Annotated in this window: 38 protein-coding genes, 2 tRNA genes and 2 rRNA genes (1 of these 42 only partly in view); 13 read left to right on the top strand and 29 right to left on the bottom strand. The window is 47.8% G+C overall.

Translation table 11 applies throughout. The features are described 5' to 3' along the window. Positions 1–405: 405 nt before the first annotated feature. From DG177_RS13375 to DG177_RS13355, 5 genes are all read right to left on the bottom strand, one after another. Positions 406–14,769 (bottom strand): putative Ig domain-containing protein, encoded by a 14,364-nt coding sequence (locus DG177_RS13375; protein ID WP_108811931.1) that lies wholly within the window; start codon positions 14,767–14,769, stop codon positions 406–408. Then, positions 14,766–15,512 carry a hypothetical protein gene (locus DG177_RS13370; protein ID WP_108811930.1) on the bottom strand — a complete coding sequence of 249 codons (747 nt, stop codon included), beginning with the start codon at positions 15,510–15,512 and terminating at the stop codon, positions 14,766–14,768. Before DG177_RS13370 ends, DG177_RS13375 begins: the two co-directional genes overlap by 4 nt. Beyond that, complete coding sequence (locus tag DG177_RS13365) at positions 15,512–16,225, bottom strand: toxin-activating lysine-acyltransferase (protein ID WP_108811929.1); 714 nt, start codon at positions 16,223–16,225, stop codon at positions 15,512–15,514. The genes DG177_RS13370 and DG177_RS13365 overlap by 1 nt, the downstream gene beginning before the upstream one ends. Positions 16,226–16,514: 289 nt before the next feature. Beyond that, positions 16,515–17,987 (bottom strand): HlyD family type I secretion periplasmic adaptor subunit, encoded by a 1,473-nt coding sequence (locus tag DG177_RS13360; protein ID WP_108811928.1) that lies wholly within the window; start codon positions 17,985–17,987, stop codon positions 16,515–16,517. After that, the gene (locus DG177_RS13355; RefSeq protein WP_108811927.1) at positions 17,984–20,164 is read right to left on the bottom strand and encodes a type I secretion system permease/ATPase; all 2,181 of its coding nucleotides are present in this window, start codon (positions 20,162–20,164) and stop codon (positions 17,984–17,986) included. The genes DG177_RS13360 and DG177_RS13355 overlap by 4 nt, the downstream gene beginning before the upstream one ends. A gap of 623 nt (positions 20,165–20,787) precedes the next feature. On the opposite strand from DG177_RS13355, the gene DG177_RS13350 reads away from it, so the two are divergent. The 6 genes from DG177_RS13350 (at position 20,788) to DG177_RS13320 (ending at position 26,646) form a co-directional block, all read left to right on the top strand. Beyond that, positions 20,788–21,924, top strand: coding sequence for an integrase arm-type DNA-binding domain-containing protein (locus DG177_RS13350; RefSeq protein WP_108811926.1), 1,137 nt, complete (start codon positions 20,788–20,790; stop codon positions 21,922–21,924). 216 nt (positions 21,925–22,140) lie between these two features. After that, entirely contained in the window at positions 22,141–22,488 is a 348-nt protein-coding gene (locus DG177_RS13345; RefSeq protein ID WP_108811925.1) for a hypothetical protein, read from the top strand. Further along, positions 22,488–24,116 carry an ATP-binding protein gene (locus DG177_RS13340; RefSeq protein WP_108811924.1) on the top strand — a complete coding sequence of 543 codons (1,629 nt, stop codon included), beginning with the start codon at positions 22,488–22,490 and terminating at the stop codon, positions 24,114–24,116. The genes DG177_RS13345 and DG177_RS13340 overlap by 1 nt, the downstream gene beginning before the upstream one ends. Positions 24,117–24,139: 23 nt before the next feature. After that, on the top strand, positions 24,140–24,988 hold the full coding sequence (locus tag DG177_RS13335; protein ID WP_108811923.1) for a response regulator: 849 nt from the start codon (positions 24,140–24,142) through the stop codon (positions 24,986–24,988). A gap of 273 nt (positions 24,989–25,261) precedes the next feature. Continuing rightward, entirely contained in the window at positions 25,262–26,062 is an 801-nt protein-coding gene (locus tag DG177_RS13325; RefSeq protein ID WP_108811921.1) for a caspase family protein, read from the top strand. A 179-nt stretch (positions 26,063–26,241) separates the two neighbouring features. Beyond that, on the top strand, positions 26,242–26,646 hold the full coding sequence (locus tag DG177_RS13320) for a hypothetical protein (protein WP_108811920.1): 405 nt from the start codon (positions 26,242–26,244) through the stop codon (positions 26,644–26,646). A 144-nt stretch (positions 26,647–26,790) separates the two neighbouring features. Here the strand turns inward: DG177_RS13320 and DG177_RS13315 are convergent, their stop codons facing one another. Then, positions 26,791–28,698, bottom strand: a complete 1,908-nt coding sequence (locus DG177_RS13315; RefSeq protein WP_337658834.1) for a hypothetical protein — start codon at positions 28,696–28,698, stop codon at positions 26,791–26,793. 148 nt (positions 28,699–28,846) lie between these two features. Between DG177_RS13315 and DG177_RS13310 the strand changes: the two genes are divergently transcribed. Both DG177_RS13310 and DG177_RS13305 read left to right on the top strand, forming a co-directional pair. Then, positions 28,847–30,241: a hypothetical protein gene (locus DG177_RS13310; protein WP_108811918.1), complete on the top strand. Its 1,395-nt coding sequence runs from the start codon at positions 28,847–28,849 to the stop codon at positions 30,239–30,241. A 1-nt stretch (position 30,242) separates the two neighbouring features. Then, positions 30,243–31,469, top strand: a complete 1,227-nt coding sequence (locus DG177_RS13305; RefSeq protein WP_337658833.1) for a Dyp-type peroxidase — start codon at positions 30,243–30,245, stop codon at positions 31,467–31,469. A gap of 234 nt (positions 31,470–31,703) precedes the next feature. Here the strand turns inward: DG177_RS13305 and DG177_RS13300 are convergent, their stop codons facing one another. The 7 genes from DG177_RS13300 to DG177_RS13270 form a co-directional block, all read right to left on the bottom strand. Next, the gene (locus DG177_RS13300) at positions 31,704–33,095 is read right to left on the bottom strand and encodes a hypothetical protein (protein WP_108811916.1); all 1,392 of its coding nucleotides are present in this window, start codon (positions 33,093–33,095) and stop codon (positions 31,704–31,706) included. Between the two features lie 67 nt (positions 33,096–33,162). After that, positions 33,163–35,142, bottom strand: a complete 1,980-nt coding sequence (locus DG177_RS13295; RefSeq protein WP_108811915.1) for a protein-arginine deiminase family protein — start codon at positions 35,140–35,142, stop codon at positions 33,163–33,165. A gap of 22 nt (positions 35,143–35,164) precedes the next feature. Next, a complete protein-coding gene (locus DG177_RS13290) occupies positions 35,165–36,208 on the bottom strand; it encodes a trypsin-like peptidase domain-containing protein (protein WP_108811914.1) in 1,044 nt (347 codons plus the stop codon). Between the two features lie 22 nt (positions 36,209–36,230). Further along, positions 36,231–37,148 (bottom strand): radical SAM protein, encoded by a 918-nt coding sequence (locus tag DG177_RS13285; RefSeq protein WP_337659036.1) that lies wholly within the window; start codon positions 37,146–37,148, stop codon positions 36,231–36,233. A gap of 45 nt (positions 37,149–37,193) precedes the next feature. After that, complete coding sequence (locus DG177_RS13280) at positions 37,194–37,520, bottom strand: hypothetical protein (protein WP_108811912.1); 327 nt, start codon at positions 37,518–37,520, stop codon at positions 37,194–37,196. Positions 37,521–37,704: 184 nt separating this feature from the next. Continuing rightward, a complete protein-coding gene (locus DG177_RS13275; protein WP_108811911.1) occupies positions 37,705–39,225 on the bottom strand; it encodes a recombinase family protein in 1,521 nt (506 codons plus the stop codon). Positions 39,226–39,437: 212 nt separating this feature from the next. Further along, positions 39,438–40,649 carry a type IV secretory system conjugative DNA transfer family protein gene (locus DG177_RS13270; protein WP_337658832.1) on the bottom strand — a complete coding sequence of 404 codons (1,212 nt, stop codon included), beginning with the start codon at positions 40,647–40,649 and terminating at the stop codon, positions 39,438–39,440. A gap of 131 nt (positions 40,650–40,780) precedes the next feature. Between DG177_RS13270 and DG177_RS13265 the strand changes: the two genes are divergently transcribed. Then, positions 40,781–41,128, top strand: a complete 348-nt coding sequence (locus DG177_RS13265) for a DUF3768 domain-containing protein (RefSeq protein ID WP_108811909.1) — start codon at positions 40,781–40,783, stop codon at positions 41,126–41,128. 40 nt (positions 41,129–41,168) lie between these two features. Here the strand turns inward: DG177_RS13265 and DG177_RS13260 are convergent, their stop codons facing one another. After that, positions 41,169–41,378, bottom strand: coding sequence for a hypothetical protein (locus tag DG177_RS13260; protein WP_108812975.1), 210 nt, complete (start codon positions 41,376–41,378; stop codon positions 41,169–41,171). A gap of 567 nt (positions 41,379–41,945) precedes the next feature. On the opposite strand from DG177_RS13260, the gene DG177_RS13255 reads away from it, so the two are divergent. Together DG177_RS13255 and DG177_RS13250 are read left to right on the top strand one after the other, a co-directional pair. Next, the gene (locus DG177_RS13255; protein ID WP_108811908.1) at positions 41,946–42,296 is read left to right on the top strand and encodes a helix-turn-helix domain-containing protein; all 351 of its coding nucleotides are present in this window, start codon (positions 41,946–41,948) and stop codon (positions 42,294–42,296) included. After that, entirely contained in the window at positions 42,283–42,738 is a 456-nt protein-coding gene (locus tag DG177_RS13250) for a hypothetical protein (RefSeq protein WP_337658831.1), read from the top strand. The genes DG177_RS13255 and DG177_RS13250 overlap by 14 nt, the downstream gene beginning before the upstream one ends. Positions 42,739–42,832: 94 nt before the next feature. Here the strand turns inward: DG177_RS13250 and DG177_RS17745 are convergent, their stop codons facing one another. Continuing rightward, on the bottom strand, positions 42,833–42,994 hold the full coding sequence (locus DG177_RS17745) for a hypothetical protein (RefSeq protein ID WP_337658830.1): 162 nt from the start codon (positions 42,992–42,994) through the stop codon (positions 42,833–42,835). A gap of 154 nt (positions 42,995–43,148) precedes the next feature. Next, entirely contained in the window at positions 43,149–44,102 is a 954-nt protein-coding gene (locus DG177_RS13245) for a replication-relaxation family protein (protein WP_337658829.1), read from the bottom strand. Positions 44,103–44,313: 211 nt separating this feature from the next. Between DG177_RS13245 and DG177_RS13240 the strand changes: the two genes are divergently transcribed. Next, positions 44,314–44,877: a hypothetical protein gene (locus tag DG177_RS13240; protein ID WP_108811905.1), complete on the top strand. Its 564-nt coding sequence runs from the start codon at positions 44,314–44,316 to the stop codon at positions 44,875–44,877. Beyond that, on the top strand, positions 44,874–45,593 hold the full coding sequence (locus DG177_RS13235; RefSeq protein ID WP_108811904.1) for a hypothetical protein: 720 nt from the start codon (positions 44,874–44,876) through the stop codon (positions 45,591–45,593). The genes DG177_RS13240 and DG177_RS13235 overlap by 4 nt, the downstream gene beginning before the upstream one ends. 56 nt (positions 45,594–45,649) lie before the next feature. Here the strand turns inward: DG177_RS13235 and DG177_RS13230 are convergent, their stop codons facing one another. The 13 genes from DG177_RS13230 to DG177_RS13170 form a co-directional block, all read right to left on the bottom strand. Further along, the gene (locus DG177_RS13230) at positions 45,650–47,830 is read right to left on the bottom strand and encodes a helicase HerA domain-containing protein (protein WP_108811903.1); all 2,181 of its coding nucleotides are present in this window, start codon (positions 47,828–47,830) and stop codon (positions 45,650–45,652) included. A gap of 1 nt (position 47,831) precedes the next feature. After that, a complete protein-coding gene (locus DG177_RS13225; RefSeq protein WP_337658828.1) occupies positions 47,832–48,272 on the bottom strand; it encodes a hypothetical protein in 441 nt (146 codons plus the stop codon). Positions 48,273–48,606: 334 nt separating this feature from the next. After that, the gene (locus tag DG177_RS13220) at positions 48,607–49,527 is read right to left on the bottom strand and encodes a zinc ribbon domain-containing protein (RefSeq protein WP_108811901.1); all 921 of its coding nucleotides are present in this window, start codon (positions 49,525–49,527) and stop codon (positions 48,607–48,609) included. Between the two features lie 123 nt (positions 49,528–49,650). After that, entirely contained in the window at positions 49,651–49,851 is a 201-nt protein-coding gene (locus DG177_RS17885) for an AlpA family phage regulatory protein (RefSeq protein WP_108812974.1), read from the bottom strand. A gap of 121 nt (positions 49,852–49,972) precedes the next feature. Then, positions 49,973–51,121 carry an ATP-binding protein gene (locus DG177_RS13210; RefSeq protein WP_108811900.1) on the bottom strand — a complete coding sequence of 383 codons (1,149 nt, stop codon included), beginning with the start codon at positions 51,119–51,121 and terminating at the stop codon, positions 49,973–49,975. Beyond that, a complete protein-coding gene (locus DG177_RS17880; protein WP_443216441.1) occupies positions 51,118–51,585 on the bottom strand; it encodes a phospholipase D family protein in 468 nt (155 codons plus the stop codon). Before DG177_RS17880 ends, DG177_RS13210 begins: the two co-directional genes overlap by 4 nt. Before the next feature lie 83 nt (positions 51,586–51,668). Next, positions 51,669–52,811 carry a hypothetical protein gene (locus tag DG177_RS13200; RefSeq protein ID WP_108811898.1) on the bottom strand — a complete coding sequence of 381 codons (1,143 nt, stop codon included), beginning with the start codon at positions 52,809–52,811 and terminating at the stop codon, positions 51,669–51,671. Then, the gene (locus DG177_RS13195) at positions 52,808–54,154 is read right to left on the bottom strand and encodes a helicase HerA domain-containing protein (protein WP_108811897.1); all 1,347 of its coding nucleotides are present in this window, start codon (positions 54,152–54,154) and stop codon (positions 52,808–52,810) included. Before DG177_RS13195 ends, DG177_RS13200 begins: the two co-directional genes overlap by 4 nt. 8 nt (positions 54,155–54,162) lie before the next feature. After that, positions 54,163–55,989: an ATP-binding cassette domain-containing protein gene (locus tag DG177_RS13190; RefSeq protein ID WP_337658827.1), complete on the bottom strand. Its 1,827-nt coding sequence runs from the start codon at positions 55,987–55,989 to the stop codon at positions 54,163–54,165. A 216-nt stretch (positions 55,990–56,205) separates the two neighbouring features. After that, positions 56,206–56,292 (bottom strand) — tRNA-Leu (locus DG177_RS13185). A 244-nt stretch (positions 56,293–56,536) separates the two neighbouring features. Next, positions 56,537–56,613: transfer RNA gene (locus tag DG177_RS13180), tRNA-Met, on the bottom strand. Positions 56,614–56,746: 133 nt separating this feature from the next. After that, positions 56,747–56,861, bottom strand: a 5S ribosomal RNA gene (gene rrf / locus DG177_RS13175). 161 nt (positions 56,862–57,022) lie between these two features. Further along, a 23S ribosomal RNA gene (locus tag DG177_RS13170) occupies positions 57,023–57,671 on the bottom strand; it runs 2,148 nt beyond the window's last position.

Genomic DNA, 57,671 nt, shown 5'->3' with positions numbered 1-57,671 from the left:
CATGTTATGTGAATATTGCGATCACCCAACCATAAGAACCAGCCGGATAGCCAGGGTTTGGTCAGTCAGTGCGGTTGTAGTTTTGCCGGTGGGTTCGCGCTAAGTCGACTTGGGGTCTTATGCTTTGTACCGACCTCAAGCATTTTTCAATCACTTGAAAGTATCTGGTGCCAGAAGATTCGTGGCCGCCTTTTTCATAGTTGAACATATTGCAACATTTGTCTTACTTTTCTATAAGTTACGAGAAAGCCGACTGAACATGCAGAACCATAGGTTTACACTATTTCGCACGTCAAAAGGTGGGCTAATAGGATAGCCACTAGCGCGAGTCACAATGCACCAAAAGGTGGCCTGATGTATCGATCGCAGAGGTCCATCCACACACCGAACTTAAACATGCCAGACCTACCCCACGAAATAGTCCATCATGGGGGCTGTCCGTTCACGCTCCTTCATCATTGTTGCACCTGAGGAAGCGCCAAATACGTTCATATCCTGGGTCATCAATGCGAGTTTCAGCAAGTCTGGATCTGCAGTTGCAACCGATTCCTTGGCCACAATATCGGCACTCAATCCGATCACTTCTTTAGCAACAATGGTTTCAGTAACCGCACCGTTGTTAGAACTCAGTGTATTTGAAGCAGACGCATCCGCAGCAGATGCAGTCTGAGCACCTGAGTTTGCTGGTTTTTCGAAGTAGTCGAAGACATTCGCGTCCTTCGGGGCGTCAAAGCGCAATCCCTGCCCTGTAGCGGCATTCTGATCTCTCAAGCCATCTCTCAGACCCATCAACTGTGCATCGTCCGGTTCAAACTCAGATGCGACAGCCAAGTATCCTTCCCGTTTCCAGTGTTGCAGAGAAGAGCGCCCATTGGAATATTGGATCTTGGACGCTGCGCTTCCAGCTGGCTTGAAGGCAAGGACCGCATCGCCAACGGCTCCAGTGGTGCCATCTGTGCGAGTAAAGCTGGATGTCGCAAGCAATATGTTGTTGCCAACCTTTACACGTTCATTGGTTGCACGGCGATCGAGACTGACCGAAGCAATGCCATGATGATCCAGAGTTGCCAGTTCTCCAGCATCCGTGAGCCCATTGTCATTGCGATCAACCCAGACTTTCAATTCGCGGAAGCGTACGTCGAGGCTGGACACTATGCCATCACCATTGCTGTCGAGCGCCGAGAGCGCCTGAAGATCACTTTTGGCACCAGGCGCTTCGGTGAGGAAGCTCAGCTCGGTACCATTGTCGATCAAACCATTATTGTTGCGATCAATGACAAGGAATCCATCGCCCTTGCCGGTCCAACCGACATTGTCGCGCGATCCGTCGCCATCCATATCAAAGCGCGCTTTGCTCTTCTTATATTTGCGCAGCTCAATGCCATCCCCGTCCAAATCCAACACGATTGGGGAAAGCATGCCGATATCACGGTTCTTGAAGTTCAGAACCGATGCACCGTCCAATGCTTGTGTGACCCCTTTCTTGGACCCAATCATCAATTCGCCATCTTGTGCATAGATACGATATTTTTTTGACTTGCGGCGGAAAGCTTCCGAACTGAAATCAATAACCGGCAGCTCTGGAACACCTTTTTGGAAGAAGGTAATCGCTGCATCAGCGAAGCCGCCAGTGGATCCGTCGGCTCTTGTAAATGTACCCTGATTGACGATAGCCACATCGCCTAAGGTGAAGCCCGATTCTGTTGCTGTTGCATTGAGATCGATTGATTCAATTCCCGCATCTTGCAGCGTGAATGTCTCACCAGCATCCACTGCGCCATTGGTGTTCAAGTCCTGCCAAACGCCAAATTCAACAAAGCGATCGTCCGCAGCAGAGAAGATAGTATCGCCATTACTGTCAAATGCTCTCAAACCATCAAGGTCTGAGCGCGCCTCTTCTGCATCATCAACAAAGCTGATCTCGTTCACACCGCTTACAAAGCCGTCACCATTGCGGTCAAGGAACAGGAAGGCATCGCCGCTGCCAATCCAGCTCGTGTCATCAAGGACACCGTCCGCATCCAGGTCAAACAGCGCATTGCTTTGTGCCGCAGAAACAACTTCTGTTCCATCACCGTCAAGATCGAGAATGATGGGCGAAGCAACCGATATGGTCTGATCGGAAAATGCCAGGCGTTCAATGCTGTAAAGCTGATCCCGGCCATCGTCGCCATTTACAGTCGGATCTTCGTCGCGTGTGCGGACATAAAAGCCACCAAATTGAGTCTGCAGCTCATATTCACTGCTGGTGCCGTTGAAGTAAGCGGTATCGGTACCAAAGCCGCCATAGAGCTTGTCGTCACCGGCATTACCCCAGAGATGGTCGTTTCCGAACAGGCCGAAGACACGGTCATCGCCATCACCGCCAGCCAGATAGTCAGCCCGGAAACCACCAAAGATGTAATCATTGCCGGCGCGTCCGAAGATTTCATTCGCTCGGAAGAAGTTACCGAATAGAAAGTCATTCCCTTCAGTACCCTGACGCCATCCAGAGAATGGATCGTCAACCCGAAGCTGTGCAGTGGCGGTAGAGGTAAGCTCACCATCGCTGATCGTATAGGTGAAGCTGTCTTCACCCTGGAAGCCCGCATTTGGCGTATAGACGATGTTGCCGTCGGCATCGAAACCAACGGTTCCGTTGGTACCATCGGTTACTGAGACCACGCTCAGCGTATCACCATCTACATCGCTATCGTTATCAAGCAAGCTGGATTGCAAAATCGTAAGCTCATCGCCACCTTCAGAAAGGAAGATATCGTCATCAACTGCAATCGGTGCATCATTGATAGGATCAATTGTTAGGGCGAAACTACTAGCAGTGCCGAGCTGGCCGTCACTGGCCGTAACTTCAATATCCAGAACTCCATTGAAATCTTGAGGTGGTGTCCCGGTAAATCTTTCACCGTCAAAGCTGATCCAGTCTGGTAGAATATCTCCACCGACCAAAGCTGCAGTCAAAGTCAGAGCATCACCCTCCACGTCTGCAAAAGCATCCTGCGGGAGTGCGACATCGAAAGATGTGTCTTCATCACTCGAAACGTCGCTCAGAACAGCTGTCAGAATGGGCGCGTCATTAACCGGATCAATGGTGAGCGCAAAATCATTGCTGACTTGCAATTCACCGTCGTTCGCAATGACACGGATATCCAGCGAGCCATTGAAGTTGGCCGGCGGCATTCCGGTAAAACGAACACCGTCAAAACTAAGCCAGATGGGAAGCTCTGAGCCATTAACCAGCGCAGCTGAAAGGGTTAGTGCATCACCATCGATATCCGAGAATATATTGGTTGGCAGCGCGACATTTACCACCGTATCTTCATCTGCGTTGATGTCGGCAATGGCATTCAATACGACCGGCGCATCGTTCACCGGATCAATTGTCAGTGTGAAATGATCCACGATATCAAGTTCACCATCACTGGCAGTAACGGCAATATCGATATTGCCATTGAAGTTTTGGGGCGGTGTACCGGTTAGCCGGATACCATCAAAGGTCAGCCATGCGGGAAGGTCAGAACCATCGGACAAAGTAGCGGTTAGCGTCAGTGGATCACCATCTACATCCACGAAAGTATCCGTTGGAACTGCAACGTCAACCTGACTGTCTTCAGCGGAAGAAACATCGGCAAGCGGTGTAAGAATAACCGGCGGATCATTCACCGGTGTAATTGATAGAGCGAACAGATCCGAAGCCTCAAGTTCACCATCACTTGCCGTAAGCGCAATCTCAATCATGCCATTGAAATCTTGTGGCGGTTGACCGGCAAAGCGTGCGCCATCAAAACTCAACCAAGCTGGCAAATCGCTACCATCCGCCAATGTGGCCGACAGTGTCAGGCTGTCACCATCGACATCCGCGAACGTATCTGCTGGCACCAAGAAATCAATTGGCTCATCTTCTAGAGATGTTTGATCAGACATCATAAGCGAGAGAACCGGAGCGTCGTTGACCGGATCAATTGTCAGCGTGAAATTGTCACTGACCTCGAGAGAACCGTCACTTGCCGTGACAGTCAGGTCTATTGTGCCATTGAAATCTTGTGGGGGTGTCCCAGTGAAACCTGTCCCGTCAAATACGAGCCAAGCGGGTAAAGCAGAGCCATCCAATAGCGTGGCAGAAAGAGAGAGCAGGTCACCATCAATGTCTGTGAAGGTGTTTGCTGGAACGATCAAATCAATCGGTTGATCTTCATTGGATGATTGATTGCCAATCGGTACGCTAATTTCCGGTGCAGAATTAGCTTCTACAACGATCAAACTAAAGACGTCAGATGTTTGTGCTTGTCCATCAGAAGCAGAAACCCGAATCTCGATCTCGCCGGCATCGACGCTAAGTGGAGCTTGGCCGCTGAATGAAGCACCGTCGAAAATTAGCCAGGCTGGCAAAGGATCGCCGTTGGCTAAGGTGGCGGTTAGCGTTAGGGTATCTCCATCGATGTCTTCAAACAGATTTGAGGGCAGATCGAATGAGAAGGGTTCTCCCTTTATTCCCTCAGCATCTTGTAGGCCGACAACCTGAACTGGGGCATCGTTCACCGGTAAAATGGTCAATGCAAATGTCTGGCTATTCGTCAACTCTCCATCACTTGCGGTGACCGCGATTTCCAAGCTTCCGTTGAAGTTGGCGGGAGGAGTACCGGTAACTCTTTCTCCATCGAAGGAAAGCCAATCTGGCAGAGGTGATCCGTCAAGAAGAGAGGCTGAAAGCGAGAGAGTATCGCCATCAATATCTTCAAAGCTATCCGCTGGTATGGCAACATCAACAAACGTATCTTCATCGAACTGATTTTCGAGCAACTCTACTAGTATGGAAGGTGCGTTGTTCGAAAGTCCAACACCCAACCGCACTATCTGACTTGCAGACAGAGCTCCATCACTGGCAACGATCTCAATGTCGAAGCTGCCGGTAACGCCCTCCGGTGCTGTTCCCAAAAATCTAATTCCATCAAAACCAAGCCAGTCCGGTAATGGATCGCCATTTGCCAGAGTCGCCGTCAGTGTTAGTTCATCACCGTCGGCGTCTAAAAATGCATCCGTAGGAACGGTGAAATCAACAATGCTGTTCGATTCAACAGACAGATCACGAATGATCGACTGAACGACAGGCGCATCATCGACAGCTTCGATAACTAACGTAAAGACATCGCTTGCAGATGCCGTAGCGTTTGTTGCAGTCACAATTATGCTGAGATTGCCATTGAAATCTTCCGGCGGAGTGCCCGTAAATCGCGAACCATCAAAGGCCAACCAGTCTGGCAAGTTCTCTCCGCTGGTCAATCTTGCAGTGAACGCAAGGTCACCATCCAACACATTTACAAAAGCACTTGCGGGTAGTTCCAGATCAACAGCGGTGTCTTCCGGAGTGGGCGGATTGTTCAAAGCAAACAGCGCTCCCGGAGCAGCTGTGGCACCTCCGATGCTAACAACGACCGGCTGCGTAAGAATATCGCCTGCACTGTCCGTGATCTCGACAGTGTAAGAAAGGCGCACAAACTCATCGGAAGCAAGGCCACTAAAATCAAAACCCGTTGCAGTGAAATTCCAATCTATCGAATTTGGCTGGGCATTTTCTAAGTCGTCGGGGCTAACTTCTGCCAATGTCAGCCATTGACGAATGATATCGGCAGAAGGCAGTTCTGGTGCGTTACCCTGTATCTCGACATCCGTGATTTGGGCTGTATGAGAATCACTCAAATCAGTCTCAGAGAACAGGATCTCGCCTTCAACCGCACCACTCAAGTCAGAAGGCATAATGTTGGCTGCGGTTACTCCGCCTACAAATACGGGTGTATCATTTGAGCCTGTAACGTTGACTGAAATAGTTTGAGACAAAACGCCACCACGTCCATCGTCGATCTCGATGGAATATTCGATTGTGCTGGTCTCATTCTGGGCCAAGGCCTCGAATCTATCGCTCCCGGCCACGAAGAACCAACGATAACCACGATTTGCCTCGTCGACATCTTGTGAAGCATCCAAAGACAAAAATGATAATGCATCACTATCATCTAAAACACCGCTTAATGGTCCTGAAATCGAAACACTGGAAACGGTAATCTCGTGCAAATCATCAATATTATTATCCACAAAACTGGCGACGCCGGATAACACAAATTGTGAATCAACATCCCCTGTGGAGGACAGTTCCTGGAATGCTGCTGCAATCTGGTTCTGATCTGTCGTTGGATCAAAATTGGTATCAATTCGGGCTAGAAACTCTTCTCGCGCCCAAACACCTCCATCAGAGAAGAGTATGGCAACTGCACCGTCGGGATATAGTAGTTCACTGGCAAATGGATTTGGGATTTTTAGCTGATCGCCCTCTCCGAAATCGAATAAAACAAAGCCGTCAGCAAACTCTTGAATATTCAGGTTTTCTCTACTCAGCTCAGGACCTAACTCGACAACAAGAGGGATAGCCCCTCTGGGGTCGGCGGATATAGGGATCGATCCGCGGCCAGTTGTAGGGATAAAAGCATCGACCTCGACCTTGCCGTATCCCCGCTTGTAGTGGACAGTATCGTTGCCTCCACCAGTAACGATTTTCCGTACGATGCCATTGGGATCGAATGTTTCCGAACCACCGGTATCTCCAAAAAATGTCGCCTCTTGCAATCCTGATTCAGGCCTTAAGCCAGCGGAAATCATTTGTTCGTTGGCCAAGGCCAGCACCGCGCTAAAGTCTATGGTGTCGCCTATTGCGACAACAAGCTCGTCGCCTCCGAAAACAACCTCGTCTCCACCAACGCTCCCGTCAGAAAATCTAAAATTCTGGGAAAGACTGAATGGTCCACCATCACCATCCGCTGTAACAGCATCAACGAGTCTTACTTTGTCACCATTTCCAAAATCTATGACAAGAGACGATGACGCGTCGACATAGACTGCCGCCGTTTCAAGAGACAGCCCGGGACCAAAAATTATCTCGTTGAAGCGGAAAGAGGTTACCCTTCCATTGTCAACCAAGATCTGATCAAGATTTATGGAAACCTGCCCATATCCCTGATTATAAATGATGGTGTCTTCATTGCCTCGACTAAAGATCTCGCGGGCGAAACCCATTGGATCAAAATCCACGCCATATTCATCGCCAATCAATGTCGTGCGTGATTCACTGCCCGTGAAAAATTCGGCCAACAAATCCTCATTCGTCCATACCGTACCATTAGCGAAACGAACTTCTGCTACTCCGGCAAAAGGAGTCGAAGGTGGCGTCCGTTTCCGATTTTGCGGCAGACTGTCTGGTTCTGTAAGGATTGTGCCGCCTCCAGGCACAAGCGCATTCGCCAAAACAACTTTGTCATCGCCAATCTGGAGTTCGATATCGCCAGCTAAGTTTTTAGTAACAAGAACCTGATCAGGTGATATTTCCGCTCCGAATTCCAATACTGAAAGCTCGGCGTTTGGATTCGAGTTCAATTGATCGATCGTCAGCGAACCATAGCCGCGCTCAAATATAAAAGTGTCGCTACCGCCGTTACCTTCAATTCTAAAATACTCACCACGAGTGTCGATAATATCATCACCGGCACCGCCGACTATAGTGCCTTCCTCAATTCGCGTGGTAACTACTCGGTCAGCAATATCCTCAGCCGACCATATAGTTCCATCTGAGAAAACCACTTCATCGATGACGAAGCGTGATGCATCAATCTCAGGACGAAAAATCTCTCCTCCACCAAACTGATTTTGTATAGAGATGGTATCGTCCGTTCCGCTGATCTGAAGCGTGGCATTGTCAAAAGAAGGAAAATCATCTCTGGTAATATAAACATCATTTGGATCGATATCGGGACCGAACTCTATCCGATTACCAACACGCGGTGCACCCTCGCCACCGAAGCCCCTCTCTACGTAGCTCCCGTCGCCAACAAAACCGCCCACGCTTGCTATTACGTCCAGTGATTCAAGGTTTTCGAAGCCTGGAGATTCAAAAAAGACCGTTCCGAGATCAAATGAGCCAGCATTAATAAACGGATCAACTCCATTTTCGGACAAGAAACTATTTGCCGCGCTGATCTCCGATACGATGCTGGATGCAATAAAGTCTCCGTTGCTATCAAATACCGAGACGAGCACCTCCGGCGGCTGCTCTTCGGTTTGATCGATGATTGTGTCTTGACCATCCCCCTTGTTGAATCTGTAGACATCAACAGCTCCCCCTCCGATGAGAGTGTCGTTTCCTTCACCTCCATCTAGAACGTCGACATTGTCACTGCCGGTTAGCTGATCATTACCCGCCAGACCTTCAAGAGTTGATCCTTCAGGTGATGCAAAAAGGAAATCATCTCCCAAAGTGGCGCCAATGCCCAGCTCAAAAATATCGGAAGCATTCAGTATAGATCCATCAGCAAATCTAAGCTCGCCGTTTGTTGACAGAACCTTAGCATTTCTTTCGATGGATAGGCTGTCATCAAGGCCTGCGAAGGACAAGGTCAGAAGTTGACCGTCCGGTGACGCAGTTACTGAAATGTCATCTGCCGACAAGCCAGGACCGAATTCGACAACATCCTGAAAAGCAGGTGAGAAGAACCGTCGATCATCTCCGGCAACAATAGTATCCTGACCATCGCCTAAGTTGAAACGGAAGATGTTGTTACCATCGCCACCAGATAGAATGTCGTTGCCCGTTCCACCGACGATAACATCATCTGCGGCACCGCCTCTTAATTCATCGTCACCGGCTCCACCATCTAACAAATCGCCGCGGTATGTGCCGACAATCAAGTCATTGTCATTAGTCGAAACCAGCATCTGTGTAAGCAGATCATCAACGGTAAGTTCACTGCCATCTATAAATCTGATCATACTTGCAGCATGGTCGGGATTTATTAGCGCATCGCTTAATGTGATCGACTGATCAGAGTCTATGATTGTGACAATCAAATCTCTACCGTTAGGTGCTGCCACTGCTCCAATATCAGCAATGCTTATCGTAGAATCAAACTCGATAACATCATTGCCTATACCGGCTCGAGCGAACCGAACGACGTCGTGGCCATCATCCCGAGAGAAGCGATAGATATTGTTGCCAAAAACGCCATCCAAAAGATCGTCGCCAGCCCCGCCAATCAATATGTCATCACTACCGCCACCGATCAGTTCATCGTTGCCGTCGCCGCCGTCGAGCAAATCTTCTCCGAAGTTACCCAAAAGGCGATCGTTGCCGCCGTCTCCCGAAAGCGTATCCTGTCCATTTCTACCTTCGAGTATGTCGTTGCCTTCACCGCCCGACAACTCGCCGCCAGCTGTCGGAGCGAAAAAGACATTATCTCCGCCATTATTCTCAATGGAGCGAGAGAGAATTTCGCGGCCAGTCCAGATCGTTCCATCAATGAAGCCGATGCTTGTTTCGTCAACCTTGCTCAAGAAATCAGTGATTATTATCGACTGATCTTCGCCAGCAACAAACAATGTGATGGAATTTCCATCCGCACCATGGGTTACGCTGATATCGCCTGGATTGATGGTCGCATCAAAGCGGATGGTCGAGCGACCATCATTCTCATTGTTCACGATGTCATGACCATCACCGCGTGAGAATCGATATTCGTCATTACCCCGGTCAGATAAGGTTGTTCCGTTCCCGGTCAATATGTCATCACCGGCACCGCCAATTAATATGTCATTGGATTCTTTACCCGAAAGCCTGTCATTACCTTCAACGCCAGAAAGCGTGGAACCACTATGATTGGAAAATAGGACATCATCCCCTGACGTCCCTGCAGTCGCGAGAGAGAGAATTTGGCCCTCTGTAAGAACAGTACCGTCCGCAAAGACTATGTTGAAGGTCGGGCTAGCCGAAGTGAATCGACCCGGGACGGACCTACCGTCCTCCAGAAACTGGATCAGAGTGATGGATTGATCTTCGCCAACAACGGTAAGAATAATATCCTCACCATTTTCCGCCGGACGTATGACAACATCTTCAGGCGCAATCGTATCGTCAAATTCAATAGTGCTAAGACCACTATAGTCGTCGACAATATCATGCCCATCACCTCGCGAAAAGCGGAACACATCATTGCCGTCGGCGCCTTGCAGTATATCATCGCCGGCACCGCCTACAAAGACATCGCCTGCAAAACTAAACCTCCGCGCATCAAAAACATCATTGAAATTGAAGCCTAGATTATCATTTCCGGCACCGCCAACTATGGTTTCGGAAAGACGTGTGCCCGTTATCCGGTCATCGCCATCCGTGGCCAGACGCGCTGCTGCGGCATCGCGAACAAAGCGCTCGGATAGCAGCGGCCCATCGGCAAAGCTGATACGCTCAATAGAAGCCGTTCCATCATCGGCAAAATAGCCCTTGATCAAAACGGTTTCATCGCGTCCTTCAAAACTGATTTTGAGGTCGCGATTGTCATTCCCGACAAATTCAAGGACTGCGAGCGTGGAGAATAAGCTGCCCTGAAAAGCCACTTCATCGGCTTCACCAGCTGCATCGATGACAATATCATTGCCACTGCCGTCGGCGAAGACATAGGCGTCGGAGCCAATACCCCCCATCAACACATCATCGCCAGCGCCGCCGTCGATCAAATCAGGGCCGATGCCGTTCAATCCAGCTTCAATGGCGCCTTGCAACACATTATCACCATCATCGCCGGTTATTTCGTTGAAACCAGGAATTGCTGTTCCGTTGAATAAGGAACGCGTCGACAATAATATCGGAAGCGTCTGGTTGCCCGTATAGGCGCGCCGACGTTCGTCGAGCAACGATCCATCGCGGTCGATAACGCCTAAAATATCGCTCCGTTCACGAACCCAATTGGTCCAGCCATCCCAGGGGTTGTCTGCGTTGAATGCAAAACTTTGAAGCTCCGCATCGATGAAACCAGCGATGTCCCCACTGATTTCATCTGCTCCAAAGTCATAGCGCAGGGCTGCATAGCGCTGTAAAAAGGGGCTAAGTTCCGGCGTATTTTCCGCATCGATTAGAGTTTGATCGATTAATTGTTGTAAGACCGTCGCCTCGGGTAGCTCAGTTTGCTCACCCACAGCAGCAATAATATTCCGGAACCGGTCAAGTGAACCTCGATTTTGTTCTATATCGGCCCAACCTGCTACAAAACGGGTCACCAGTTCGGTTGAAAATCTTGCGAATGTTCTGTGGAAAACCGGATTACCCGCACCGCGTCCTGGACCAACTCCAGAAATAAGAGTTTGATCCACGATCGCACGGCCCAAGAACTTCTCAGCCGTTAACTCGGCCTGCCGCTCGTCAAATATGCCGCCATTGATAGCCACACCTGCCCAACGCGCTAAAATGTCATCAAAAGCGCTAGCTTCATAATGATAGGTTGTGGGACCGGGCCTGAAGACACCTCTTAGATATCTGCCGGGCCCGGATTTGGCAAAAGATCGCCCATTCAATTCATCGATCGATTCATAGTCACCAGCCATGAAATCCTGAACCATTTGCTTAAGGACAGGATCAAGGCTCATCGCGGTCCAAAGGTCGGGAAGGTCGCCATATCCCCTCAGGTTTGGCAGTGTAAAAACATCGGGATCAAATTGAAATCCATCGGGAATGACAAACAGTGAATTGCTTGTGTCTGTACTGAATCCCACTGCAACCACTTCACGGTCAAACCCATCTTCGCCTGCAAAGCTGCTGATCCCCAATATGCTGTTACCAGCACGGGTACGCTCAAAACGTCTCGGCGCGACATCGTTCAAGTCAATTGAGACAATGTCTTCTTGTGTAATGTTGCTCAATTCACCAGCAGTGCTGATCCCATCGCCATCATCGCGCCAGATTAGTAATTGGTCCCATATGCCATCAGCCGATGTAATTTGATTATCGCTATTGCTGTCATATTGGGCCAAGATCGTAAAACCATCGACAGTTGGTGTGCCGAATAGTTCGCTACCGTTATCGATAATGCCATTTCCATTGGCATCAAAAGCAAGCAAACCTTCGCCTGGTTGGATCCAGCCTGTACGCTCTACAAAATTATTGCTGTCGAGATCGAAAAAGGCATCAGAAAGCGCCAAAGACCTGAGTGAAACATCACCTAGATTCAAATCGAGAACTAGGGGATCACGATTGGTAAAATAGGGGCCGAAAAGACGGTTGAGCAAACTACTTAGAGAGCGCTTAAAGAAGTCCGTTGGATCAAATCTATTGGGGTCATCTTCCGGATCTTCATCGCGCAGATTGATGCCGCCATCGCCATTGACGAAGTCCTTGATGACAATTGTCTCGTCGTTATATTTGACCTCAAGTATCTCACCTGAGAGGGTATATTCTTCTTCTCGCGAGCCTATATAAACATTGCGGTCCGCATCCAGAACTCCTCCCTCGAGCAAAAATCGATTGAAGAAGATAAGGTCAAGCGGATCAATATTGGCTACTTCATCAGCGCCATTTACATAGAGGAAATCTCTGCCTGCACCGCCATCCAGTATGTCTGTTTTACCATCATTGTCGCTCGGGTCCTGTTTGAGGTTGCTATATATTGAGTCATTTCCAGCACCACCCGTCAGGATGTCGGCACCTTGGCCACCCTCGATCCTGTTTGCACCGGCGTTGCCGGTAATCTGATCATCACCATCACCACCAAGCACAGCATCGGCGTTGCGTATCGTAAGTTGAACCCCGTCATCAAAAATGAGATTTTCTTCGCCAAGATTAACGATCAAGCCTTCGTTTCTGGCGCTTATGTCGATGAGGTCAAAATTGTTAGAGGGCGTCGCCCCCAGATCAATATAGTCAACAAGGCCAATATCAGCGTCGGCCGCAATGACCAATGTATCGACATCTCTGCCAGCTTCGATGGCCGCCCTTTCCAAGGAAACAAGATCATCATTGCCAAAGTCAACCACACTGGCGAATCTTATTTCGAGACCAAAGCCTTCTGCCAACTGATCGGCAGCAACTGTTGCACTTAGATCAATAGTAGAAACGCCATCATTCCATTGAAAGACGATTATATCATCGTCTTCACCGCCGTCATACGAATCAGTTGCACCATCCCGATTGGCAATAATTGTGTCATCGCCGCCTCCACCGCGAACGACGTCGGTATTCTGACCGCCGTCCAAATAATCTGCCTCAGAGCCGCCATCAAGCGTGTCTTGTCCCGTTCCGCCCGATAACCAGTCCTTACCGCCACCGCCGTTTAGTGTGTCATCGCCGATACCCCCGTAAAGGATATCAATGCCAATATTCCCGGTGACATTGTCGTCACCCCGTTCGGCAAACAGAAAATGATCACCTTCGTCTGCATATGAAAAACTTTCGGTTGATGTTGTTCCAACTTGAAGACCTAATCCGGGCAACCCATCTACTGGACGAAAAATGAGACCTTCTTGCAGAGAAAAAACAACTTCATCTATGCTTTTCAGCAGATCGATACCTGGCTTTGCTTCGTTGCTATACCATTGCTCCAAATCATCCCGATCACTGCCATCGCTTGTAAACGAGGCATTGATCAAATCATCAATCAACCCTTGCTTACCACCTGCTTCATGGAATTGGCCGCCTACGGACCATAGATCATTGCCGAAGTTTACGCGCAGTGCTGCCGGAACTTCACTGGGTCCTTCTTCGGACAAGATTTCCAATATGCCACCGAGAACATTGGGGTCATTAGCCGAAAGCTGATCTGCCTCCACATCTCGCAACGCCATCAATCCGGCAAATTCTACCAATAGCTCTGAAAGCGCACTGCCATAACCGATAGAACCGCCGCGCGATGGCAGTAATTCTATTGTTTTGCCAAGATCCGCGGCATCGTTGAACATCGAGCGGATTGCGACGTCTCCAAAGGGACGTTCACCTTCGTCAATTGCACTGTAGGCGATGGCGGATTGTAAAGTAGAAACATCGGTGCCTAGTGGCCCTCTAAACTGCTCGATGTCGGAAGCTAATGTTCCAGCAACTTCTTCACTAAAATACGCATCCCATAGTTGTGGCGCGACAGCTTCCCAGTCATCAGAGACATTGTCTCGTGCCCAGATGAGATTGACCAAGAGCGCCTGAGAGTGAAGATCGACAGGGTTACGACGGTCTCCATTACTGTCAACACCATCAACAGATACACCATAAAATATATTCTGTTCCGGATTAGCTAATATATCACCCGTTCTGATGCTACCGAGCACTTCACCAGTAGTAGCAAAAGCTTCAAGATCATTGGAGCTAGCAGGAATTATATTGCCCATTCCATATATTCGGTCCCGCAATTGCTGCTGGCTATCATTCGCGGGATTGGCCGACGCTTTAAAAGCCGCATCGACGGCCAGCGCGTATGGCATATGATCGAATAATACCCCATCATTGCCATATAGAGTTGCGACATATCCCGCTAGCCCGCCACCAAGTGAATGCCCTGTGGTTGTTATATCGGAAAGGAACGGGTTCACCCCACCAGCGACGGCCTTGTAAAAGTCAATCGCCAGATTGGCTTGTCCTCCAGGTATCCCTGCACCCACGATCCAACCTGTCAGAGCATCTTTTACAAGCGGTCGATCCAGAAAGTCCGTTACGTCGGGTGCATCCCAATTTGCATTTGTACCACGATAAGAAATGACCGTGCCCGATAGCCCTGTAATGTCTGCTCCGGATACGTCATAGGCGATGGCGTAAAAACCGGTTGATTGCCAACTAGAAAATTCTTGCTGCCCTATTCCCTGAGATTCTCGACTAATGAGACTAAACTTGCCTAGACTATCTCCCGCCACGATCAAGTTCTGATCATATTCGCGGTTATATGCATCCAAAGATAGTAGTGCTAATGTAAGATCACGAGAAATCATTTGTATAGTTCCGTTGTAAAGTAGCCAGGGCCAACTCTCTGAATAGGCGTTGAATCTTTAAGCAATCTGGGCGGATCAGGGACTAGAGTTCCTCTTTCGCGCCCAACTTCTTCCAACCACCCCAGCCTTTTCTTTATTCCCATCGTCACCGGTTCATCGGCAATGGTTACAGTAATGGCCTTGATAGCGTAGCCTTTACCAAGGCTAGCGGTGGCATCATGATAATTGACCAGAAACACAGATTTAGGGTTGTTTATGTCGTCAAAGCTAACCAGCATGATACAATCAAATCGATAATTGACGCGCTCTACGCCGCGTTCATCACCGGTACGTTTCTCACAGGGAAGCTTTGTGCTCGCGCCAAGGTTCGAAGCAATATCACGGATGTCAGCGACCCGGTCTTCGCGCTCCCTCGGGCGGGAGCGAAGCTCTCGAAATTGGCGTTCAGGGATCAATTCTTGCCCGCTCACCAATCCAAATAGTGTTTTGCCGTTCGGCAAGTCTACGGCCACAGCTTCTCCTTTGAATTTACCATTATAAGGCGAGGCTAAGGCCAAGCTTGGTCGGCTCAATGTCCAGCTCCACACGCTGGACCCGGAGCGCATTCCTTCAGGCGTATCGACCTCTATAGTGACCTTGTATCGAACTTCTGCGCTGCTCTTTTTGCCAGCTCCGGTTTCTTTACATCCACCGAGCGACATTAGCATCGCTACGGTCAATAAACTTAAAAATGCCCGGTTCATTATGCCTCGCCTTTGTTTTCTATATCTGCCGTTAGCTCCTGCCTGACCTTCGCGCCATTGGCGTCGCCTGCCGACTTACCCTTCATCTTCTTGAGTAATTCTGGATCAACCGACCGTGCAACAATAGGGTGGATGGCGACCGGTTTATCCTTCGCGACCTGACTGAAATTCGCCAGCACTGCAGTCGCTAACTTGCGATTAGGCGCGATAACGTCGAGCAACCACAGTTTTTCGCCGCTAACCCAGTCTTCGCTGGCCAATCGAATGGGAAAAGCGCCGCCTTTAGTCTGTTCCCGGATTTTTGCATCGACATCGTCCGACACGCTCGCCCAGATGGCAATCCCAGCCAGTGTCTCGGCGGCAGCATTATCCTCTTCGGTATCTTTAGGCCGTGAGGACGCAATGGCCAATCGGTCACGGAGCAAAGGTTCGATGATCAAATGGGTGAGATCGTTCAACGTTTGATTGCGATAGCGCGGCAAGTTCATCATCGCGAGAACTACTTGACCAACGCTTGTCTGGATTTTCCCGCGCAATGCGGCGATTTTCTCCATCGCTTGAGGCGTCAGCGTAGGCCTGCTGCTGGCATCTGTATCGACTGTACCAGCCTTATCGGCATCAGGCTCGGCCGCAACAGCTTTTGCTGTAGGCGCGTTTTTACCGGCCGCAGACCCGTTGGTCGCAGCTTTCTTGGCTGGTTTTTTCGTACTCATTGATATTCTGGCCCCTCAATACAAACTCTTCTGACCGCCAACCCCCTGCTGGTCAGCTACGCCAGCGTGCGAGTCACCGCACGCCCAGTGGTAAAAATCCGCAAAAAACCGGATATTCACCAACTAAACCTGTACATTTTTATGTTGCAGGCCCCCACGACTCTTCTTGCAGACTAGCCGCAAAATCAGACAAGACAAGTGCAATTGCATGTAAAACTTTGATAAAATATACATCCATTTTGGATGTATATTGAAAAGCCGCAGAATATCGCTGTTCTCAATACTTAACTCACCGTTCACGCCCTGCTTCATCCATTGTCTTGGCGAGGGGTGATAGCAGATATTGGATGATACGCCGTTCGCCGGTCTTGATCTCTGCCTGCACCTGTAAACCGGGACCAATGGCCTGGTTCTTGCCATTGATCATAAGGTGGCGCTTGTTGAGCTTGATCCGCGTGGCATAGACCAGTCCGAGATTCTCATCCTGGATCGCATCGCGGCTGATATTGTCGACCACGCCTTCGATCAGGCCGTAGTCGGTAAAGTTAAACGCCTCCAGCTTCACCCGCACCGGCTGGCCTTCATAGATGAACCCGATATCCTTGTTGAGAATCTGCGCGCTGACCTGCACTTCGGCATCATCGGGCACGATCACCATGATCGGTTCGGCGGGTTGCACCACGCCGCCAATGGTCGTCAGAGTAAGTTGCTGCACGGTGCCATTGACCGGCGACTTGATCTGCTGAAACTCGCGCCGACGAGCAGACTTTTGCAGCTCCGCTCCTGCCATCGCTGATTGCCCCTCGGCTTCCGCCATTTCCGCAATCGCGCCGCGACCAAAGGCTTCGCGCAGGCGTCTGATCTGGGCCTCCAGATTGCGGATAGACGCGCGTGCTTCCGCAGCACGGGCGGTTTGCACGGCGATATTCTGGATGTGCTCCACGCGCAATTGCTCAAATTCGAGCAGGCGCAGCCGGGAGAAGTAGCCTTTATCTGCGAGCTCCTGCCTTGCCGCCAGCTGGCGATCAAGCAACGGCAATGTCTGTTCCAGCTTGCTGATCTCGGCCTCTGCGCCGGCAAGCTGTGCCTGCCGTTCGGCGCGCTGCTGCTGGAGGCCCGATTTCTCCGCTTCATATTCCGCGATGGCAGAACGCACAAATTGCGACTGGGTGAGCACAACATCAACCGGCGTGCCTGCGGGCGGAACGAAGCGGGCATCAAGCCCTTGCAGATGGGCCATGAGTGCATCATTGCGGGCGCGCACAATCTCCGCCGACATCAGCTGCTGGGAGCTTTGTGCCTCGTCGGCATTGCTGATGGTGGAGTCTAGTTCGACCAGCAATTGGCCTTTCTTGACCCGCTGACCGTTCTTCACATGGATGGCACGGATGGATCCGATCTCAATCGGTTGAATGATCTTGCTGCTCGCCGAGGGCACCACTTTACCGGTAGCGGTTGCGACTACATCCACTTTGCCGATAAACGACCACAGCAAGGCTATTGCAAACAGGCTGCACAGGATCAGCATCAACCAGCGCAGGCCGGGGCTCGCTGGCTTCTCCATAATCTCCAGGGCAGCCGGCAAAAATTCATGATCGCTTTGCGGCTTGGCATTTTCATCCGCGACATTTTGCTGCGCCCAGCTTTCCCGGAGGATCATCCAATGGCGCGCAAGGCCGGGAAAGCGGCGTGCAAAAAAGCCCTCTTGAGGAGCTTCCTGTTCCGGAACTTCGCTTTCAGAGCTGGCTTGATCTTCGCTCATGCCCCGATACCCATTTGCTTCTTGTAGAGCTTGGCATAGCGGCCATCGGCCTCGATCAGCTCCTCATGGGTACCGATCTCGGTAATATCGCCCGCTTCAACGGTCACAATACGATTGCACTGACGCACAGCGGACAAGCGGTGGGCAATGATCATCACCGTCCGCCCATGCGCGATCTTGCCCAAATTATTCTGGATGATCTCTTCGCTCTCCGCATCCAGTGCGCTGGTGGCTTCGTCCAATATCAAGACACGGGGATCTCCAATTAGCGCTCTTGCAATGGCCAGCCTTTGACGCTGACCACCGGATAGATTGCCGCCCCGTTCTTCAATTATCGTGTCATAACCATGGGGCAGTTCCAAGATAAATTCATGTGCCCCGGCCAGCGTTGCTGCCGCAATCACTGCTTCCATGGGCCGCGTGGAGTCAGCCAGAGAAATGTTCTCGCGGACCGTGCGATTAAACAGGATGTTCTCCTGCAACACCACGCCGATTTGCCGTCGGAGCCAAGCCGGATCAACCAGAGCCAGATCAACACCATCAATCAGCACCCTGCCTTGCTCCGGCACGTAAAGCCGTTGGACCAATTTTGTCAGCGTGGATTTGCCAGATCCCGAAGGTCCGACAATGCCGAGCATCTCGCCCGCTTTGACCTCGAGACTAACACCGCGCAAGGCCTCAGGTGCATCGGGGCGATAGCGAAAGCGTACCTTGTCAAATTCCACCCGACCAGAGATAGGCGGCAAACTCGCGCGATTGGGATTGTGCTCTGGCTCAGCCGGCGCATTGAGAACATCACCCAAGCGATCGACTGAGATACGAACCTGCTGAAAATCTTGCCATAGTTGCGACAGACGGAGGATCGGCTGCGCGACGCGACCGGCCAGCATGTTGAAGGCCACCAGCGAACCCACCGTCAGCGTTCCCGCAATCACGGCCTTGGCACCAAAGAAAAGGATCGCCACGGTCGTCAGTTTGGACACAGCCTGGATCAAATGGCTGCCCCAATTGGACAGGATCGCGACCTTGAAACCTGTTTGCGTATATCCGGAGAAGAGCTTTTCCCACTTGTCCCGCATCTGCGGTTCAACAGCCATGGATTTGAGCGTGCCAATTCCAGTCACGGTTTCGACCAGAAAAGCCTGGTTCTCGGCCCCGCGGCGGAATTTCTCGTCCAGCCGCGCGCGTAGTGGCGGCGTGATAAACAGAGAGATTGCGATATAGATCGGAATGGTCAGCGCAACAATGAGTGTCAGCAACGGAGAATAGATATACATCACCACGAAGAAGACGATGGTAAAGAACAGATCGATCACCACTGTCACCGCGTTGCTGGTCAGAAACTCACGTATGGTTTCCAGTTCGCGCACGCGCGCCACGCTGTCACCCACACGCCGCGCTTCAAAATAGCTCACCGGCAAATTGACGAGATGCCGGAACATATTGGAAGATAGTTCTGCATCGACCCGGTTGGTCGTGTGGGCGAAAAGCCAGTTTCTGAGCGCAGACAAAAAGGTCTCCCAGATCAGCACAACCGCTAGCCCGAACGCGAGTACTTCCAAAGTGGTCAGCGACTGGTGAACCAACACTTTGTCAATCACGAGCTGGAAGAATATCGGGGACGCCAGCCCCATTAGCTGCAGGAAAAAACTGCCGACCAGCACATCGCGCAAGGCACGGCGATATTTGACCAGCGCGGGAATGAACCAGCTGATATCAAAGGGCCGCTTGTCACCCGCGACCTTTTCACGGGATGTCAGGAGGAGCAAACGTCCTGCATATGCCTCATCAAAAGCTTCTGCCGACAAGACTTCCGGGCGCTCCGCATCTCCGCGCTGTATAAGGAAGCGCGGATTGTCGATATCTTCTTCGATCTTTAGCAAAATAAATGCACTGCCGTCGTTTGTTCGCACAATCGCGGGCAGCGGAATCTTGGAGAGCTCTTCTCTGGAGGCATCACGCAACCGCGCAATCAAGCCAAGCTTTTTCCCAATCCGCGACAAATGCTCCAGCGTATAGGGTTCATCGCCCTTGCCACGATCATGATGTATCTGTTGGGGGTCGGCCGGCAGGCCTAGAAATTTAGCAAGCAACACAAAACAGGCCAGCGCCGGATCAATCGGCCCGGTTTGTTCAACAGGTTGATCTATGGTCTGGTCGTCTGCCCTGACGGACATATTTTACGCGCCCCCGCTATACTCAAGCGGCGAGCCATTAGCAGTGATTGCATAGATTCGCCAGCTAAACTGATAACCAATGGTCAATTACACAGATTTACTTGGTTTCTTTTTGTTCGCAGGCATATTTATATCCATTTTGGATGTAAATTGGATTCCTTTGCAAGCTGACAGGATCGAGAGCCATCCTGCGGACTATCGATAGAGTGTAATCTTCGTTTGTGCGCTTACAAAGAACAAAAAGATCGAGCCCGTATTGCTGCAACCACACCTAAGAAGGTGGGCCAGATTCATCCGCACCATAAATAACTGTTTAATTTCGGTAGCTTATTGAAAAGCTTGAATCCCTAAAAGTGACCATTTGGAGATAACGTTAACAGATTTTCTATTTAAGCGTTATTTTTCAATTATTTAAGGATCAAAAACCAATTGCTGGTGCCAGAAGATTCATGGCAGCACTTTTCCATAACTGAACATAACGCAATATATACCTTATATTTCAACTAGCTATGCGAATTTCGGTTGAACATGTCGAATCATAGATTTTCACCTTTTCACACGTCGAAAGGTGAGCTATTAGGGTAGCTGCTAGTTCGAGTCCCAATGTACCAAAAGGTGGGCTGATGCTTTATAACACCCTGACCCAGATGCGCGCCAAAAATTTAGGCGAAGGCAAATATGCCGACGGCCAAGGATTGTGGCTTGTCAAAAGATCAAGGGATGCAGGCAAATGGCAATTGCGGATTGTTATCAGAGGCAAGCGCCGGGAAATGGGTCTCGGGCGCTGGCCCGATGTTTCCATTGCGGAAGCACGCGAACGGGCCGCAAAAGCTAGGCGCGTTGTTCGTGATGGCCTTGATCCAATCGAAGAACGAAAAAAGGAACGTGAAAAACCATTGGCTGTGACACTCGCCGAAGCAGCACAAGGCTGTTTTGAAGCAAAGAAGGCTGGTCTCAAAAACAAGAACGCTGTGAAGCGCTGGATGGGGCTGCTCAATCATCATGTTCTGCCCACCATCGGCGATAGGCCGGTGGAAGATGTTGACCAGCATATGATCAAGAAGACTTTGCAACCCATCTGGCATGAAAAAGCAGAAACCGCGCGCAAAGCGCTTGGCCATATCGGACAGGTTATCCAGTACTCTGCGGCACTTGGGCTAGATGTCGATATGCAGGCAACGATGAAAGCACGGGCCCTGTTAGGGAAGCAAGCTCACAAAGTGCAGCATATTCCATCAATGCCCTACCAAGACGCGCCGAAATTTTATCAGTGGCTCAAAACGCGGTCAGGCGCAGTTCCGCTGGCATTGCGTTTTCTTATCTTGACGGTAGCGCGAACGACCGAAGTTCGACTTGCTACGTTCGATGAGATTGAAGGCGATGTGTGGAAACTGTCAGGCGAGAGAACAAAGACCGGTCAGAAACACCGCATTCCTTTGACCGAGGAAGCGCTTGCTGTTGTTAAGACCGCTCGTGAACAATCGGACAATCAACATCTGTTCAACGCCATGCGTGGTAAACCTATGTCAGATATGGCAATGTCGCTTTTTATGAAGCGTGAGGGCTATGTAGCGCGTCCGCATGGATTTAGGGCGACATTTCGGACTTGGGTGGAAGAGCAAACGGACACGCCATTTGAGGTTAAAGAGACTGCTTTGGGACACTCTGTCGATTCCGGCGTCATAGGAGCTTATCAACGATCGGATCGATTAGAGAAACGGCGTGTCTTGATAAGTGACTGGGCTTCCTTTTTGGTCTAGGGAATAACTCATGCAACTGAAATTCCGACATTGGTATACAAAGAGGTCGAAATAGCGATCACGGAACTTATACAGCCAATAGTCGCATTTGCGACTTTGCTATTGTTATTTGTGAGCACTCCGAAAATGAAAGAGCTATAAAGAAAATGCGACTCGTGTTATCTCTACGATTATAGTATTTATCGAATAACTTTTTTGGATACTGGGTTAAAAACTATGAGAGTTTCATTCTTGTCACCTAAGGAACAATCGCTAAGGGCGATAAATGATGTCCGTCACATCGAAGAACTTGAATTCGAAAACCATGGCATAGCAAAAGTTAAGTCTGATACCGCAACTATGTGCGAACTTGCATTTACCATTTCCACAAACGGCATAGTTTTAGGTACTTTATCGGGTATATTAGCGAATTGGATTTGGGGGAAACTGCAACCCAAAAATGCTTCCGAAAATATCATCGTAATCTTGCATGATGATTCCGGGATAAAAAGGTCCGAACTTGATTTAGCAGACAAAAAAATACTAGCCGATCAAATCACTATGTTTCTGGATCAAGAAGGCTGATGCTAGAGGAAGTCTTCAAGGTCGCTCCGTTCGAAGCAATATTCGGAACTGGAAATTCTCCACCTAGAATTTCCCAGTTACTGGACTCAATCGTTGGAAATAATAATATCGAAGGGGTAGTCCTGTACAGACACGACAATCATTTTGACCAATCGAAAATTCTCAATTTTTCTTCCAACCTTGATGCGGTTCAAGCGAAGAAAATCATTCAGTCCGATTCAAGTGATAAGAGCATTGCGGTTGAGTCACCATCGCGCCAGTTTAATATGAGAGTCGTTTCGTCCAAATGTATACCTGAGAATTGGATTTCAATTTTGTATTGGACTCTTTGCGCAGCTCATAATTTCCGCGAAGCAAAGTGGGTGGGTAAGCTACTCGACCGGATCGCACAACCGATTTCCAACGATCAATCATTTGAGGATTACTGTGCTCGACTTTGCGAGCAAACGTGCGACGCTATGGACAGCCGGTATGTAGTCATAAGGGAAATCAGCGACGACGGTTCATACGAATGTATCGGCGTTTATGATCGCAAAGGCATTTTAGACGATAGTGAGCTTTTGCAGCCGATAAAAAATGGAAGTAAATTGCATTCGCATTTTCGGAAAACAATCAATGCCAATAATAAAGTACCCATCGAGAAAATTGTTAGTTTGTCAACTTCTCAGGATCCGAAACTATTCTCTGAAATTCAGCGTTTGGTAGGATTTTCAGATTTTCAATCGACCTACACTGCCCCCCTTTTCTTTGGAACTGAGACATTTGGCTTTATAAGTTTTGCTTATGACCATCAGGAGCATTTCTCGGATTTAGAAGAAACGGCAATGATTAGCGTTGGGAACCATATAGGCGCAGCAATTGGAAACTATAAGGCCGGTGAAGAGGCCTCACGACTGAGAGATATAAAACTCCGGGAATATGTTGAGAACATCAATTTGGATTTGATACATGGATTTAGACATGCTGCCAGAAATTCACTCCATGCTGCGAGAATGCCTTTTAAAACGCTAGAAAAAAAGTCTGAAAAATTTGATGCGCATTCTCAACAACTCGTCAAAAAAGTCCGAATAGGGTTCGATGAAACTTCACATGCCATAGAAAATATGGGCAATCTGAAGACAATTTATCCCGACGAGATGGAAACTGCAAAGCTTGTTGAAGCCTTTGACGACGCGGTTTCAATTGTTAGTGAATGGGAATCCTTCAAAGAAAGTGGCGTTCAAATTAAGCGGACGCTTCAACAGACTCCTGAAGTTCGGATGCAGAAAACTTCTATTGTCTATGCATTTCTGAATCTGATTCTAAATTCATTGCAGGCTTTTTCTAGTGTGAAAAACAGTAGTAAATCTCATGAAATTCATTTCACATGCAAGATCCAGGGAGACTATGTGGTAGCAAATTATTCAGACAACGGGACTGGATTGAAGTTGGGAAAGGGAGGCATAAAAACCGTACAGGACATATGGATGCCTGGTAAAACAAGTAAGAAAACAGGAACAGGCTACGGCCTTCCGATGGTTCGAGAGGTCATTCAAAGATTGCATAAAGGTTCTATCAACGTTACCGAATGGCGGAATTCGATGGGATTCGAAATAAAAATTCCTATAACTGACATAAATAAAAAATAGGTAAGAACTCGGGGTAAAGATTTGTGAGCGGAGAGATATTACTTGTCGAAGACGAAAAGCGATCGCGAGAAGCAACAAAGGGAATTCTTGAAGAAGAAGGCTTCAAAGTCGTAACTGCAGTCGACAAAGAATCAGCGCTAGAACTGTTTAAAAAACGATGTGCTCATTTGTCTGCTGCGGTCATAGATCTTCGACTTCGTCGATCAAGAACTGATGTGTCAGGCTCTGAGGTCGCGTCGACAATTAAACGAATGGACCCCAAGATTCCGACGATCAGTCTGTCGGCTCATAGCAGAAAATTTCCCAATTTTGATTTTTATTTTGAGAAAGGTTCAGCGGTTCCTGCAAAACGTATCGAAGATAATTTAGACAAAATTGGTTCTGCAATCGCCGAGTTTGAATCCAACAAGGCAACTCTAATTTCTACGAAACTTCAAGAAATAAAAAGGAAGTATCTTATAAATGATACTGATTTCCAACAACTAATCAGTTTGTTGCCGATACCCGCGGTACTCGAGCAGGCTCTTCTTGCAGTTCATGACGCAACTATTGGGGAAGCTGGTGGAGATCATCTTGATTCGAACAGACACATTAGAGTGATCCAAACAGAGCATCCAAAAGCACATGAACTAGGCTTTCGAGTTCCGGTCCCTGTCATTGTGGAACAAAATGAACAAACAGCTATAGCTGAGCTCTATGCTTCGCCACTTGTATATGCCTATGGAGACTCAGTCACGGAGGCTTTAGAAAATTTGTGCGAAAGCCTTGCAGAATATAATTTGGAATTGGCACAAGAAATATCAGACGTAAATCTATCAAGAGATTTGACAAAATTTCAAAGCTATTTGCAAAGCATTTTTTCACATGGCTAGAAAGGTATTTTCTAAGAAACAAGCTGTCTCTGCATTAGAAAAATTGGGTCTAAAACGCAGCAACGCAACACATCATATTCGAGGATTTTTGATAGATCCGAAAGGGATCAAACTTTTTCCGCCTCTTTCGGTTAACAAAGGTTCTGGAGACCTCCCACCTCGAATTCAACGGAAACTTCAAAAAGGCCTAAGGCTCGACGATTCTGAATTCAATGAACTATTTCGCTGTAGTATGAAAAAGAATGAATATTTCAAAATTCGTGAATCCAGAGAATGAAAGATGGGCCGGAAGTTTTTGCAGTAGGGATAGACTCGTATTTTTCATCTGATGGCAGCCAGAATATGGATACATCTCTTATGTTTGCTGCTGAGGACGCAGTAAAATTCGCTCAAAATTCCAGACAGTATCTTGATTCAAATATTCAATATCTAATATCTGATGTTCGAGATTCCGATATTCGCCCTAGTCGCAATAACATATTGTCTGGACTGCAAAAACTTGGCAGCACTGGCAAAGCGCATGTTCCAGGAATTTTTTACTTTTCAGGCCATGGCATCGATACGGAGGGTGTTTTTTCTTTTTGCCCGACAGATTATAGACCAGAAATTCCATCTGATTCCAGTATATCGATACAAACAGTGGTAGACACCTATTCCGAGAAATACCCTTGGAGCCTTATATTGATAGATGCGTGTCGAATTGCACCGGAAGCAGGCATTCAGCAAAATAAGTTAAATTTAATGCCTCGAACCGGATTTACGGTGAAAGACAATCTGATAATTATAACTGCTTGCTCACACGGCCAAAGCGCTTTGGAGTTAAGCAACGTTAAAACAACAAAAGGGAGTATCTTTTCCATATTTTTTTGGGATGCGGTGCTAGACTCATTAAAAAACAAACAACAATTGAGTGTGCTTGAATTGTTTACACAAATTAGGGATAAAGTTTCGATATTTACAAATGAACATTTTCCAGACAAACCGCAAGTGCCGTGCATATACGGACCTGACTATGATCGCTTCCATTTGATCTCAAGTTCAAAACTAGATGGAGACTGCAATCAAGTCGGCTGAACCAATGAGTTTACGTTAGTGCGATTGTGCAACATTAAAACCAGAATCTACATCTTCGCAGATGACCTGAGTTTTGTAATAAGTCCCAAAGATGCTATAGTTTAAGATGTTGAAATGTATGATTTTTCTCCGAAAAACTCTTTATCAATTGGTGGTAAAGAGTTTGACGGAGAAAAATCATGAATTTTGGCAAAATATTCGACCATCAAATATTACCTTCGATCAAAGTATTGGCAGTACAATTGCAATCAGAAGTCAGGAAATTTGTATCCATGTACATTGAACTTGAAATTCGTTCCGATGAAAGTCGATATCAAGTCCGCTCTTTCGGTCAACCATTAGGGTTCACGATCTTTTGTCCCGTAGATCCGTGCAATCAGTCTGAGTTTAACAGGTTTGCAGCGAAAACAATCGCTGATCCAGCGGCGGTATTGCTGGAATATGTTTATGAAAAATATTCGCTGAAAAACTTTTGTATTGGATTGAAAGTTCACAATGCCGAGTTTGGAGGACGCTGCAGCAAACCAAATTGCTTCGTCTATGACGATTCTATTCAAGTGGTGGGAGCCAAGATGGTGGCATGAATCAAAAGGAAGAACTAATCAAAAATGAACTTATAACCACCCTATATGGGTGGTTACTTTTTCAACCTGCAAATAGTGGTAGTCGAAACGGTTCGAAATCGGCTTCGAGGAAATAGATGGCGAAATGGCGTCGAAACGATGGATTCAAAAAGTTGCCAATGAATTTCGTCCGCTTTTGTTTCCTGCAGGCCTGGAGGACAATCCATTTACATAGATTTCCGGGCGTTCCTTTGCGAGCGCCTTCCGCGCTTCCGGTTCAATTGGTCCATTAATATGCCGCAAGTGTTGAATATCAAAGAAAGCAGATACCTCGTCAACTGCAATTGGCTGGGTTCTGTCGACCAAGACAATCTCATTGAGAAAAGGTAAGTGCTTCAGAAGCTTGAGGGACTCTTTGGTATAGCCATCGCCGTACAAGTATAACTCCATCAAAGTCGGCAACGATGCTAGGCCTTCAACTGCCTCTTTTGCCAACTGACTTTGATCAATGGCTAGCGACTGCAGTGTTGGCGCAGCGCCAAGTTGTGCTACCGAACTCGGCGGAAGGCCGGTACCTGGTATGTCAAGGCAGTGCAACGAGGGGAGCGTTAGTAACTTCTCAATTATATTCGTGCTGAGGGAGATAGCTCTCAGTTCCAAAGTATGGAGATATGGATTGCCCACTAGTGTCGTTATGCCAGCTTCCGATATGGGGTTGTCGGAAATGTAGAGCGACTCTAGGCTGGGGAGCTGTGCAAGGCGGGCAAGTGTCGTATCGTCTAGATTAGAACTTGGTGAAAGCAAATTCCTTAAGCCAGGTAGATCACCATCATTGAGTTCCGCGAGAAACTGAGCGTTTCCCCTAAACGACAAACTTCTAAGGTATCTAAGTGGTGCAATCGAACGAATGATATCTCGACTCATTTGTGTGTCGAGTCGAAGTTCTCTCAGGCGAGGTGGCATTTTAAAATTGCCTGCGGGGGATCCGAACATCGTTAGATCTATTTGGGCATCAAGGGTCGCTAGAGTATTTAGCACGGATTGGTCGGGATAGACCCCTAGTTCCAACTCATCTAGTGTCTCCAAATTCGGCAGATCCGCTGCAGAAAAAACCTTTTTACCCATGTAGAGTGACCGGAGTGAAGGAGTTTGAATGACGCAATCTGCAACTGCTGATGCAGAGAACTCGACACCTGCAGCCTTTAGGACGCGCAAATTTGGGAGTCCTGCAAGTTGCGCCAATCCCACATCTGTAACAGGAGTCGAAGAGACGTTCAGGTAGGCCAGCCTAGATAGATTACTTAGGACGCCTAGCGTCGGATCAGATATGCGGCTACCCTCTGCGCTCAGCGTATGCAGATCTGAATTTGCTTCAAGAGTTGGTGCACAATCGTCGTCGATGGGACAATTGTCCATAACAATCCGTTCCAGACCACCGTGCATTCCTAGGGCATTCAGTCCGGCTGAAGTAATATTCGTATCAGCTACATCGATATCCCTTAACCGAGAGAAACTGTGTTGTACTTCAATGTCAGCATCTGCAATCGATAGGCCGCGCACCGATAAGGCAGACAGATTTTCAAGATGCGAAGTTTCTGCCAGAACTGCAGCACCAAGATCGTATGGTGCGAATGAATGGTCATTGCCCTCTTTGGCCCAACCTACCGAGAGCCCCCTAAGATGTGGACACGAAGTGACAATTGTTGAAAGAACTTGCGGAGTTATCGCCAAACCGCGGACATCAATCTCTTCCAGATTTGTCAAGTTCAAAAATATACTACTTAACAAGTCTGCGTCTAGCGAAGCACCATTAAAAGAAAGTGATTCAAGTTCACTAGTTCCTGATAGCAAATCAAGGTCACCGACTTTGATTTGCCGCATCGCGAAATGTCGACCTTTAAGAGAAAGTTTCTTGAGTTTTTGAAACCCCTTAAGTTCTACTGCTGATTTTTCAGTCAGTATAGCCCAAGGCAATTCGACAACAGATAAATGAACTTCTGGGCCGCGCCTTGAGTATTGAAGAGTTCCATCAATATTTTCGTACCAAGGAATTGTTTTTTCTTCTAGGCCCATTAGCATTCTCCAAGGAATTTAGTAATTTTTCTTAGAACATTAAAATTCAATATTTGTGTTGAATCAAGCTTCACAATTGTCTTTTTTATGTTCATGATAAATTAATGAAAAAAAATGAGTCAAATTGAATAAGGTAAAGGGGGGAAATATGGCGTTTCGAGATATTGATAGAACAAAACCGCTTAGTGCGCAGGTGCTGGGTTTAAAAAATAAGTCGATGTCATCAAATTTGACATCCGCCGAAGACGATAGCCCAATTACTGAATACGATGCCCCTGGCGGTGTTGACGATTTCGACAGCGAGGAATTGAAAGCGATTTGGAACAGACGGATTGTCAATGAATTTGAAGATCTGTCGGACTACCATAGCAGGTTCTTTGCCATCGACAGCACGAAAATATCAGACGGGAATGATACTCCAGATGTACGCTGGGCGGCGGATCCGGCCGAGCCAAATTTTTGTTTTGGTATTGAGGCGGCCCGCGAGTTATCGAATTGGCGAATAAAGTCTGGGCACCCTGTACATAGCGCGCTCTCTTCCAAAGGAAGACGCGAGACCCACAATGAATACTGTGAGTATCGGATTATCTTTCATAAAGAGGAAGGCCAACCTCCTAGAGCCAAACGTGTGGTCTTTACAACAGAATTGCGTGAATACTGGATGACGCTCGCGACTTACGCACCGGATCGCTTGAAGTGTGCCTGTTATGATGTTCTTGGGCGCGACGTGGATTGGACGGAGTTGTATGGGCCCGGCGTTGAAGATCCGAGCGAATTGACGGAAAATCAGCGCCTCATTCTGTTTGCCACTTGGGTCTCTGGCGGTGGGGGTGACAGGGACCTAATGGAAGCAGGCGTTCCAATTCATCCGATCGGCGAGTTAAACAACTTAAACGCACTATTCATGACTCATCGGATTAATGGGTTGGATGACCTGCTGTACATCGTCCTTTACGGGGCCCATCCATACGCACGAAAGGACGGTTCAGATTGGGTCCCAGCGACAAAGGATGAAATTTTCAGCAAGACATATTTCGAAGGAGAAGAGTTACCGCCAATTCAACTTGCCTGTAGACACGCTGATCCAGAAGCTGCAACGAAAGCAGCAAAACAGGCGTTTGAAGGCCGTAAACTAGGGTTCGCTAATCCACTAGGAATGTATATCATGTCGTTTGCTGACGCAGATTTTCTTTTCCAAGGAAATACTTTGCCAAGTGATTGGATAAGATTCTCGCGCGGCTCCGGCGATCAGCTTTATCAGCGACTTGAATTCGGGCCACCTGATGACTCACCACATTTTCTTGACGAGATTACGGTCGGCGATGACGAGCTTCCTGTACAAGGGGGCTTCGAAATTGCTCAAAGAATAGAAGTAGGCCCATGGCTCAGGATCGGGTCTCAATCTGACGTAACCGATGACGAGTATGAGCGGTTTGAGGTAGAAGCTCTAGACGAGGACTACGATTGTGCGAAGGCCCCGATTTGTCGAAAGCTAACTAGACTCCGCGACGAGTATGAGGAGGCACGCGAGGACGAGATTTAGAATGAGTGATCAGATACAGGAGGGAATTCACTTCAGGAGTGGGGAATCGCCCCCCCCGCATTTTTCCGTTGTGTTTTTGAATGTCGTTGGTTCACCACAGACCCTTGATGTTCAAGCCTGTCTCGAGAAAATCTGGGAAACGCTCACCGAATTAAAGACTGGACAAGTCCATGATTTGCCTGGGACAACCGTTGACCCTAGTGGGTTAACCGTTCTTATTGGCTTTGGCAGCAGATTTTTCGACTCGCTCTCTAAAGACTCGATTCGACCTTCGGAGTTGCGCCCTTTTCGCAAGCCGAGAGTTGGTGGAGGAGGCCCGATCTCGTTAGGGGCAGGCTTAAGTTTTGATTCGGATGTAGCAGAGAATCCTGCTGATTGTGATTTAGCGATCCAATTCACCGGTGAGACTGCTCTGTCAGTTCGACGAGCGGTGGTAGAGACATGGAAAGCAATTGATCGTTTTCAAGATAGTTTCAATAAGCCCGCGCCACTGCGATTGAATGCTAGCTTCAATGGATTTGGCCGCGAAGATCGCAGAAGCTGGATTGATTTTTTCGATGGCACTTCAAATCTGCGTTCCGAGCAACGCCTTGGAGCCATAGAGATAAAGGAGAGGTCAGGAGACGCGCCGGATAACTGGAAAGAAAATGGAACGTACCTTTGTTACATGCGGATCGCCGTCGATATTTCTAGCTGGCAAAAACTCTCAAGATCACAAAAAGAGCAACTAGTTGGACGAGATATGGTTTCGGGATGCCCCTTAGTTGCCGATGCAAATGGCGGAATCCAGCCTATAAGCGGTTGTCCAGCGAATGCCGGTGGGACGGTCGAAGATGGCCAAAATGAACGATTTCGTTTTGCGCCCCGCCCTGCCTTTGATGCAACACTTCGATCTTCTCACATCCATAGGGCCAACCAAGGCCGTTCGACACCGGCAGATCCAGAGTCTAGATTGGTTTATCGCCAAGGATATGAATTCTTAGAAGGTATTGACGCAAAAGGTTGCCCGCAACTTGGGCTCAACTTCATCAGCTTTCAAGATACGCCTGAACGAATTTTGGGAATGCTCAAAATTCCAGGCTGGTTAGGTCGTGTGAATTTCGGAGGCGATCCAAACAATCAACTCCCGGGAATGGCCAATCTACTCAGAGTGCGCGCCGCGGGATTTTTTGTAGTTCCCCCTCGTAAAGCTGATGATAGTCTCCCCGCTTCTGAATTGTTTATCTAGTCAACTCATTAATAGGGTGGACGATAAAATATAGTGATGGATTGAGCGAAGCACTAGCTTGGATTGGGGGGCGGGTCAAAATTTAAGTCCCGCCTTCAAACCATACATAAAGTGAATTTCATTGCATGAGAAGCAGCAAACAAAGCGAATACTAACGCAAATTACGGAAAATCTACCTCCCGTGCTTCAGAAATTCTCTTCTATGCAATGAAAGGTTGTCAGCCGCGCGCTTAACTAACGGGTTCTGTCAATATATTTGGTTATACAATGCGCTGCACCGAGATTTTCAGCATAGGGATGAAAATCACCGAGCTGAATTACCTTAAACCCTTCGCTTTTCCAGATTTCCTTATTTGCATCGTCAGTCTTCTTCAACTCTGGCCAAATTCTATGTCCGTAAGTAGGCAACCAAACCGTTTTGTTCTGATCATCGATTTCAACCAGTGCATTGTTCGATGTGGCAAAATACCAAGACCGATGTTTTTCTGACGGGTCGTCAATATACGTAAGGGGTAGAGGATTTCGAACAACCTTGAAATCCATGGCTTCAAGCTGATCTGCTATATCTGAGAAGATCGACGCCATAGCATATCGACTGGTCTGTTCTCCCAAAATACCAGCAGCCATATCAGGATCGCCAACAAACACTCGATAGCGCCCGTCGTCATCGCGGCCCCCTAGAGTTAGAAACATATCAATGTGAAATAGAGGTTGCGCCGTTCCAGTTTTATTTGCCCGATATAATTTTTCAGACCATACCTCACCATGGAGAATGAATCGCTGTTCAATTTCACTTGGAACAGGAAGACGAGAACCAATTTGAATAAACTTTCGATCGTGGTCGAGTGCATCTGAATACGCTCGCGTGACCGCTTCAACTTCAGTTTCACCATTTTGAGGTTTGACATAGCCTAATGTTAAAGAGTTTTTCGGATAGTCAGTTCCGATGAACCAGAAATCATCACCAATAAGAATATTTCCGCCTTGAAAATATAGATTGGTCTGACTTTGTATGATTGAGCTCTTAGAAGCGACGAGATCTGCTATCAGAGCGTCATCTCCGCGCCTAAAAGACGCTGGCTCTACAAAAAAGGTTTCGGAATCACTTAGATCATTTGACATGGCGTAGGCGTCTTCAGCCCAGACAGAGTGTTTTAAGCCGTCTGGTGCGGAAATGATCTTGGAAGAATCTTTGCGACCTACTTGCTTTAAAATGGCTTCGAGCCTTTTGACCGGCGAAAAAACTAGAGTTCCCGAGTTCATCACATTTTCCGTTGTCAGAAATGTTATCTCCGTCCCTGAAGGTAGATCCTTAATGATACTAAATAGAGTGTCGCGCTCAATTTTTATTTTTGCAATTTCAGTATCGGCAAAATCTATTGGGTCAAAATCCCCCTTTTCAATGAACAACCACCAAGGAGGTGTCATCAAAATGCCCGTAATCTTTCCATGTGCGCTCGAAATCAAAGAAGGCTTTTCAAGTTTCTCTATTGATTTTTCAGGCAATAGAGAGAATGTGATAGCCCGGTCACGCAATGTCTTTTCAGTTACCCATGAATCTGTTTGAGTGCGCGGTTCTAAAAATCGGGAAGAGGCTCCATTGGAAATTTCTTTTGGTTCAGACATAGATGAACTCCAATCGCTTATTAGAAAAAGTTTGCAACTTGAAATCTGCGATCACTTTCTCGCCTTTTTATATCCCAGTAGTTTTGATGTCATATCCACCTTCTGGCTTCAATTTCCACCATTTTGATACGGCAAATGGCTTCCTGAGCGCATTAGTGCCGCAATGCACCTCTCCACTTTTTTCATGGTAAGAGTACCAATCGTCGATGAAGATCATGCGACGATCCGGTAGTGCATCTTCGAATGCCTCTTCAAATGCACACTTGCCATCAATTATTGGACCATATGGTTTTGGTACAATACTCAGGTCCTTGTGTACCAAATGGTTAACCATATCTGGGAAAAAAGCCAAAGTTCTTCTTAGATTGTTCTGGTCATCCCGCAAATCTTGGAAGCAAACGGGAATCTCTACAATATCGGCTTCAGCAAGACCGAGTTCTTTCTGGAGAATTGCAACATTGTCATCCATGTAGCCTTGGAAAACCTCATTTGCTTTCCAAAACTCTTTATCCGCAAGTAGTTGATCAACGGATACTTCAGCAGTGTGCCCGGTAACACTTTCTCTCTTTTTTCCGGCAAAAAGAATCTCGCTTCCATAGCCATTTGTTGAAAGATCCTCGAGTATGGAGAGGGTTTTTCGGGGACTAGCTACAAGCGTCTTGAACCCCTGAGCCGCAGTTTCGTTCTCAACAAAACAGACAATCTCATCCACATGGGCAACTTGCAACCAATCAGTAAACAATTCAAAGGGAAACTGTACTTTCTGCGCATAAAGAAACTGCCGAATTTCAGCCATCATCTGCCTAGAAGAGTGGGAAAAATCTGCATCTTTTCGACCACCCACAATAACTCTACCCAGCGGAAAAACCTCCCCGGCAACAACCACTGGGGGAGAAACTTCTAAGTTTCCGAAAGAATCCAGGGAATTTTCAACCCCTCCGCCCACGACAAAGTGGCCGAAATCTGGGCCAAGCATTTTCATTTCAGGGTAGTCATCTAGTCCACGATCTCTCGGACTATCAAAAACAACGGGCAAGCTTCCTCGATGATTTTCAGTGTAACCGATCTCGATCTCATCTTGAATCCAACGATCACCGCGATGATCTTTCTCTTGAATCACTTCCAAAACTAATCCCTCTGCCGCTACAGCAGATTTCAACCCCTTCAGGAATTTCGAATTATCTCCATTTTTCGTTATCTCAGTTGTATAGATTTTTACCGCTGGTTGAGTGTTCGGTGTCATAATCCATGGCGCAACACGCATCATTATCCGATCTTGGGCAAGAACCACTCTACTGCCACTGTTAAGGTCAACTAGTTCGAGATTGAGCAATATCAGTCCCTCAAAATATGGACCTGGATACTCATGTGCAGCGATATACAATTTTTCTCCGCTATAGCTTACTATTCCAGTAGTGAGTGTATCTTGAATTGGTTCGTTTGGTGCCCGACCGATAACCTTTTGAACTCCAACTCCATCCTTCCGAAAAATAGAGAATTTCATAGCGCCTTCAGCAGCCGTGCTAAGTTGGAGCTCAACTCCTTGAGGTAGCGATTTGATGCCCAGTGACCTAATTTCAATTGGCTCACGTTCGTCTAAATAGTTTGACCCGCCAACTAGTGGATCCCGATCATTATCGACCAGAACCATAGCGCCGCGACCTTCTTCGCCCCAGGTCCAATTAGCCTTACCCTCCTCATTTAGCCCTACCGTTCCATCTCGGTCCGCATCGCAATCCAGCATTAGAGTGGCAACGATAACCTTGAGTTTAAATGAATGATCGTTAGCCCCTGCTATGTGAGAAAATTCAATTTCGGCAACCGTCGGCTGACCTAATTTTGTTTGAACTACGAAATCTGTGGCAAAGTACAAATTTACATCAATTTTCTGTTTTTTAGGAAGCCGCTCGGGTTTTCCATCTGACCGGCGAATTGCAAGTATTTGAAAATCACCAGTAACATCGAATTCAAGTTGACCGGTCGCTGCTTCGAGCGAGAAATACTCATATTTTCCAGGGATACTCGTGATGTAAGTTACTTTTTCCATTCCCAATATTCCATTTGTTTCATTAATTGTTGATAATTCGAGCAATTGGCTCAATGCGGTTGCAATCTTCGCCCCGACAACCGCCAACGGGGCACACTAACGATGCAAAACAATCCCCTTGAGGAGCAAAATCCGTTTCACCTCGAACCAAGATCCCTTCGACGTCGTTCGTTTGTGCATTGAAAACGGGAGAGCCCGAATTGCCACCAAATGTATCTAAATTGGCAACGAAGAAATCATCTTGATCATTGATACGGACCTGCGCATTCCCAGCGAATTTTTTGGGAAGCCCCAGCGGATGACCGATCACGTAAAGTGGTGTACTATCAGGTACTCGCCCATTTTTGCGAAGCGTCAAAGGGATCCGACCTTCCACTGGTCGGTCGAGTTTAATTAGTGACCAGTCAGCTCCCATTTCAACATAATCCCCAGCCATGAATTCGGTGGCCGCATAAATGTTCTCCGCATCGACAAGACTTGGCGCGAGCCCAGAGGAATCAATTTCAAAATTGAAAATCAACCTTACACTCTCGATGTTTTGTTCATTTATGCAGTGGTGAGCGGTTGCAACGACATTTGGTTCAACCAGAAAAGCTGTCCCAATGGCACTTGAAGGTTGCTCTTTAAACGGTTCACGGCTGCACAGCGGTTTGCCCGCAAGAGCGCGTTTTACGCCCAGACTAGTAGAACCGATAGAGGATTGGGTATCACTGATGGCAACAATGTCGTTTTGTTTAATAACTGCAGCGACAGATCTTGCTGCTTCTCGATGAACTTCAGATATCACATCGACAATTTCGGTGCGATCATCTTCTCCATACAGGGCTTTCTGACGTTTGTGGAGATGACTGAAAATTACCTCCGTTGATATGCCGGGCATATCATCTTGGCCAATGGGAAGGCTTGTGAATACAGTATCTTCAATACCGCAAAACACGCCACTACTGTGGTCTTGATCTTTTTCAATCGACCAATCTACGGGATCATCAAATTTCCTATTATATCGCCTTGCATCAAGAATTGTACGCAATTCCTCGACACTAAATTTTTCTAGTGCTTGGCTCATGCAGACGTACCCCAACCAAACATCAGGCTATCACTCCAATTTCTTCATTCCCTAACTCATTGAAAGCGCTAGTCAATTCAGCGTAATAAGTTGATGCTGGCGCTTTTTGACATCTTCCACGAGCCGTTTCTATTCGCTCAATATGCCATCGGCTAAAGCTAAATTGATTGGAGTGCTGGCAGATATTACCCAAACTGAATCGGGAATCCAGGTCATAAGAGATTGGCAACAGATTTCCGGTTTCAGTGATTACCAAAGGAGATATCAAGTCGCCCTTTTTTGGGAGTGATAAATGAGCCAATTGCTCCGACGCAACGGCGTCACAATGAAAACTTACGTTAGGATACAATTCCTGGAAGATGCGAACGTTGATTAAGAGCGCAAGCAACTGATGCCCATCGAGATCTCGTAGGCCAGACTGGCCCGATGCGGCCCGTCCAGTCAATGCTAAAGGATGTAGCTGAATTCTATCAAGATCAGTCGCTGCAAGAACATCAACAAGATTGGGAATATGCTGAAGATTGTTGCCGCTGACGGATACAACGGCGCCGACTATTGTCTTAACATCCAAATATTCAGACACCGCCAGAATAGCTCGTTTAAATGAACCTAGTCGTCCCCTTATTTTATCATGCTGGACGGGAAGCCCATCAAAACTAACTGATATTTCATCAATCAGCCCGAGTTTGACTAAAGCCAAAAGTCGGCGTGTCTGCCAACCATTAGAGATCACAGAAATCCCATAGGATTGGTCCTTCAACCCTTTGCACAGCCTTTCGATTTCCGGATATACAGAGGGTTCACCACCCGATATACTAATCCTAGTATAACCCAGTGCCTTCAACTTGCTTGTGAATTGCAAAATTGTATTTGCAGGTAAAAAGGATTCTTGAAGGGGCCCTGACTGGGAGTAACAATGACTACAACGGAAATTACACATTCTTGTTGGGTGTATATGTATAATTTTTGATCGTACCAATGTCATCTAGAGGTTTTCGATGGACTTTGTAATTCGCACTCGTAGACGCTCAGGAAGAGTAATCCCGAGGGGGAAAATTTCTATATTTTGAATCTCTCCGGAAAATGGCTTCAGTACATTTTTCAGGTCAATCTCATCAATAGATTGCTCTAGTTCAACATCGATGCAAATTCCCATTTGGCAAATATCGATCCCAATCACCTCAGATTTTGAAGAATGAATTTCCTTACTCAGAGACTCGATTGTTTTTGTGGGGACCTTACCGGCCGCCAGCTTTGTAGAAATTTTGCGAAACACCGCTTCAACTTCAGGAGTGAGATTTGATGAAGTCATAGTTAAGCCCCCAAATGAATACATTTAAGAATGTCGAACTTGAATCCGACAAAGTATTCGTGATTAATCTCTCGTTTCTTCGAGGTTTTTTTAAAGCGACTCGCAATAACATTATTTCTAGATATTTTTGTAACAACTTGCAACGATATTCTAGTTGACTGTAAGGAATCGAGCATGCGCAAAATCAGGTATTTGTATTAAGCGATTCTACATCCAATAATATTTTAGTGAAATCATTAGACAACTTGTCTGTTTCTGCGGTTCGGCCATCACCCCCATGCGGTTCACCACCGAAGGTAAGCACCATATCTTCTATTCTCTTTACCCAATTTGAGGGTGCTAAATAGACGTCTTTTTCGATGACATGACGGTTCGACGATCCGATTTTGACCAATTGACGTTTCTGAGTCCGATTTGCCAAATCATATGCATTCCCAAGGCTTTTTGCGAGTTCGGCCACTTCTCGAATTTTTACCGCTTTCTGACGTAAATCAGAGGCCTTGGCTCGCTCCTGCTTCAGTTTAGTGATCTCAAACTGGATCTTCGTTTTTCGCTTAGAATAAGTTTCCTGGTCGATAAGACGATCGATCAATGCATCGGTTAAGCGTTCCATTTTGCTTTCAGCCTCTGCCAGTAAGATCGAATTCTTGGGATCAACAAACCCACTCGCCCGTTGGTTTACCCACGCATCCACCTGCTCCATGGTTCTATGAATCGCGTTTTCTTCCAATCGAATCTGTTCGAATAGTTTCCGAATTTGTTCTTCAATGATTTCCTCGCGGACCGAGGTTGTTACACATTCACGGCGTTTGCAGCGATAATAGACATGGCCTTTCTGAAGTTCAGGTACCATTGGTCCGGTGCATAAGCCGCAACGAAACAAACCTTGAAAGATGTGATTATGGCGCGTGACTTTCTTGCCGCATTTGTCCGATTTTAACTGCTGGACATGCTCAAAAAGCGACACAGGAATAATCGGTTCATGAACTCCGTCAAAAGTTTCTCCGGTGCTTCTTATTCTGATGATACCGCAGTAGAAGGGGTTATTGATGATCGTCTCAAGTCCGCGCATTGACAGTTTGACATTTTGGCGACCGCTCAGACCGCGTTTGCGCATTTCAAGAAGCAAGCTGTTAAACGAATGTTCTCCAGTTGCGTAAAGCTCGAACGCTTCACGAATTAACTGTGCGGTCTTGGGATCAAGAGTCTTTGGCTTGCCTCCACCATTGTTCAAGTAGCCGATCGGCGCAGGCCATGGATAAAGCCCCTGTTTGAGGCGGCCGTTTATACCCTTCCGGATTTCATCTTTGAGATTTCGAATATAATCAGCGGCAATGACCGCCTGGATATCGGCTGTGAGACGTCCGCCGCGTGAGCGCATGTCCATATCTTCGTGGGCAAAACGTACATCAATTCCGGCATCGATCAAATCACCTACTTTTCCCCAATCAGTGAAGTTACGAGCAGAGCGATCAATCTTGTGGAAAATCACGGCGTCTGCTTTGCCTCGGCGCAAGGCGGCAAGCATCGCATTGAAACGCGGACGGCCTCGCTTGGCGGCAGTTTCAGTTTCTTTGAACCATTCGATAATGTCAAAACCATTGCGGCGGGCAAAGTCGCTGATCGCTTCTTTTTGTGCGTCTAGAGAAACTCCTTCCCCCTGTTTGACAGTGGAGACGCGGACATAACCGTAGCATCGTTTCATAGTTCATTTTGCTATATTTCGGACTCTATCAAATTTTCAGATTCTGTCGAATCGTCATCTGCCCATGGCCACGTTCCTTCGGCTTCCATGCGCTCGTAGATTGCTTTGCAGATTTTGAGATATTCCTCGAATTGATCATCTTCGTTCATGTCCTCATTATGCCGCTTCTAAAGCTTGGGACGTAGGGGCGCTGATATCGGTATCCCCGAAATCTAGAATGACGTCCGGGCAGAAAATATCCGGCTCTTTTGACCGCCAACCATCAACTGCACGGAACAGTGATAGTTTGGCATTCTCTGCAAATTGATTGGCGACAGACCATCCAGTTGCTTGGCAAGAACTCCTGCATCTCTCGCTCCCACCCGAAAAGCCATGATGCTGCCGACATTGCCGATAATCGCATCAAAAATATCGCGATCGGTCTGTCCAATATGCTGGTGAGATAAAACTAGACCCAGCGCATATTTACGGGCTTCGGGAAGCAGATCGGCGAAGGCGGTGGAAGTAAGCGAGTGAAATTCATCGACGTAAAGAAAGAAAGGTCGGCGCTGGCTTTCGGCTATGTCATGGCGTGAGAAAGCGGCATGCATTATGTTAGCGGCGATGAGACCACCGAGCACATTGGCGCTGCTTGCTCCAATTTTGCCTTTTGCGAGATTGACGATCAGCGCCTGACCATCGTCCATAATCTTTCGAAATCGCAGCGGTTTTTCAGGCGTACATAAAGCGCGGCGGATGCGAGGATTGGCAAGAAAAGCGCCAAGCTTGTTCGCAATTGGTGAGACACCATCGATGGAAGTAGCATAGTTCATTTTGGGATATTCTTGGGTCCAGAAAGCACGGACTTGCTCGTCAGTAACCTTTGCCACAACGGAGCGCCGAAAATCCTTATCAACGAATAGCGGTACGATTTCGCTGATGTCTGCGCTGGGCTGTTCCAGAAGCGCCAGTGCGGCATAGCGCAATAGGTGCTCCATGCGCGCACCCCAACTATCGGCCCATTGCTTCTTGAGGGTTTCGATCAATCCCGCAGCGATTAGCGGGCGCAATTGAGCCGACGAACGAGTGAGCGGATTATAGCCATAGGGTGAATTTTCATCGGCAATAGACCAGTAAATAGCATGATCGCCTAATTCGTCTGCCAGCGCCGATGCCAAATCGCCATGCGGGTCGATCAGGCAAAAGCCGTGCTGCTGGCTCACATCCTGACGCACCAGATTGCCGAGCAAAGTGGATTTTCCGGTTCCAGTCTGGCCAATGATATAAAGATGATGAAGCCGGTCGGCTTGATAGATACCAAAGCGGCGATCACCATAGCGATGATAGGCGAGACCAAGCTGCGTCACCGTATTGGGTTTATGATGCATGCCGATATTGTGAGGCGGAGAGTCCGTTTTCTGTAGAGGCGCGCATATCGGTGTCACCGATATGCTGCCCCCTATGGCCGCTATCTTGCTTTGCTATTCTGAGCGTAGAAGAGTTCCATGGTTGAAGCGTCCTTTTTCAGGGGATGCGCCTGAAATGGTTTTGGCGCATCCAATGGAAAGGGACGCTCATGACTGAAACAGATGAAGATCATAAAACAGCCAAGATCAGACGGCTCAATGACCGACTGCGCTGCCATGGACTTGGCCAAGGATCGGTTTTCGTAACCAACGGCATTCAAGATCGGGGCTACGAATTTGGCGTCAAAGCGCTGCAACAGGTGCGCGACTTTGATCGCTTCACGGATGACAATGATCCGCATGGTGAGCATGATTTTGGCGCGTTCGACTTGGATGGCCAGCGATTGTTTTGGAAGATCGACTATTACGATCCCAGCCTACAAAACGCCTCGAATGATCCAGCATGCGAAACGGAGACACATCGCGTGCTCACGATCATGCTGGCAAGTGAATATTAGATTGCGGCCACTCCCGAAAAAGGAGTGGCCGATTTTGTATTCAGCTTTCGTTTTGCTCTCGTTCTTTGATAGCGCGCAATACCATGCGTCCACGCATCGGAACTGCGTGGCAGATGACAGAAAAGCCAAGGCCGTCTTTATTCGGCCAGGCAGCACCAATGTCGGTCCAATTGGCGTTCTCGCCATCCCCATCAACGCGGTAAAGACGATGCGAAGGCATGCCGGTAGTAGATTGAGATTGATTGGTCATGAAAAGCTCCTGAAAAATTGATACCGCGAGACCATCCCGCGGCTTCATGGGAGCCAAAAAGGCCAAGCGAAAAGTGGCTAGTCACACCGCGCGACATGCGCCCGTAAGGGCCTGGAGCTGCACAAGCAACGCGCGGAAGCGAAGGCGGTTGACAAGGCGCGCAGCTGGGCCAAAAGCGAACCCAAGAACCCGCAAAGATCGATATCGCGTTTCCACCGATCAGCGCTTTGCACATAGTCTGTAAGATTGCGCGCGATGCTGTGTCATAATGAGTTAATGCTAGGGAACGATCGATATGCTGCCCTCTAGCTTTAAGCCGAGAATTTGCGATTATCTGTTCATCTGACACACTGGGCGACCGCCGCCGCCGAGAAGAACCACCAGCGCGCTCGAAGTAGATCCGAAAAGGTTTCTACCTTTTCGGCCTCTCGCATCCATCGAGACGCGCTGGTTTTTTTCATATTGAGGGGGCGGCGGTCGAAATCGGTCATACCGATATGCTGTCCCCTATGGCGGGACCTGTAATCATCCTAAACTGGATGGGTTAGTCGATAAGTTCATTCACATATGTCAAAACAATTTGCTTTTGATCTGCGTCTTGCGCGCAAAAAATCCGGGTTGATGCAGCGTGACGTCGCGCAGCTTTTAGGCGTTGCCCAAGCCACCTTATCTGATCTTGAAAATGGTCGCTACCGGCCAAGTATCGAACATATTTGCACGCTTTCTCTAATCTATGGCCGCAATTTTGAACAATTTTTTGCCGAAATACTCGGTGAAGCACGCGAGCAGCTCCGGGGACGTATTACAGAAATTTCGCATATCGGAAGTCAGGGAGCCGACGGTTTGAGAAGAGAGGCAACGCTTCAGAAACTAGAAGAGCGATTAGCCGCTGAAGAAGGATCGGATGAAATGGGATAGAATGACGGCGATTGCTTCGCGATCTGGACAATTGGGTACTGTCTGTCTGATAAGACACGATTTGCTCCATTGGGAGATGAGCGTCAAATATGCACGGTCACCGGAACTCGCCGCGACATATGCGAAGAAGATGATCGACAGGTTCGAACCAGATATTTTTGTATGCGAAAATCTTACAACTGCGCATAGGAAATCATCACGCACGAAAGGAATTTTGAAATCACTTTCTGAGGTCGCCGAAACCAGCAAAACGCAGGCGGTGACCATTGGTCGCATCCAGCGCCACCCAAGCAAGCAAGTCGAAGCTGTTCATATTGCAAAGCGGCATCCTGCTCTCGCGCGATATGTGCCGCCACCCCGACGCGTTTTTGATGATGAGCCCAGAGCCTATGTCCTATTTGAAGCGATTGCATTGGCTGAAGAAGCGGCGCTGATGCAGTGAGCGAGAAATTTCGCATGTTTAAAGATAAACACTAAAACGAAAAAGGGCGCCAATATCGGCGCCCTTTTGTCGTTAAAATTTGATTGCTGCAGGCTCAGCGATAACGGCGGGGACGTTTTGGCTTGCCGCTCATGATATCGGTAGTACTCACGAATTCACGTTTTGCTGTTGAACCGACTGCTGCAAATTCCTGAAGCACGCCCCAGCTCAATTCATCGATCAATCCACGCTGCTTTTCCTTCTTTTTCCGTGCCATGATATTATCTCCATTGTTTCCGCCAGCATCTGTGATGGCATCTAAAGATATACCCTAAAGCATTGATATTAAACATATTAAATATAGACTCACATAGCTGAACATATCGGTATTGCGCGATTTTGGAGTCCAAAATAAATACCCGATTCGATATTCATCGAATGCGGGTTTTATCTTCCAAGCCATACCAATATCCTTCGAGAAGGGTCGATTTTGGATGGGGCGGGCGAATTGGCCCACCGAAATCTTCCCAGCATTGAAATAGTTGATAGCTGTTCCCGTGCGGAAAATATTCTGCAGTCAGCGCCAACATGCGTTCCAATCGAGCTTCGCTTGTCACAACGTTCAGAACCATCATGGGGGCTGTGAGATTTAGATGATCTTGATAGCCTCCGCACTCTATGTAATCCTCATATTGCTGCAAATGCCGTATGAAGCTCTTTCGATGAATCTGAGCCGAGCGCAATGGTTCTGTTGATCTATCCGCTTCCAATGTGAAAAACCGATATCTCTTTCCTGCAGGCATCAAATATTCCAATCCAAACACCGCGTCGGGCAGAAGTTCTTTCTTATATGTCGCACCGCTATCCGGATCACATATAGATGTCGCCCAACGCAGTGGTTGATCAGCTCTGTCTAGTATTTTTGATTGTGGGATGTAATTGATGTCCTGTCGGTCGATGCAGGCCAAATCTACAGAAGCGGTGATAGAGCTCACCATCAGGCTATGCTGCCAAGGACCGGATCGCCTGGGGTTTAACGAGCAGCCAGATTTGCGCAGCGCGGCAATAGATGCAGGTGACAGTTCGTAGACGAGCTGATTGTAGCGCGCGTCAATCGTACGAAATTGCTGCAAGGGTCGCGTGAGATATGTGCCTTTGTCCGGTGTGTTCTCCTCATTAAAGAGATCGGTTAGTCGTTCCTTGGCGCGCTTTTCTGATTTGTGGGTGCGCTTTCCATATTCAAGCAAAAAGGATGATGGAAGAGGGCCATGTTCGGCCAATTTTTCGAGCCAAAGAAGATCGCGGGGTTGAAGCGAAACTCGCTTTCCAGTTGAAGAGGGTTTTATTCGGGTGCGACGTCCAATCTTGTCATATTTGTGGTTCATAGCTCGACCTTTGATAAATGGATGAACCATTTAATGCACAATCAAAGCCCTGTAACCGTGCGGTATTTTCAGGGGGGCTCAGGCTTGCAAGGCTATGAGATGATATGCGACGTGGCATTTTTTTGTCGGTTTATGATTCGATTGACAAAAGGCCAGTAGTGACCTTATTTGTCCTCAGTCCTAGGACAGCGGACGAATAAGTAGGGTTGTGATGAAAAGCCAAGATATTGTTATATTGTTCAAGCTCTTGAGCTTAGAAGAACAAGAAAAATTCGGTTCTCCTAACGGCTATGGGGAATTGTCTAGCAGTGTAGACCCTTATGCTGTTCGCAGTCTAGAAGCGTCATTGGGCATCAGCAAAACAGAAATAAGTGCTTCGCTCAAGCGAAGTATTGGATCAAAACTAGCTGCAAAATTGCAGGGAATCACGAGAGCCAACCGACGTAATCTTGCTGAGTTTGTTATGCATGGGCTGAAATATGCATTCCCTGTAAAACCAAGCGCACCGCAACGAGGCATACCGACGGCATTTGCCGCGCCGATGCTAAAAGGGCAACTAGTCAGTGCGGGAGAAGAAATTTATGTATGGCCTTATCCCGAAGGTCAGAAGCGAGGATTAGCAGTAAAACCATTGTTTCGATCTGTGCCGAAAGCTGCGCTCGCAGATGAACGGCTATATGAATATCTTGCTCTCGCCGATGCCTTAAGACTTGGCGGACCGAGAGAGTCCGGGCTGGCGAAAGAAATGCTGGAAACTAGGATAATCGGGCAATGACAATTCAGGGCCAGCTTCTGGAAATGCTTGAAACTGTATCCGAGGCGCTTGGCGACGAGATGCTAAGTCAAATGGTTTTCGTTGGCGGCTGTTCAACGGCGGTCCTCATCACCGATGAAATAACACTGCAAGAGGTTCGAGCAACTGATGACGTAGATTTGATCGTCACCCTTGAGGGAATGACCGAATGGTATCAGTTAGAGCAAAAACTCCGCGAACAAGGATTTACCATCTCTTCGCAAGATGAGGTTCTCTGTCGCATGCGGCTTGGCAACCTCAAGGTCGATTTTATGCCAGATGATCCGGAAATTCTTGGATTCACGAACCGCTGGTATGAAAGGGGCATCCAGACATCAGTCAAATATGCTCTACCAAGCGGACGAACAATCAAGCATCTTACGTCCCCGCTATTCCTCGCTACCAAATTCGAGGCTTATAATGGCCGAGGGAACGACGATCCGCTTGGCAGCCACGATTTGGAAGATGTCGTAATCCTTGTTGACGGTCGCCCGGCACTTGGTGAAGAGGTTGCCACTGCAGATGAAGACGTTCGTCAATATATAGCCGAGCAGTTTTTCGCTCTAAAAAATCACCGCGATTTTGACCATTTTCTCTACGGCAATATCAACGAGGAAGATGGACGAGTTGACATTGTGCGCGACCGTATCGAAGCGATCATTGCCATTGTGCCTCCAGAAGAGGGAAAAGGCCAATAATGTGAGGCGACAAAATAGTTAGCAAACACTTGGCCCACAGGCTTTTTGAATGAGAACTACCACTTGTCAGCCGGCTCAGTATCTACTTGCCCCTGAGAGGCATCACCCTTTGGCTTTCTACTAGTGGCACTTTGATTGGAGCCGTCTGGATTGCCTCCGTTATCTGGACCGCCGCCGCCGCCATCTGGCCCATTTTCGGGCGTATCGCTATCGCTTTCATCACCGTCTTCTTCTTCATGTCCCAATTCTGAATGATGAACTGCATAGCGGTCGCGCATTGTCTCACGCTGTTCCCTGCGATCTGCTTCGCCCATCTGCTCCATATCTTCCAGATATCCGAAAGGAAATTGAAGTGGCACGGCATTTTTGGTGACACCTCTGATGTGGGTTGCAAAACTACCTTTACCTTGAGATTCGATAAATTCTGCTTGGGTGTAGAGCATAGGTGCAAGCGCGCGCGCATCTTTTGCTGAAACGCCGCCCGCAAACTTAATTGCGGTGTTGGCGGCGAAGGCTTCCTGAAGTTTGGGTTCGAGTTGACCAAGATATTGATGAGCTAGAACCATGCCGACATTATATTTGCGCGCCTGCGCCAATATGATGCCGATATTGCGATCAAAATAATCTTGTGCTTCATCAATATAGACCATGGTTGGAACGCGTTTGTTCGCTGGTAACGTTGCTCGTTCTTGAGCCGCTTGGGCGATCATAGCGATAAAGAAGCGACCGAATATTTCGGTACCTTGCTCCTTGAGCAAATCTTTCGCTGTATTGATCAGAATGACTTTCCCAGCGTTCATCTCAGAAAATAGATCAAGCTTGGAGCGAGGATGCGAGAACATGCGTTCAAATGTCTGGTTTTCCAAAATGCCCCAAAGACGGCGCAAGACTTGCTTCTTTGTTTGCTCAAACTCGCGGCCTGCAAATTCCGTTTCGAAAAAATGCTTTGGGGTGCCGGATAGCTTGGCGATATGCTCGGAAAACTTCTTTTCGCTTTCCGGCTCCATCAATTCACGGAGCGTGTGAATGGTTGCATCGGGAATATGGAGCATCAACCGTGTGACGTATCGAAAGATGACATTTTGCTTTTGCGTCATCTGCGCATCGAGCAATGTGCCCAGAACAAAATCATACAGCTCCAGGATTGAATTGGTGAGACGCTCGCGTTCCAGCGCTTCATATTTCTCAAGCCGTTCCTGACCGACATCAAAGAGGTTTAACGAAACGGGATATTCAACATCGCTTGGGTCAATGATGACAAGCTTGTCGCGCAGCGTTCCATCTGGTCCAAAATGCGCCAATTTGGCGATATTTTTGATAAGGTCTCCCTGACTATCCAAAACGATGATGGAACGCTTCTCACGCTCCATTTTGGCTAGATCCTGGGCAATCAGATATTGAAGCGTTTGCGTTTTTCCGTGGCCGGAACCGGCAACGATGTGATGATGCTCGAATCTTGATTTTGTAGGGATGCAAAACTCAAGGCTCTGGTCAAACAAATGAACCAGCGGGGTTCCACCAAAATAGGTTTCTACCATTTGCTCGGGCGTTTTGGCATCAAATTGGGTCGGTTTTTTGGGTGCACGTTTGAAGCTAGCAGGATCGGCAGGGTTGCCGCCAGATGCAGCAATGATATTGTACTCCAATTGTGCATGGAGTCGAGGTAGCTGGCCACCTTCAACTAACTCATCTGATAGACCAACGCTGAGAAGTGTTTCTGCGACCTCGCCAATATCGCCCAAGCTACGTAAAAGGTCCGTCGCAACGGCAATTGCGTCATCATCGCCGTCATCTTCGAGCAAGGCTGGGCATGCTTCGTAGATGGGTTTTAAAAATGCGATAATGGCAAGCGTCAGCAGCTCAACATTGGCATCGAAATTTTGCACCAAATCATATTGCCGGGAAAGCTCTTCTCTGATTTCCCACAGCTCAGCGACTGTGCGCTCGCGATCCCAATCTATGTTCGGCAGGATGTACAAATTGTCATTTTCGAAAAGTTGTTCGACAAGCCCTTGGATCACTGCCTTTTGCTGATCAGAATTGGCGGCAGACAAATTACCCTGCGCTTGGCGCGCAATGGACGTGATCAACCGTTTGCGATCACTGTCAGATCCAATGTCAGCTTCTTCAAAGCGGCTTGAAACCTCATTCCATTTTTGTTGGACAAGTTGCTTTTCGCTAGGCCGAAAAAGCCCGTGGATAAAACTATGAAACCAGGCGCCAAAGTTGCCGGTCATATCAGGCGAACTTTACGACGACGTCTTTTGCCTCTTCTCGTGGCAATGATGGAACAGGCACGGTTTCGACGCCATCCCAATGCTTGGCGGTCTCTAATACCTGACGCAGCACGATGCATGCGTTGTCGAGAAGCGCTTCCTTTTTGGCCAGTTCAACAATGCTGCCGCATTTGAAACGCCGCCCATGAATGAGATCACGCATGAATATGGTCTCACGCTTTTCGTTAAACCACCAAAAACCCGCAACCACGCTTGCCAGAACACCTGCTGCCAGTCCGGCAAATACGTTTTCAGAGTTTGCTCCAACGAATGTACCAGCGACAAGGAAGGCAATAAAACCGATCGCAAAGGACCATTTGAGAATATCTTCATCATCACTGATGAGAACGATTGATTTACCCAGTTGATATCGCTCGGCGAGGTCACGTTCGTCTTCGGTCATTTCTGTCATCGACCACAGACGAAAAACAACTCGTCCTCTCCAATTTCGATTTTGTTCTCTTTTAAAAAGCAGATCCATTTATGCCCTCCTATTTTGCCTGTTTTGTATTCTGCGTTCACGAATGGACAGACAGCCTTTCTGATAAAATTGTGTCAGTAATTAAAACCTAATGAAATAAGGCTTGCTCGCGAATTCTTAGAGAATGAGCGAGCTATTATCTTGAAGTCATTCTGTATCCCCATTTGTAGATGATTAGCCATGTTCCTCAATGAGCAGCAGTGGATGGGGACCCGAAAATTGTTTGATGGGGATAGAAGGATCATGGCTCGTATCCCTATCGCGACATGCGTTCGGCGATTGCCAAAACCTCGGAACAAGGCAAGTCGCTGCGAAAGTATCGATAAGCTTTTTCCGTTAGATCGGAATCATAGCTAATCCAAATCACCGGCCAGCGCGCGTCTTCTTGCACTGTCAGCCCGGAACCTTCTAGGCTATTGTTTCCACTTTCAGCGAGCTGATATCCCGGGAGTTCATTCCCCGCGCTCAATATGTTTACTAGATCATATCGCGTAGCACCGAAGTCGATTTTAGTTTCTGAAATCGAAAACAATGTGTCTCTGCCAACGTCCGCACATGAATTCTTGTTTGACCATTGGCCTTGCAAAGAACTCGGGAAAGTATAGCCAGCCTCATGTGCGATTTGATCATCGCTCAATAGATTGCCGCCCCAGACATAGCCGCCGTTCGCTAGCTTGAACCATTGAGACGATGGGTCAAACGCTTTTACTTCGCGGGCAAGTATCGTTTCACCACCGGCGAGAGTTTTTATGACCTGCGTCCCTTGGCTGGTTGGATAGTCACGGACATTCGCCTTTCCCATGACGAAAAATTCTTTCTCTTCGGAGAGAAAAATATCTGCATAATTTGCAAAGTCCGGCAATCCGTCATCAGTCAGTTCGAGTTCTGGTTCTTCGGCTTCGAATAGCCCCGCTATCTCATTGGAGATTGGATTTTCCGTCAACGCAATTAGCAGGAAGGCGAAGACCACGCCTCCGCCGATCATTTTATTGCGATTTGTTTCCTCCGTAACAAAGTCCATCGCTGCGTTAACAACCTTGCCCAGTCCTTCTCCAAGCTGGAATAGAGCATTTGCTATTTTTTGGTTTAACGGTTGCCCGGACAGCGTAACCTCGCCACATTTTGGACAAAAAGCGGCACGATGATCAATTGATACTCCACATGATGTACAGTCCATAATTGCTTCCCCCAAAGCAAAATTCGCTATTTTAGGCCCGATAAAAAACCACTAACCGATGCCGAATCGTTTGCCTAATAACAAAATGGGTGACCGGGTTTGCAAACCCGATCACCCGCTCCTTTAGCAGGAGTGTCGGCTTGGTTCTTCGCGGCCTTCCAGTCTTATGGTTAGCCAGTCCAGCACCTCATCCTCAACCCAACCCACTCTGTTAGGGCCAAGTTGTACCCGCTTGGGGAATTGACCGGCCTTTTCGAGTCGTGCGATGTGTTGCGGCGAGTATAAGACTAGCTCCTTCAACTGATGCTTTGAAAGTATCCTCATCACGATTTCTCCTATGAAAGAGAGCATCGCGATGCCCCGGTTACGACAATACCCCGAGGTTCGATCAATCTAACATTGATTCCTGCATTCCCCAAATTGGTAAGTTAGCCAATTAATTGCACTAGTTGATACCGAGGATCTGTGCTGCAAGTTCACCAGATATTTCGGTGCCGGGCTCCACATCGTGCCGGCGAACCGCGCGTTCGAAGACCCTTTTGCACTGAATAAACAAACTCCGAGGAGTGATGGAGACTTCATTTCCGATGATGACATTAATTGCATCGCTAGAAAATGGATAAGTTGTCCCCATATATTGGGATTCATCGACTCTATAGTGGTCAAGTTGATTTTGGAAAAATTCGCGCGCCATGACATCGTCTAACAAAGGGAACTCAATGTAAGCGCGCGTCATTCTCTTTATAAGGTGACCAGACATTATTGCTTCAATTAAAGCTGCCGATGCGGTGAAGCTCAGTAACAGTCCAAATTTGTATGGCAGAGAATTCAACAATTCACGTAGCCCCGTAAACACTAGCTCACTCTCCGCCGTTTTCATGTCAGCGAGCATTTCACACTCATCAATAAAGATATAAACCGATTCCAAAATTTGATCTTCATTGGGAAATACCAAAGTAAGCACACGAAAAAAGTCACCGAGCACTTTGGCGGCTGCATAGTCCGAATTTATCTTCCCTTCGTACTCTGGTCCATCGCATGGTTTGGTACCTGTGAAGAAATCAAAAATATCGGCATCGGGGTCTGTTCCGCGAGCCAATAGCTGGATCATCGATCGATCTCGTTCTTGGAAATTTGCATCGACCTGATGATAAAATGTGCTTTTGTCAGGAACTTCACCCATCCCAGCTGCGTCCGCTGCTTCGTCGACAATTGCAGTTCTAATTTCAGCCACTTTGCCGCAATAGATAGCTATTCTCTCACGGCCAATGGCGGCGAAGATATGATGGACGATACTTGAGAAGTTTACTTTATCGCTCAATCTCGGTCGATCTAAGAGAATTGCAAGTGAATTGAAGTGATCTTGATTTTCATTGATGAACGTTTGGAGATATCTAAGGGCATGACTTTTCCCAGTACCATACTCACCGTAGAGCACAGCAAACTCGCTAACTCCAATATCTCGGGATCGAACCCCTTTGACCAAGTCGACTAAGTCTTCGCGAAGCTCTTGACCACCCGCCCAGTTGTGGACACTGTTTTCAGGGGCTATCGGAAACGGGTCCTGTACAAGATCGAAATCCTCAAATTTCATGTTACCTCCTCGGCCCCTTCAGGGCGTTCTCGGTTTATCCAGGCTTGATATGTAAGCGCTCCAGGCCCGGTCAGGCGCGCGACTTCTCGATCACACGGAGTTTTCGGGCCGATTCCCTCAAGCTCTGCCATTAACTCCTGGTTTTTTTCAAGTCCACCTAACGTGAAGTTCGAAGAACCCACGAAAGATCGAAAATGACCTCGCTGATAGCAAATGTGGTAAAGTTTCGAATGTAAATAGGGATTAGGTCTCACTAAAAATTCCACTCCATCTCTGTCCAGGGCTCTCGCCATTTCCAGTGAGATAGCATTTTGGTCAATGGCCGGTGGTCGTGTGATTATGGTAATATGTGGCTCGGATCGACGCCGAAGAAACTCGCAAAAACCTACCACGTTTTCAAACGGCTTAGGTAGTTTGTGGAAATAAGGAGAGCAAATTGTTATCGAACTTATTTCTTCAGTCAACGAGGCGCAAAAGCGTTTAAAAAATTCGCGTGTAGCAAGAACGTTCTGGAACGTAACTTGACCATTGGTTGCTGACAATTAAACTACTCCGCCCCTGATTTCACACTATAAAATCCCATATTTCCTCTTAACGCCGAGAGGCGCTCCAGTCTATCTTTGTTTGTTCTAAAGAGTGTATCGAATATTTGAGTTTGATCATAAGCTATACCATCTTTTTGAGATTGATATCTAACAAACTCTGTTGGTAACTCCATTGATGCTTGCGATGCATGTTGAAGTTTGGCGAACGGGAACGCATCAATCATAGTGGCAAGTAATTTTTCGATTAGCTTGCTACTCTGCTCTTCGGTCGGTGAAAGCTCTGATTGGTTGAATTTGATTTCATCAACAAAAGGGCCGACAGCTAGATCTTCTGTACTTATTCCTAATGCTTCCTGCGTCCCCGCCTGAGGTCCAAGCCAAAAATAGCTGCCGCTAGGCATTAATGCAGATGCAACCTGTCGGCCTTTGGCCGATATGCGCATGGTCTCATTGTTTTCATTGCCGTCAATTTCTGTGAGAGCCAGCATTCGAAGCCAACCCCGTCTAGGCGTCATGTGATGACGAGCTGTATTCTTCGAGGGAATTTCTATCTTCGGCTTGCCAAATCCATCATTGTTCACTTTAAGCCAAGAAATTTTTTGCTCGATCCGGGCTCTCAGCACTCTTTCTGGTATTGCTTGAACTAACCATTCGTAACGATGTTGGCGAATGGCGGTAACGAAAGAAATGTAGAATTCTTCAATGTTTGTATCAGGTTTGTCAAAAATGTATTTGAGTAATGCTGCTATAGAATCGGCGTCTGATAAGAGCACGACTCGAAGTACAAAATACTCATGAAACTCTGCATCAGAAAGTTTGCTGCTTGCAAAGAGTGCACGACCAAGCTCTGTAGGGGAATACCGACTCATTCGTGCATCTCGTCCGGATATTTGTTGGATGATGCCAAATGCTATCGCAAAATTTATGATTTCTCTTCGATATTTTCGCTCTAATGGCCGTTCCTCAACATTCTTGCCCAAGAAATCTATGATTTCTTCTTCATAAACAGATGGCTGGTCCGCAAAGACAGTAAGAACCGATAATATGCGATCAATGTCATACGCACCTGATGTGTAACCAATATGCCGCGACAATGCAGCGGCCAGTTCGGCTTCTAATTCTTCTCGATTGCCCAGTGTGCTCACTCTGGCGTCGTACCTCCGTGCGCAGAGCTACGTGGCCTCACTCTGGCAACAAATATGCGAGTGCTGGCACTATCCGCAATGACACATTCTCCAGGTTGCAAACTTCGTATCAAATCACTTGTGTTTGCTCCGTCGTGGCCATCAATTTCATAACTGAAGGCTTTTCGAGTTGGCATTCTGGCGCTTGCCGCATTCAAATCAGTATCGAAGCCCAACGTGTGAGTTATAGTAAGATCTACTTGGCTCATTAGCTTCGAATCAACTGCAGAAGGCTGTTGCGTCGCGAAAATTAATGAAAGTCCTGCGTCGCGTCCACGTTTGACATAATCGATTAATGGTTCCGTTGCTGCAGTGGAACCCTCTGCAGGAATCAGGACATGTGCTTCATCTAAGACCATCCACAGCCGCCGCGCCAAATTCTCATTATCATGACTGATCGTTGATTTAGCGCGGGCGCTCACTTTTCGTTCTTGTTGCACGCGCCCCATTTTGTCCAACGATAGACGTGTGATTACACCTACGATCAATCCTCTAAGTGCTTCGGAGAGATTACGCATCAGGATAACTGTAAGTGCACCTTTTGATAATAGTTCGTCGACAGATATTCCGTCCGGTCCAATGATCTCGGCGTCATCAAGACTTTCCAGTCGCCAACGCAGTCCGTCGATTGTGCTTTGTTGGTGTGAGGATAAAGGTCCCTTGATATTGCAGTGATCAGCCAATTCAGTGGGCGTTAGCTTCTTGGTTTGGTTGAGCAGAGTTTGTAGAGCTTGACCCATCGGAGAGAATCTTTCCAATTCAAGAATTGCCAACCAATCCGAGAAAGTTAACTGAGAGGATGACAGAGTGAACGGAATTGCGCCCGGAACTTGTGTGTCACTTGATGCAGGAATCCAAACTTTAACATCTTTTAAACAGTCCCCTTGCAGCCCCCAGCGCGTAATTTCTTCGCATTGGCTTTGGTCCCCCGGAACATTTTTGTTCGGTTTGTAAGCCAACGTCCAAAACTGATCCTGAATATCAAACACAATCGCAGACCCGTCAGAATCGAGATCGTTGGGCGGAATCAATCCCTCTAGTAAGACGCCTAGGTCATAGGATTTTCCGCTTCCTCTGCTACCGAATATTCCGATTACATGTGGAAATGAAACATCTACAAATACATTGTGATCCAGCAAAGACCCGGTTCTACTTTGCTCTAGGACCTTTCCAAAAAATGCCGATTGGTTCGGGTTAGCATTGCGCGAACCAACTATTAGTGCCTTGCTTTTCGGATCGACGTTAAATGAGTTCTGGGCGTTCGTTCGAAATCTAGTTTCGGTAAGGACCTTTCTGTATTTCACATCTAACCTTAGCTGATTGTTGGTTGGGCTCCACGCCTTAGCATAACAATCTGTTGAGGGTGCAGAAAATCTTCCAAACGCTCATGTGCGGCGGTGGCGGCAACTGTTGTGAAACCAAGGTTATTTGAGAGAGATTTCAAGCCCTTGCAGACCGCCCTCATGCTGAATCGATCAAGAGGCTCACAAAAATTGTCGATCAACAATACGTCAGGCCGCCGACATGCGGCGATGGCGATTTGCAGTCGATAACGTTGCCCGGAACTAAGGCTCGAAATCGGTCGTACTAATAGCTGAGGCTCAGCAAGGCCGCAGCGACCAGCTATCTCCAGAAAACAATCAAGTGTATTCTTTCCAATATAATCAAGTGGCGCCTTGCTAAAATCGAGATTCGGTAGTGTCTCCACGAGCCCCTTTGCATCCACTTCGCCGCCGAAAACAACGCTGCTCGGAGCAGCGACTGGATTGTCGCTAAAACTATGACGAATGGCTTCCAAAAGGAGCGATTTTCCAGACCCGCTACCACCGCAGATCAGTGTCAAATTGCCCTGGCGGAGCGATAGTGTTGATGGAAGTTGAACGTCACTTTCTAAGTGTGACCCGACAAATCCGAAGGCATCCTGGATTAACCGCCCTTCGTTGGTTTGGAGTATATTTGATGTAGTTTTCACACCTATGTTCGATAAGTTATAGACCTGATCCTTCGATCGCATGTGACTATATGGAGTATCAGAACGGCAAGCGAGCGCACGTTTTTTGACGTATTTAGCTGCCGACGGAGTGACGCCTGCTATGTAACATGGCTTAGGCCGCCTATTCAGCTTGTAGAGCGCTTCCCATGCATCTTGATCAAGTTGGCTAGGATCATATTGCAACTGCTCGATCGCCTCCTCAAGGCTTGCTCCAGCAGCTTGCATATGATCAATCATTGTCATCGCATAGCTCCTCTGGAGTGTCATGATTCCTCCTCCACCTTGCGGCATTGCGGTTTTACCTTGTGGGGAAAGCGCCTTCTTCACAAGATAGTTCATATCCTTTTTTACTCGATGCTGGTTGCCTTCTGTTTCTCCAGCGTATTGGAATTCACCATTGAGAAAGGGATAATATCGGAGCATTTCTGCTGTGATTTCGAGAAATCGAGCCCTTCTGCCGCCGTAGTGCCACTTCGATCCCGCAAAGCTTCGCGCAGCATCTGAAAAGGGTCTCGCGAGGCCTAGGCCTCTAAGCTCGGGATGGATCACAAACCGAGAAATCCTACAAATCAAACTGCAATATTTCCGGGAGGATTCAGAGTCCCACTCATGCCATGATATACCCTGCTTTTCGCGGTATGGCCCAGCGAAAAGGCGTTTGCGGGCGGTGTTAGCAATCATGCTAGAAGTTAGCTCAATAAATCCAATGACATTGGGTAAGTCAGGTAGGTTTGTAGTTGCGATGATTGGAACACTGCGCCCAGCTCCACCTGCTCCGCGATAGTGAAACTTTCTCAATTCGCGAAACTGAGCCAATTCAGAATCAGTTTCTATCTCTTTGAAGGTTACTGATAAATTCACGCCTCCTAAGTCCAACTGTTCGGATTTTTTCCAGGGATTTGCAATATCTATCCATTGTTTGTCTTGCCTGATGAAAACGGACAAACCTTCTCCTTGGATCTTTACTTCGTCGTTTTTGCCAATCGGTAAATATCTGCGCCCAATAAATTCTTGGTTGTTAGACAATTCCAGTAGGACCTTGTCATTCCATATTTTCCGTTTGGATACTGTTAGGCTTTGGGATTCGTTCAAACGCGGCCTTCTTTCTCGTCTGTTTTGTTTGGAGAAACATTCTTGTTTTTCCATCGATAGGCAGCATAGCACCGTTCGTATGTGAAGGCCAGGTCAAAAGCAGTCAGATGACGAGTGCGGGAGTTGGAGTTCAGAGAGCTACTCAAAATCACCTGCCCGTTAGATGAACATACAGACTCATTACAACTCAGATTGAGGGGTGGTCTATAAGGTGGGCCATATTTCTAGATCAAATTAAATGCATCTATATCAGTGTATTACTCAAGTATCTGGTGCCCAGAAGAGGACTCGAACCTCCACATCCTTGCGAATACTAGCACCTGAAGCTAGCGCGTCTACCAATTCCGCCATCTGGGCACGGGGTAGGCGATGCGCTTAGCGGTAATTCGAGATGCTTGTCAATGCCGGTTTACTGCTCTTTTCACCCAAATTTTTACCCTGTGCTGATCCAATGACAAAGCCGCACAAATCTAGCCATATTCTTTCAATCCGGTGGCGGTGAATTCGGCGAAATTTGGGGACAGGCTCCTTGGGCGAGGCTGAAACCTGCTCCGCGTCAATAGCAAAAACAGAAAACCCCGCACGAGGCGGGGCTTGTTGTTGGTTGCGGGAGTAGGATTTGAACCTACGACCTTCAGGTTATGAGCCTGACGAGCTACCGGACTGCTCCATCCCGCGCCACCAATGGTAGTCATATTGCAATGACTGCCAAAACTAAAAAAGCGGCCGGCCCAATCAATGGACAGGCCGCTTTTTGAAAAAGTGAATGGGTTATTTCCTCGTAACTACATCTCCATGCGCCTGCTGCAATGCCTGGCGACGACCTACTCTTCCATGCCTTAAGACAAAGTACCATCGGCGCAATCTGGTTTCACGGCCGAGTTCGAGATGGGATCGGGTGGGGCACAGATGCTATGGCCACCAAGCAATGAAGCAAGCGCATAAGCTGTAATCACGGGTCTTTTAATCGATAGTTCGTTGGTAAGATATGCATGTTTAAATCCATGCACATATTACCGTGGGCTGAGCTTATAATGTCCAGCATCAACGACATTGTCTTCCAACATTGTTGTTGATGGCGGGATTCTACAAGCGCGAATTGAGTAATTAGGACTGGTTAGCTTCATGCATTACTGCACTTCCACACCCAGCCTATCAACGTGGTGGTCTTCCACGACTCTATGATAACTTATCTCGAGGGAGGCTTCCCGCTTAGATGCTTTCAGCGGTTATCCCGTCCATACATAGCTACCCAGCAGCACGCCTGGCGGCATGACTGGTACACCAGAGGTATGTTCAACCCGGTCCTCTCGTACTAGGGTCAACTCCTCTCAATTATCGACGCCCACGGCAGATAGGGACCAAACTGTCTCGCGACGTTCTGAACCCAGCTCACGTACCACTTTAATTGGCGAACAGCCAAACCCTTGGGACCTGCTCCAGCCCCAGGATGTGATGAGCCGACATCGAGGTGCCAAACGATTCCGTCGATATGAGCTCTTGGGAATCATCAGCCTGTTATCCCCGGCGTACCTTTTATCCGTTGAGCGATGGCCCTTCCACGAGGGACCACCGGATCACTATGACCGACTTTCGTCTCTGCTCGACTTGTCAGTCTCGCAGTCAGGCGGGCTTATGCCATTGCACTCTAACAGACGGTTTCCAACCGTCCTGAGCCCACCATCGCGCGCCTCCGTTACTCTTTAGGAGGCGACCGCCCCAGTCAAACTACCCGC

Origin of the sequence: Sphingorhabdus sp. Alg231-15 (assembly GCF_900149705.1) — a bacterium.
Classification (GTDB): domain Bacteria; phylum Pseudomonadota; class Alphaproteobacteria; order Sphingomonadales; family Sphingomonadaceae; genus Parasphingorhabdus.
The sequence above is the reverse complement of the archived record's forward strand: the minus strand, read 5'-3'. Positions and strand labels throughout refer to the sequence as shown.

Bases quoted from the DNA above. Each gene is read 5' to 3' on its own strand.
- DG177_RS13280 (WP_108811912.1), bottom strand. From the start codon at position 37,520: ATGACTTCATCAAATCTCACTCCTGAAGTTGAAGCGGTGTTTCGCAAA.
- DG177_RS13240 (WP_108811905.1), top strand. From the start codon at position 44,314: ATGAAAAGCCAAGATATTGTTATATTGTTCAAGCTCTTGAGCTTAGAA.
- DG177_RS13290 (WP_108811914.1), bottom strand. From the start codon at position 36,208: ATGAGCCAAGCACTAGAAAAATTTAGTGTCGAGGAATTGCGTACAATT.
- DG177_RS13245 (WP_337658829.1), bottom strand. From the start codon at position 44,102: ATGAACCACAAATATGACAAGATTGGACGTCGCACCCGAATAAAACCC.
- DG177_RS13340 (WP_108811924.1), top strand. From the start codon at position 22,488: ATGCTAGAGGAAGTCTTCAAGGTCGCTCCGTTCGAAGCAATATTCGGA.
- DG177_RS13370 (WP_108811930.1), bottom strand. From the start codon at position 15,512: ATGAACCGGGCATTTTTAAGTTTATTGACCGTAGCGATGCTAATGTCG.
- DG177_RS17885 (WP_108812974.1), bottom strand. From the start codon at position 49,851: ATGAGGATACTTTCAAAGCATCAGTTGAAGGAGCTAGTCTTATACTCG.
- DG177_RS17745 (WP_337658830.1), bottom strand. From the start codon at position 42,994: ATGGCACGGAAAAAGAAGGAAAAGCAGCGTGGATTGATCGATGAATTG.
- DG177_RS13355 (WP_108811927.1), bottom strand. From the start codon at position 20,164: ATGTCCGTCAGGGCAGACGACCAGACCATAGATCAACCTGTTGAACAA.
- DG177_RS13360 (WP_108811928.1), bottom strand. From the start codon at position 17,987: ATGAGCGAAGATCAAGCCAGCTCTGAAAGCGAAGTTCCGGAACAGGAA.
- DG177_RS13375 (WP_108811931.1), bottom strand. From the start codon at position 14,769: ATGATTTCTCGTGATCTTACATTAGCACTACTATCTTTGGATGCATAT.
- DG177_RS13190 (WP_337658827.1), bottom strand. From the start codon at position 55,989: ATGGAAAAACAAGAATGTTTCTCCAAACAAAACAGACGAGAAAGAAGG.
- DG177_RS13315 (WP_337658834.1), bottom strand. From the start codon at position 28,698: ATGGGCCTAGAAGAAAAAACAATTCCTTGGTACGAAAATATTGATGGA.
- DG177_RS13235 (WP_108811904.1), top strand. From the start codon at position 44,874: ATGACAATTCAGGGCCAGCTTCTGGAAATGCTTGAAACTGTATCCGAG.
- DG177_RS13255 (WP_108811908.1), top strand. From the start codon at position 41,946: ATGTCAAAACAATTTGCTTTTGATCTGCGTCTTGCGCGCAAAAAATCC.
- DG177_RS13265 (WP_108811909.1), top strand. From the start codon at position 40,781: ATGACTGAAACAGATGAAGATCATAAAACAGCCAAGATCAGACGGCTC.
- DG177_RS13260 (WP_108812975.1), bottom strand. From the start codon at position 41,378: ATGACCAATCAATCTCAATCTACTACCGGCATGCCTTCGCATCGTCTT.
- DG177_RS13295 (WP_108811915.1), bottom strand. From the start codon at position 35,142: ATGGAAAAAGTAACTTACATCACGAGTATCCCTGGAAAATATGAGTAT.
- DG177_RS13285 (WP_337659036.1), bottom strand. From the start codon at position 37,148: ATGTGTAATTTCCGTTGTAGTCATTGTTACTCCCAGTCAGGGCCCCTT.
- DG177_RS13210 (WP_108811900.1), bottom strand. From the start codon at position 51,121: ATGAAATTTGAGGATTTCGATCTTGTACAGGACCCGTTTCCGATAGCC.
- DG177_RS13310 (WP_108811918.1), top strand. From the start codon at position 28,847: ATGGCGTTTCGAGATATTGATAGAACAAAACCGCTTAGTGCGCAGGTG.
- DG177_RS13250 (WP_337658831.1), top strand. From the start codon at position 42,283: ATGAAATGGGATAGAATGACGGCGATTGCTTCGCGATCTGGACAATTG.
- DG177_RS13225 (WP_337658828.1), bottom strand. From the start codon at position 48,272: ATGACCGAAGACGAACGTGACCTCGCCGAGCGATATCAACTGGGTAAA.
- DG177_RS13365 (WP_108811929.1), bottom strand. From the start codon at position 16,225: ATGAGTACGAAAAAACCAGCCAAGAAAGCTGCGACCAACGGGTCTGCG.
- DG177_RS13320 (WP_108811920.1), top strand. From the start codon at position 26,242: ATGAATTTTGGCAAAATATTCGACCATCAAATATTACCTTCGATCAAA.
- DG177_RS13275 (WP_108811911.1), bottom strand. From the start codon at position 39,225: ATGAAACGATGCTACGGTTATGTCCGCGTCTCCACTGTCAAACAGGGG.
- DG177_RS13350 (WP_108811926.1), top strand. From the start codon at position 20,788: ATGCTTTATAACACCCTGACCCAGATGCGCGCCAAAAATTTAGGCGAA.
- DG177_RS13345 (WP_108811925.1), top strand. From the start codon at position 22,141: ATGAGAGTTTCATTCTTGTCACCTAAGGAACAATCGCTAAGGGCGATA.
- DG177_RS13230 (WP_108811903.1), bottom strand. From the start codon at position 47,830: ATGACCGGCAACTTTGGCGCCTGGTTTCATAGTTTTATCCACGGGCTT.
- DG177_RS13305 (WP_337658833.1), top strand. From the start codon at position 30,243: ATGAGTGATCAGATACAGGAGGGAATTCACTTCAGGAGTGGGGAATCG.
- DG177_RS13220 (WP_108811901.1), bottom strand. From the start codon at position 49,527: ATGGACTGTACATCATGTGGAGTATCAATTGATCATCGTGCCGCTTTT.
- DG177_RS13300 (WP_108811916.1), bottom strand. From the start codon at position 33,095: ATGTCTGAACCAAAAGAAATTTCCAATGGAGCCTCTTCCCGATTTTTA.
- DG177_RS13325 (WP_108811921.1), top strand. From the start codon at position 25,262: ATGAAAGATGGGCCGGAAGTTTTTGCAGTAGGGATAGACTCGTATTTT.